General features: G+C 74.7%; 54 protein-coding genes (3 of these 54 running past the window's edge). 14 read left to right on the top strand and 40 right to left on the bottom strand.

Going from position 1 to position 56,028, the window contains the following annotated elements:
• On the bottom strand, position 1 holds a 1-nt sliver of the coding sequence (gene argJ, locus ACH443_RS05735; protein ID WP_430557217.1) for a bifunctional glutamate N-acetyltransferase/amino-acid acetyltransferase ArgJ. Its footprint begins 1,181 nt before the window's first position; just 1 of its 1,182 coding nucleotides falls inside the window; the start codon is cut by the window's left edge — 1 of its three bases falls inside, at position 1; the stop codon falls past the left edge of the window.
• Positions 1–1,086: the 5' portion of an N-acetyl-gamma-glutamyl-phosphate reductase gene (gene argC / locus ACH443_RS05730; protein WP_430589710.1), read on the bottom strand. Its footprint begins 3 nt before the window's first position; 1,086 of the gene's 1,089 nt are visible here — the first part of the coding sequence; the start codon lies at positions 1,084–1,086; its stop codon lies beyond the left edge, outside the window. The genes argJ and argC overlap by 4 nt, the downstream gene beginning before the upstream one ends.
• A gap of 65 nt (positions 1,087–1,151) precedes the next feature.
• The gene (locus ACH443_RS05725) at positions 1,152–1,670 is read right to left on the bottom strand and encodes a GNAT family N-acetyltransferase (protein ID WP_430557215.1); all 519 of its coding nucleotides are present in this window, start codon (positions 1,668–1,670) and stop codon (positions 1,152–1,154) included.
• 115 nt (positions 1,671–1,785) lie between these two features.
• Here ACH443_RS05725 and ACH443_RS05720 point away from each other — a divergent pair, with 115 nt between their 5' ends.
• Positions 1,786–2,403: a DUF1684 domain-containing protein gene (locus tag ACH443_RS05720; protein ID WP_430557214.1), complete on the top strand. Its 618-nt coding sequence runs from the start codon at positions 1,786–1,788 to the stop codon at positions 2,401–2,403.
• A gap of 10 nt (positions 2,404–2,413) precedes the next feature.
• The gene (locus ACH443_RS05715; RefSeq protein ID WP_429762139.1) at positions 2,414–3,397 is read left to right on the top strand and encodes a quinone oxidoreductase family protein; all 984 of its coding nucleotides are present in this window, start codon (positions 2,414–2,416) and stop codon (positions 3,395–3,397) included.
• Between the two features lie 39 nt (positions 3,398–3,436).
• Here ACH443_RS05715 and ACH443_RS05710 read toward each other — a convergent pair whose 3' ends face one another.
• Positions 3,437–3,643, bottom strand: coding sequence for a VOC family protein (locus ACH443_RS05710; RefSeq protein ID WP_430589709.1), 207 nt, complete (start codon positions 3,641–3,643; stop codon positions 3,437–3,439).
• A 315-nt stretch (positions 3,644–3,958) separates the two neighbouring features.
• On the opposite strand from ACH443_RS05710, the gene ACH443_RS05705 reads away from it, so the two are divergent.
• Positions 3,959–4,750: a methyltransferase domain-containing protein gene (locus ACH443_RS05705; RefSeq protein ID WP_430589708.1), complete on the top strand. Its 792-nt coding sequence runs from the start codon at positions 3,959–3,961 to the stop codon at positions 4,748–4,750.
• Positions 4,751–4,784: 34 nt separating this feature from the next.
• On the top strand, positions 4,785–5,570 hold the full coding sequence (locus ACH443_RS05700) for an LLM class F420-dependent oxidoreductase (RefSeq protein ID WP_429762141.1): 786 nt from the start codon (positions 4,785–4,787) through the stop codon (positions 5,568–5,570).
• A gap of 33 nt (positions 5,571–5,603) precedes the next feature.
• Here the strand turns inward: ACH443_RS05700 and ACH443_RS05695 are convergent, their stop codons facing one another.
• The 8 genes from ACH443_RS05695 to infC form a co-directional block, all read right to left on the bottom strand.
• On the bottom strand, positions 5,604–6,476 hold the full coding sequence (locus ACH443_RS05695) for an SDR family NAD(P)-dependent oxidoreductase (protein WP_430589707.1): 873 nt from the start codon (positions 6,474–6,476) through the stop codon (positions 5,604–5,606).
• Positions 6,469–9,081: a phenylalanine--tRNA ligase subunit beta gene (gene pheT / locus ACH443_RS05690; RefSeq protein ID WP_430589706.1), complete on the bottom strand. Its 2,613-nt coding sequence runs from the start codon at positions 9,079–9,081 to the stop codon at positions 6,469–6,471. The genes ACH443_RS05695 and pheT overlap by 8 nt, the downstream gene beginning before the upstream one ends.
• A complete protein-coding gene (gene pheS, locus ACH443_RS05685) occupies positions 9,081–10,169 on the bottom strand; it encodes a phenylalanine--tRNA ligase subunit alpha (RefSeq protein WP_429762144.1) in 1,089 nt (362 codons plus the stop codon). The genes pheT and pheS overlap by 1 nt, the downstream gene beginning before the upstream one ends.
• A 174-nt stretch (positions 10,170–10,343) precedes the next feature.
• On the bottom strand, positions 10,344–11,015 hold the full coding sequence (locus ACH443_RS05680) for a 2'-5' RNA ligase family protein (protein WP_430589705.1): 672 nt from the start codon (positions 11,013–11,015) through the stop codon (positions 10,344–10,346).
• A 51-nt stretch (positions 11,016–11,066) separates the two neighbouring features.
• Entirely contained in the window at positions 11,067–11,924 is an 858-nt protein-coding gene (locus tag ACH443_RS05675) for a TrmH family RNA methyltransferase (protein ID WP_430589704.1), read from the bottom strand.
• A 56-nt stretch (positions 11,925–11,980) separates the two neighbouring features.
• Complete coding sequence (gene rplT, locus ACH443_RS05670) at positions 11,981–12,364, bottom strand: 50S ribosomal protein L20 (RefSeq protein ID WP_079576292.1); 384 nt, start codon at positions 12,362–12,364, stop codon at positions 11,981–11,983.
• A gap of 90 nt (positions 12,365–12,454) precedes the next feature.
• Positions 12,455–12,649: a 50S ribosomal protein L35 gene (rpmI, locus tag ACH443_RS05665; RefSeq protein WP_079576291.1), complete on the bottom strand. Its 195-nt coding sequence runs from the start codon at positions 12,647–12,649 to the stop codon at positions 12,455–12,457.
• 104 nt (positions 12,650–12,753) lie between these two features.
• Entirely contained in the window at positions 12,754–13,839 is a 1,086-nt protein-coding gene (infC, locus tag ACH443_RS05660) for a translation initiation factor IF-3 (protein ID WP_430589703.1), read from the bottom strand.
• A 304-nt stretch (positions 13,840–14,143) separates the two neighbouring features.
• Between infC and ACH443_RS05655 the strand changes: the two genes are divergently transcribed.
• The 5 genes from ACH443_RS05655 (at position 14,144) to ACH443_RS05635 (ending at position 18,057) form a co-directional block, all read left to right on the top strand.
• Positions 14,144–14,611, top strand: a complete 468-nt coding sequence (locus tag ACH443_RS05655; RefSeq protein WP_430589702.1) for a Fur family transcriptional regulator — start codon at positions 14,144–14,146, stop codon at positions 14,609–14,611.
• 32 nt (positions 14,612–14,643) lie between these two features.
• A complete protein-coding gene (locus ACH443_RS05650; RefSeq protein ID WP_430589701.1) occupies positions 14,644–16,161 on the top strand; it encodes a catalase in 1,518 nt (505 codons plus the stop codon).
• Between the two features lie 120 nt (positions 16,162–16,281).
• Positions 16,282–16,668, top strand: a complete 387-nt coding sequence (locus ACH443_RS05645; RefSeq protein WP_429762149.1) for a DUF1844 domain-containing protein — start codon at positions 16,282–16,284, stop codon at positions 16,666–16,668.
• Position 16,669: 1 nt separating this feature from the next.
• Positions 16,670–17,251, top strand: a complete 582-nt coding sequence (locus ACH443_RS05640) for a hypothetical protein (RefSeq protein WP_429762150.1) — start codon at positions 16,670–16,672, stop codon at positions 17,249–17,251.
• The gene (locus tag ACH443_RS05635; RefSeq protein ID WP_430589700.1) at positions 17,248–18,057 is read left to right on the top strand and encodes a S1C family serine protease; all 810 of its coding nucleotides are present in this window, start codon (positions 17,248–17,250) and stop codon (positions 18,055–18,057) included. Before ACH443_RS05640 ends, ACH443_RS05635 begins: the two co-directional genes overlap by 4 nt.
• Positions 18,058–18,067: 10 nt before the next feature.
• Here ACH443_RS05635 and ACH443_RS05630 read toward each other — a convergent pair whose 3' ends face one another.
• The 6 genes from ACH443_RS05630 to ACH443_RS05605 form a co-directional block, all read right to left on the bottom strand.
• Positions 18,068–18,859 (bottom strand): SseB family protein, encoded by a 792-nt coding sequence (locus ACH443_RS05630; RefSeq protein ID WP_429762152.1) that lies wholly within the window; start codon positions 18,857–18,859, stop codon positions 18,068–18,070.
• Positions 18,856–19,587 (bottom strand): bifunctional 1-(5-phosphoribosyl)-5-((5-phosphoribosylamino)methylideneamino)imidazole-4-carboxamide isomerase/phosphoribosylanthranilate isomerase PriA, encoded by a 732-nt coding sequence (priA, locus tag ACH443_RS05625; RefSeq protein ID WP_429762153.1) that lies wholly within the window; start codon positions 19,585–19,587, stop codon positions 18,856–18,858. Before priA ends, ACH443_RS05630 begins: the two co-directional genes overlap by 4 nt.
• 90 nt (positions 19,588–19,677) lie before the next feature.
• Positions 19,678–20,481 (bottom strand): imidazole glycerol phosphate synthase subunit HisH, encoded by an 804-nt coding sequence (hisH, locus tag ACH443_RS05620; RefSeq protein WP_429762154.1) that lies wholly within the window; start codon positions 20,479–20,481, stop codon positions 19,678–19,680.
• Between the two features lie 9 nt (positions 20,482–20,490).
• A complete protein-coding gene (locus ACH443_RS05615) occupies positions 20,491–21,036 on the bottom strand; it encodes a hypothetical protein (protein WP_429762155.1) in 546 nt (181 codons plus the stop codon).
• A 4-nt stretch (positions 21,037–21,040) separates the two neighbouring features.
• Entirely contained in the window at positions 21,041–21,643 is a 603-nt protein-coding gene (gene hisB, locus ACH443_RS05610) for an imidazoleglycerol-phosphate dehydratase HisB (protein WP_430547395.1), read from the bottom strand.
• A complete protein-coding gene (locus tag ACH443_RS05605; protein ID WP_430589699.1) occupies positions 21,643–22,869 on the bottom strand; it encodes a histidinol-phosphate transaminase in 1,227 nt (408 codons plus the stop codon). The genes hisB and ACH443_RS05605 overlap by 1 nt, the downstream gene beginning before the upstream one ends.
• Positions 22,870–23,150: 281 nt before the next feature.
• Here ACH443_RS05605 and adhP point away from each other — a divergent pair, with 281 nt between their 5' ends.
• A complete protein-coding gene (gene adhP, locus ACH443_RS05600) occupies positions 23,151–24,182 on the top strand; it encodes an alcohol dehydrogenase AdhP (RefSeq protein ID WP_429762158.1) in 1,032 nt (343 codons plus the stop codon).
• 75 nt (positions 24,183–24,257) lie between these two features.
• Here adhP and ACH443_RS05595 read toward each other — a convergent pair whose 3' ends face one another.
• Positions 24,258–24,788 carry a ubiquinol-cytochrome c reductase iron-sulfur subunit gene (locus tag ACH443_RS05595; protein ID WP_430589698.1) on the bottom strand — a complete coding sequence of 177 codons (531 nt, stop codon included), beginning with the start codon at positions 24,786–24,788 and terminating at the stop codon, positions 24,258–24,260.
• A 79-nt stretch (positions 24,789–24,867) separates the two neighbouring features.
• Between ACH443_RS05595 and ACH443_RS05590 the strand changes: the two genes are divergently transcribed.
• Both ACH443_RS05590 and ACH443_RS05585 read left to right on the top strand, forming a co-directional pair.
• The gene (locus ACH443_RS05590) at positions 24,868–25,290 is read left to right on the top strand and encodes a hypothetical protein (RefSeq protein ID WP_429762160.1); all 423 of its coding nucleotides are present in this window, start codon (positions 24,868–24,870) and stop codon (positions 25,288–25,290) included.
• 244 nt (positions 25,291–25,534) lie between these two features.
• The gene (locus ACH443_RS05585; protein ID WP_430557222.1) at positions 25,535–27,769 is read left to right on the top strand and encodes a RecQ family ATP-dependent DNA helicase; all 2,235 of its coding nucleotides are present in this window, start codon (positions 25,535–25,537) and stop codon (positions 27,767–27,769) included.
• Positions 27,770–27,802: 33 nt separating this feature from the next.
• Here ACH443_RS05585 and ACH443_RS05580 read toward each other — a convergent pair whose 3' ends face one another.
• Positions 27,803–31,132, bottom strand: a complete 3,330-nt coding sequence (locus ACH443_RS05580) for an SNF2-related protein (protein WP_430589697.1) — start codon at positions 31,130–31,132, stop codon at positions 27,803–27,805.
• Between the two features lie 178 nt (positions 31,133–31,310).
• Entirely contained in the window at positions 31,311–32,636 is a 1,326-nt protein-coding gene (gene hisD, locus ACH443_RS05575; protein ID WP_430589696.1) for a histidinol dehydrogenase, read from the bottom strand.
• 58 nt (positions 32,637–32,694) lie between these two features.
• On the opposite strand from hisD, the gene ACH443_RS05570 reads away from it, so the two are divergent.
• Positions 32,695–32,931 (top strand): RNA-binding S4 domain-containing protein, encoded by a 237-nt coding sequence (locus tag ACH443_RS05570; protein ID WP_429762163.1) that lies wholly within the window; start codon positions 32,695–32,697, stop codon positions 32,929–32,931.
• Between the two features lie 71 nt (positions 32,932–33,002).
• Here the strand turns inward: ACH443_RS05570 and ACH443_RS05565 are convergent, their stop codons facing one another.
• The 3 genes from ACH443_RS05565 to dnaE form a co-directional block, all read right to left on the bottom strand.
• The gene (locus ACH443_RS05565) at positions 33,003–33,407 is read right to left on the bottom strand and encodes a pyridoxamine 5'-phosphate oxidase family protein (protein WP_429762164.1); all 405 of its coding nucleotides are present in this window, start codon (positions 33,405–33,407) and stop codon (positions 33,003–33,005) included.
• Between the two features lie 491 nt (positions 33,408–33,898).
• On the bottom strand, positions 33,899–34,420 hold the full coding sequence (locus tag ACH443_RS05560; protein WP_430589695.1) for an NUDIX domain-containing protein: 522 nt from the start codon (positions 34,418–34,420) through the stop codon (positions 33,899–33,901).
• A complete protein-coding gene (gene dnaE, locus ACH443_RS05555) occupies positions 34,417–38,004 on the bottom strand; it encodes a DNA polymerase III subunit alpha (RefSeq protein WP_430589694.1) in 3,588 nt (1,195 codons plus the stop codon). The genes ACH443_RS05560 and dnaE overlap by 4 nt, the downstream gene beginning before the upstream one ends.
• 101 nt (positions 38,005–38,105) lie before the next feature.
• On the opposite strand from dnaE, the gene ACH443_RS05550 reads away from it, so the two are divergent.
• On the top strand, positions 38,106–39,074 hold the full coding sequence (locus ACH443_RS05550) for a LacI family DNA-binding transcriptional regulator (RefSeq protein ID WP_430589693.1): 969 nt from the start codon (positions 38,106–38,108) through the stop codon (positions 39,072–39,074).
• A gap of 56 nt (positions 39,075–39,130) precedes the next feature.
• Here the strand turns inward: ACH443_RS05550 and ACH443_RS05545 are convergent, their stop codons facing one another.
• The 16 genes from ACH443_RS05545 to murF form a co-directional block, all read right to left on the bottom strand.
• Positions 39,131–41,080 (bottom strand): adenylyl cyclase, encoded by a 1,950-nt coding sequence (locus tag ACH443_RS05545; protein WP_430589692.1) that lies wholly within the window; start codon positions 41,078–41,080, stop codon positions 39,131–39,133.
• A gap of 86 nt (positions 41,081–41,166) precedes the next feature.
• Complete coding sequence (locus ACH443_RS05540) at positions 41,167–42,111, bottom strand: RluA family pseudouridine synthase (protein WP_430589691.1); 945 nt, start codon at positions 42,109–42,111, stop codon at positions 41,167–41,169.
• Positions 42,108–42,791, bottom strand: coding sequence for a signal peptidase II (locus tag ACH443_RS05535; RefSeq protein ID WP_429762170.1), 684 nt, complete (start codon positions 42,789–42,791; stop codon positions 42,108–42,110). Before ACH443_RS05535 ends, ACH443_RS05540 begins: the two co-directional genes overlap by 4 nt.
• Positions 42,792–42,842: 51 nt before the next feature.
• The gene (locus tag ACH443_RS05530; protein ID WP_429762171.1) at positions 42,843–43,304 is read right to left on the bottom strand and encodes a TraR/DksA family transcriptional regulator; all 462 of its coding nucleotides are present in this window, start codon (positions 43,302–43,304) and stop codon (positions 42,843–42,845) included.
• Between the two features lie 159 nt (positions 43,305–43,463).
• Positions 43,464–44,096, bottom strand: a complete 633-nt coding sequence (locus tag ACH443_RS05525; RefSeq protein ID WP_429762172.1) for a DivIVA domain-containing protein — start codon at positions 44,094–44,096, stop codon at positions 43,464–43,466.
• 220 nt (positions 44,097–44,316) lie between these two features.
• Entirely contained in the window at positions 44,317–44,610 is a 294-nt protein-coding gene (locus ACH443_RS05520; RefSeq protein ID WP_429762173.1) for a YggT family protein, read from the bottom strand.
• A 101-nt stretch (positions 44,611–44,711) separates the two neighbouring features.
• Positions 44,712–45,182 carry a cell division protein SepF gene (locus ACH443_RS05515; protein WP_429762174.1) on the bottom strand — a complete coding sequence of 157 codons (471 nt, stop codon included), beginning with the start codon at positions 45,180–45,182 and terminating at the stop codon, positions 44,712–44,714.
• A gap of 149 nt (positions 45,183–45,331) precedes the next feature.
• Positions 45,332–46,150, bottom strand: a complete 819-nt coding sequence (gene pgeF, locus ACH443_RS05510; protein WP_430557196.1) for a peptidoglycan editing factor PgeF — start codon at positions 46,148–46,150, stop codon at positions 45,332–45,334.
• Between the two features lie 7 nt (positions 46,151–46,157).
• The gene (gene ftsZ / locus ACH443_RS05505) at positions 46,158–47,510 is read right to left on the bottom strand and encodes a cell division protein FtsZ (protein ID WP_430589690.1); all 1,353 of its coding nucleotides are present in this window, start codon (positions 47,508–47,510) and stop codon (positions 46,158–46,160) included.
• A gap of 239 nt (positions 47,511–47,749) precedes the next feature.
• The gene (locus ACH443_RS05500) at positions 47,750–48,475 is read right to left on the bottom strand and encodes a cell division protein FtsQ/DivIB (protein ID WP_429762177.1); all 726 of its coding nucleotides are present in this window, start codon (positions 48,473–48,475) and stop codon (positions 47,750–47,752) included.
• Between the two features lie 281 nt (positions 48,476–48,756).
• Positions 48,757–50,280, bottom strand: coding sequence for a UDP-N-acetylmuramate--L-alanine ligase (gene murC / locus ACH443_RS05495; protein WP_430589689.1), 1,524 nt, complete (start codon positions 50,278–50,280; stop codon positions 48,757–48,759).
• A complete protein-coding gene (gene murG / locus ACH443_RS05490) occupies positions 50,277–51,452 on the bottom strand; it encodes an undecaprenyldiphospho-muramoylpentapeptide beta-N-acetylglucosaminyltransferase (RefSeq protein ID WP_429762180.1) in 1,176 nt (391 codons plus the stop codon). Before murG ends, murC begins: the two co-directional genes overlap by 4 nt.
• A 10-nt stretch (positions 51,453–51,462) precedes the next feature.
• Entirely contained in the window at positions 51,463–52,815 is a 1,353-nt protein-coding gene (ftsW, locus tag ACH443_RS05485) for a putative lipid II flippase FtsW (protein ID WP_430589688.1), read from the bottom strand.
• A gap of 36 nt (positions 52,816–52,851) precedes the next feature.
• Complete coding sequence (murD, locus tag ACH443_RS05480) at positions 52,852–54,318, bottom strand: UDP-N-acetylmuramoyl-L-alanine--D-glutamate ligase (RefSeq protein WP_430589687.1); 1,467 nt, start codon at positions 54,316–54,318, stop codon at positions 52,852–52,854.
• Positions 54,315–55,397 carry a phospho-N-acetylmuramoyl-pentapeptide-transferase gene (gene mraY / locus ACH443_RS05475; RefSeq protein WP_429762183.1) on the bottom strand — a complete coding sequence of 361 codons (1,083 nt, stop codon included), beginning with the start codon at positions 55,395–55,397 and terminating at the stop codon, positions 54,315–54,317. Before mraY ends, murD begins: the two co-directional genes overlap by 4 nt.
• Positions 55,394–56,028, bottom strand: the end of a protein-coding gene (gene murF, locus ACH443_RS05470; protein ID WP_430589686.1) for a UDP-N-acetylmuramoyl-tripeptide--D-alanyl-D-alanine ligase. It continues 850 nt past the right edge of the window; 635 of the gene's 1,485 nt are visible here — the last part of the coding sequence; its start codon lies beyond the right edge, outside the window — the gene reads right to left on this strand; the stop codon is at positions 55,394–55,396. Before murF ends, mraY begins: the two co-directional genes overlap by 4 nt.

Here is a 56,028-nt window from a genome sequence, read left to right as displayed (position 1 = left end):
CGGTGCGACTCCTTCGGTGACGAGGCCGGCCGTCTCCGGCAGGCCGAGGGCGAGGTTCATGGCCTGGACCGCCTGGCCGGCGGTGCCCTTGACCAGGTTGTCGATGGCGGTGACGGTCACCACGCGCCCGGCGGCGGCGTCGAGCGCGACCTGCACGAGGGCCGTGTTGGCGCCGAGGGTGGCGGCCGTCGTCGGCCACTGGCCCTCCGGGAGGAGCTCGACGAACGGCTCGTCCGCGTAGGCCGCGGCCCAGGCGGCGCGGACGTCGGCGGCCGTGGCGTCCTCGTGGCCCGGCGCGAGGCGGGCCGTGACGGTGGCGAGGATGCCGCGCGACATCGGCACGAGCGTCGGGGTGAAGCTGATCGACACCTCCGGCGCCCCGGCGGTGCGCAGGTTCTGGACGATCTCGGGGATGTGCCGGTGCGTGCCGCCCACCGCGTACGGCACGGCGGAGCCCAGGCCCTCGGCGGCGAGCAGGTGCGGCTTGAGCGACTTGCCGGCGCCCGAGTACCCGTTGGCGAGGACAGCGACGACGTCGGCCGGGCTCACGAGGCCGGCGGCGACGCCGGGCTGCAGGCCGAGCGTGACGGCCGTGACGTTGCAGCCGGGCACCGCGATCCGGCGGGCGCCCGCCAGGTGGTCGCGCTGCGCGCCGGTGACCGCCCCCGCGCCGTCGGCGTGGAGCAGCTCGGGCAGACCGTAGGGCCAGGTGCCCGCGTGGGCCGAGCCGTAGTACTTCTCCCAGTCGGCGGCGGACGCGAGGCGGTGGTCGGCGCCGAGGTCGAGCACGAGCACGTCGTCGGGCAGCTGCGCGGCGATCTCGCCGGACGCGCCGTGCGGCAGGCCGAGCACGACGACGTCGTGGCCCGCGAGCGCCTCGGGCGTGGTCGGCTCGAGCACCCTGTCCGCGAGGGAACGCAGGTGCGGCTGCGTTGCGCCGAGCCGCGCGCCGGCGTTCGTGTGCGCCGTGAGCGTCCCGACCTCCAGCGCGGGGTGACGCGCCGCGAGGCGCAGGAACTCGCCCCCGGCGTACCCGGAGGCACCGGCGACGGCGACACGGAACGTGCGCGACTCAGTGCTGACCATATGCAGAACTATACATACCTATGCAGTGCGCCGGAACCTGCTTCTCGCGCCCCGGGCGCCGCGGGTCAGGCGACGAGCGGCAGGTACATGACGTGCAGACCCACGTAGCCGTGCGCCGGGCTGCGGAAGGCGCCCGGCACGGTGCCGACCACCTCGAAACCGAGCGCCCGCCACAGGCGCACCGCGACCTCGTTCGACTCCACCACCGCGTTGAACTGGATGCCGCGGAAGCCTTGCTCGCGGTGCCAGGCGACGACGTGCTCGCCGAGCGCCCGGCCCACCCCGAGCCCGCGCGCGGCGGGCGACACCATGAACGACGCCGTGCCCACGTGGTCGCCGTGGCCCGGCCGGTTCGGCCCCATCTTGGCCGTGCCCAGCAGCGTGCCGTCCGCAGCCTCCGCGACGACCGTCGCGCCCGGGGCGCGCTCCATCCAGATCTCCCGCGCCTGCTCGCTCGTGAGGTCCACCGGGTAGACGTACGTCTCGCCCTCACGCACCACCGCCTCGACGGTCGGCCACAGGGCGGGCCAGTCGTCCTCGGTCGCAGGACGGATCGTGAACGGTGCGCGGGTGTCTCGGGTCACAGGCGAAGCATAGGGTCGAGGCTGTGACCTCCCTCCCCACCGCTGTGCCCACCGCCATGCCCACCGCCATGCCCACCGCCATGCCCACCGTTGCGCTCGACGCGGGAGCCCTCCGGTGACGCCGGGCACCGCCGTCGAGCTCGCAAACTGGCGGCGGCGCGTCGCCGAGCTGTACGCCGCGGTCCGTGCCGCGCCCGACCCCGCGAGCGGGCACGCGACGTGGCGGGCGGGTCGCGACGCGCTCTTCCGCGACCACCCGCAGAGCCCGCTGCCGGCGGACGACCCGCTGCGGGCGACCGGGCTCCCGTCCTGGCCGTACGACGCCGCCCTGCGCTTCGAGGTGCCGCTGCGCCCGGCGCCGGCGGCGCGGCTGGAGCTCGACACGGGCGCGGACGGCACGACGACGATGGAGCGCGTCGGGGTGCTCGAGCTGCCCGGCGTGGGGACGCTCGACGCCTGGTGGCTCGCGCAGTACGGCGGCGGCCTGTTCGTCCCTCTGCGCGACGGCACCGCCGGGGACGAGACCTACGGCGGCGGGCGGTACCTGCTCGACACGGCGAAGGGCGCCGACCTCGGCGGGCACGACGGCCTCGTCGTGGTGGACCTCAATCTCGCCTACCACCCGTCGTGCCGCTACGACCCGGCGTGGACCTGCCCGCTCGCCCCGGCGGGCAACCGCGTCGACGTGCCGGTCCGCGCGGGCGAGAGGCTGGACGCGCCCCCGGCTGCGTAGGCTCGGACGCATGCACGCAGTCGTGGCCCGCGCGGCGGGTGGTCCCGAGGTCCTGGAGTACGTCGAGCAGCCCGACCCCGCGCCCGGCGCGGGCGAGCTGCTCGTCCGCGTCGCGGCGGCGGGGGTCAACTTCATCGACACCTACCGCCGGGCGGGCGTCTACCCGATGAGCTACCCGCACGTCGTGGGCGTCGAGGGGGCCGGGACGGTCGAGGCCCTCGGCGAGGGCGTGGAGGGCTTCGCCGTCGGCGACGAGGTGGCCTGGAACGAGGCGCCGGGGTCGTACGCCGAGCTCGCCGTCGTCCCCGCCGCGAACGCCGTGCGCGTCCCCGCGGGCCTCGATCTCGTCACGGCCGCCGCCCTGCCGCTGCAGGGGATGACGGCGCACTACCTCGTCGCGTCGACCTTCGAGGTCGGGCCGGGCCACGACGTCCTCCTCACCGCCGGGGCCGGCGGCGTCGGCCTGCTCGCCACCCAGCTCGCGGTCGCGCGCGGCGGGCGCGTCGTCACCACGGTGTCCTCGCCCGAGAAGGCGGCCCTGTCGTCGGCGGCCGGCGCGGCGCACACCGTCGACTACGCGGCGATGGACGACCTCGCGACCGAGCTGCCCGCCGTCGTGCGCGACCTCACCGACGGCCGCGGCGTGCACGTCGTGTACGACGGCGTGGGACGCGCCACGTTCGACGCGTCGCTCGCGTCGCTGCGGCCGCGCGGCACGCTCGTGCTGTTCGGCGGGGCGTCCGGCCAGGTGCCGCCGTTCGACCCGCAGCGGCTGAACTCCGGCGGGTCGCTCTACCTCACCCGGCCGACCCTGGCGCACTACGTCCTCACCCGGGCCGAGCTCGAGTGGCGGGCGTCGGAGGTGCTCGGGGCGGCCGCCGAGGGAGACCTGGACGTCCGGATCGGCGAGCGGCTCCCGCTCGCCGACGCGGCGCAGGCGCACCGTGCCCTGGAGGGACGGGCCACGACGGGCAAGGTCCTCCTGGTCCCCTGAGCGAGGTCCCCTGAGCGGCGCCTCCCGGACGGTGCGCGGTCAGCCCGCCGTCGGGCTCGAGACGTGCCAGCGGTGCCCGTAGGGATCCACGACCCAGGCGCTGCGCCAGCCCTCCTCGGGCCCGTCGTCGACGCCCCGCTCCAGCCTGGCCCCGCCGCCGACGAGGTGCGCGACGAAGGCGTCGACGTCCTCGACCTCGATCGCCAGCGACACCGACCACCCGCCGAGCGTCGTGGGGCTGTGCACGCGCAGCTGCTCCCACTCGTCGGACAGGTAGATCGTCCGCCGCCGATCGCGAGCTCCGCGTGCCCGACGACGCCGTCGTCCTCGATCCGGAACCGCTCCTGCGCGCCGAAGGCCCGGCGGTAGTAGTCGATGGCGCCCGCCGCGCCGCGCACCGCGAGGTACGGCACGACCGTCGCGGAGGTCCGGTCGCCACGACCGGGCGGCGCGGGGGTGGTCTCGGCGTCCTCACCGGTGTCCATGACCCCAGCGTGGCGCGGCGAGAGAGCGCGCGCTAATCTCTTGATGTCAAGAGACTTGATATCGAGAGGATTTGTCATGGCCGACTGGTCCCCCTCCGCCTACCTGCGCTACACCGACGAGCGGTCGCGCCCCTTCGGCGAGCTCGTCGCACGCGTCGTGCGCGACCCGGCGAGCATCGTCGACCTCGGCTGCGGTCCCGGCCACCTCACCCCCGTGCTGCGCGAGCGGTGGCCGGGCGCCTCGTTCGTCGGCCTCGACGCCTCTCCCGCCATGATCGAGCGCGCCCGGGCCGCCGACCCCTCGGGGCGGTACGAGCTCGCCGACGTGCGCGACCACGCCGCCGGCCGCGGCCCCGACCCCGAGGCCGACCTGGTGATCAGCAACGCCACCCTGCAGTGGGTGCCCGGCCACCGCGAGCTGCTCCCCGCGCTCGCCGCGACGGCCCTGCAGACGTTCGCGTTCTCCGTGCCCGGCAACCACGACGCCCCCAGCCACCGGCTGCTGCGCGAGGTGGCGGGCCGCGAGCCCTACTCCGCCGCCGTCGGGACCGTGGAGCGCCGCGCTGTCGCCGACCCCGCGGAGTACCTCGAGATCCTCGCCGCGCCCGGCTGGTCGGTCGACACCTGGGAGACCACCTACACGCACGTGCTCGACGGCGCGGACCCCGTGCTGCGCTGGATCTCGGCCACGGGCGCCCAGCCGGTGCTGCACGCCCTCGACGCCCACGACGCCGCGCACGGCACGGCCCTGCGCGCGCGGTTCGACGCCGAGTTCGGGGCGGAGCTCCGCGCGGCCTATCCGCGGCGCCCGTTCGGCACCCCCCTGGCGTTCCGCCGCGTGTTCGCGGTCGCCACGCGAACGGCCTGACGGCGGCGGGCACGGACGGTCGTAGGCTCGCGCCGTGACCGACACCATCCACCCGATCCGCATCGGGGTCCAGCTCCAGCCGCAGCACGCCGACTACGCCCAGGTGCGCGACGCCGTCCGGCGCGCCGAGGACGCCGGCGTCGACGTGATCTTCAACTGGGACCACTTCTTCCCGCTCTCGGGCGACCCCGACGGCAAGCACTTCGAGTGCTGGACGATGCTCGGCGCCTGGGCCGAGCAGACCGAGCGCGTGCAGATCGGCGCCCTCGTCTCGTGCAACTCCTACCGCAACCCCGAGCTCCTCGCCGACATGGCCCGCACGGTCGACCACATCAGCGGAGGCCGGCTGATCCTCGGTGTCGGAGCGGGCTGGTTCGCCAAGGACTACGAGCAGTTCGGGTACGAGTTCGGCACGGCAGGCTCGCGCATCGCCGACCTGGGCGAGGCGCTCCCCCGCATCAAGGCGCGGCTCGCGGCCGGCAACCCCGCACCGACGCGCGAGATCCCGATCCTGATCGGCGGCGGGGGCGAGAAGAAGACGCTGCGCCTCGTGGCGGAGCACGCCGACGTCTGGCACTCCTTCGGCGATGTCGACACCCTGACGCGCAAGTCCGCGATCCTCGACGAGCACGGAGAGGCCGTCGGGCGCGACACCGCCGCGCTCGTGGAGCGCTCGGTCGGCGTGGGCGCCCCGCCGGAGGAGGTCGGGCAGAAGCTGCTCGACGCGGGCGCCACCCTGTTCACGATCGGCACGAGCGGGCCCGACTACGACCTGTCCCTCGTCGAGCAGTGGGTCCGCTGGCGCGACGAGCGCCGCTGACCTGCCCATCCGCTCCCGGCCGGGGTGCCAGGGTCAGCGCCCGGTGAGCACCTCGGCCAGCGGGTCGTCGTCCGCGGCCGGCTGCACGCGCAGCCGCCGTGCGGCGGGCGCCGTGGCCGCACGGGCCAGCCGGACCAGCGACTCCGGGGTGTCGTGCGAGGCGCGGACGAACCAGCCGGAGCAGGCGTCGAGGTCGCCGCGCGCGAACGCCGTCACCAGGTCGACGGTCCGCTCGACGGGCGTCCACTCCGTCCGCCCCTCGTGGGCGCGCATCGACCCCGTCATGTCCGTGCGCACGACGCCGGGGGCGACCTCCAGCACGCGCAGGCCACGGTCGTGGCCGGCGGCGTGCAGCCCGGCGCCGAGACGCATCAGCGCGGTCTTGCTCGCGTTGTAGGCGGTCGCGTCGGCGTTGTCGTGCGAGCCGGCACCGCTGTTGAGGTCGACGACCCGCCCGCCGCAGCGCGCCAGCATCCCCGGCACGACGTGCCGGGCCAGCAGGAACGGCCCGCGCACGTTCGTCTCGAGCACCGACCACCACTCGTCGGGGTCGGCCTCCCACAGCGGCACCTCGGCGTCGATGCGGCCGGCGCTGTTGACCAGCAGGTCCACGGAGCCCAGCCCGCCGTCGGCCGGGGACCCCTCCGCGACCCGCACGGCCACTGCCACCGCCGCGGCGTCGGCGACGTCCGCGGGCAGCTCGAGGGCCGTCCGGCCGAGGTCGCGCACCTCGCGCGCGACCTCGGCCAGGCGGGCGGCGTCCCGAGCGACGAGAGCGACGTCCAACCCGGCCCGCGCCAGCCCGAGCGCCACCGCGCGGCCGATGCCGCGGCTCGCCCCCGTGATCAGCGCGGTCCGGGCGGGCGGGGGCTCGACGGGCCCGGCCGGCGGTGCCGACTCAGCCACGCAGCACAGCCCCCACGCGCTCGGTCGCCGCGGCGACGACCCCCTCGCGGACGGCGCGCACGTCGTCGGCGGTCAGCGTGCGGTCGGCGGCGCGCAGCCGCACCGAGTAGGCGAGCGACTTCTTGCCCTCGCCCACCTGCTCGCCGGTGAACACGTCGAAGAGTCGCGCGTCCTCCAGCAGCGGGCCCGCGCCCGCGACGACGGCGGCGTGCACGGCGTCGGCGGTCACGTCCGCGTCGACGACGAACGCGAAGTCCTCCTTCGCCGCGGGGAACGCCGACACCGGCTCAGCCACGACCGGCACGCCCCCGCCGGCGGCGATCAGCGCGCCGAGGTCGAGCTCGAACGCCACCGCCCGGGCAGGCAGGCCCAGGGCCTCGACCACCTTCGGGTGCAGCTCGCCCGCGTGCCCGACGACGGCGCCGTCGGCCAGCGCCAGCGCCGCGCAGCGCCCGGGGTGCCACGGCATCGTGCCGGAGTCGGCCCGGACCGCGACCTCCGCTCCCGCCCGCTCCGCGACGAGGCGGGCGGCGTCGAGGGCGTCCGTCCAGTCGGCCGCGCGGCCGTCGCCCCACCAGCCGGCAGGCACCGCCCGGCCGGTGAGCACGCCCGCGACGTGCCGTGGCTGGTCCGGGACGGCGGAGACGAGCGCCGCCAGGTCGTCGTCGGACGGCCGCACGCCGACCGGCAGCTGCGGCGGCGCCGGAGTGCCCGGCGTCGGCCGCGTGACCAGGCCGATCTCGAAGACCGCCACGTCGGGCAGCCCGCGCGAGACGTTCCGCCGCGCGGTCTCGAGCAGTGTCGAGAGCAGGTCGGCGCGCAGGAACGGCCGGTCGTCGGCCAGCGGGTTGGCCAGGCGCAGCGTGGTACGGCGCACGTCCTCGTCGGGCAGGCCGAGCGCGTCGAGGTCCGCCTCGCCGACGAACGGGTAGGAGAGCACCTCGACGAGGCCCGCCTCCGCGAGCGCGCGCGCCACCGACCGGCGAGCCCGCTGCTCGGGCGTGAGGCCGCGACCGCCCGGGGCGGCCGGGAGCACGGACGGGATCTGGTCGTAGCCCGCGATCCGCACGACCTCCTCGACCAGCGCGGCCGGCTCGGTGAGGTCGGGGCGCCACGACGGCGGCGTCACGCGGACCGCGTCCACGCTCGCCCCGGCGACGGCGTCCGTCACGGTGCAGCCGATCTGCTCGAGGATGCCGACCACGGTGGCGCGGTCGTACTCCACGCCCGACAGGCGCGTCGGCAGGGTGACGTCCAGGCGCACCGGCTTGGCGGCGGTCGTGGTGTCGAGGTCGCTCACCGCGGCGTCCGCGGTGCCGCCGCCGAGCTCCACGAGCAGGTCGACCACGCGCTGCGCCGCGACGGCCGGCAGGCGCGGGTCCACGCCGCGCTCGAACCGCTTGGCGGCCTCGGACGGCAGCCGGTGCCGCCGCGCCGTGCGGGCCACGGTGATCGGGTCGAAGTGGGCCGCCTCGACGAGGACGTCCGTCGTCGTGGGGCTCACCTCCGACGACGCACCGCCCATGACGCCGGCCAGACCGAGCACGCGAGCGCCGCGCTCGCCCGCGGGCGAGTCGGTGATGAGCAGGTCCTCGGCGTCGAGCGCGCGGTCGGCGTCGTCGAGCGTCGTGATGCGCTCGCCGGGAGCCGCACGGCGGACGACGATCGGCGCCGCGACCTTGTCGAGGTCGTAGGCGTGCAGCGGCTGGCCCAGGTCGAGCATCACGTAGTTGGTGACGTCGACGGCCAGGGAGATGGACCGCATGCCCGAGCCCTCGAGGCGGCGCTTCATCCACGGCGGGGTGGGCGCGGCGGGGTCGATGCCGCGCACGACGCGCGTGACGAACCGGTCGCAGCCGACCTGCCCGTGGATCGGCGCCGAATCGTCGACCTCGACGACGAACCCGTCGGCCGTCGGAACGGGCGGGGGCGTGACGAGGTTCTGCGGCAGCCCGCGGTCGGTGAACCGCGCACCCGTGGAGTGGGCGTACTCGCGCGCCACGCCGCGGTAGCTGAACGCGTACCCGCGGTCCGGGGTCACGTTGATCTCGAGCACCTCGTCGCCGAGGCCGAGCAGGGCGATCGCGTCCTGGCCGGGCGTGAGGTCGGCGGCGTCGAAGCCCGCGCGCGTGAGCACGAGGATGCCGTCGTGGTCGTCCCCGATGCCGAGCTCGCGCACCGAGCAGATCATGCCGTCGGAGACGTGGCCGTAGGTCTTGCGCGCCGCGATGGCGAAGCCGCCGGGCAGCACGGTGCCCGGCAGCGACACGACGACGTAGTCCCCCACGCCGAAGTTGTGCGCGCCGCAGATGACGCCGCGAGCGCCGCCCGCGGGGACGTCGGCGTCGTCGACGCCCTTGATCTGTGTCGAGTTGTGCTCGGGGCCGACGTCGACCAGGCACCAGTTGACGGTCTTGCCGTTCTTCTGCGGCTCGGGGGTCTGCGCGAGCACGCGCCCGACGACGAGCGGGCCGGTGACCGCGGCGGGGTGGATCTCCTCCTCCTCCAGGCCGACCCTCACCAGCGCCGCCGCGAGCTGCTCCGTGGTGAGGTCCGCCGGCAGCTCGACGTGCTCGCCGAGCCAGTCAGTGACGATGCGGGGCATCAGATCTCCGTCCCGAACTGGGTGGAGAAGCGCACGTCGCCCTCCACGATGTCGTGCATGTCCGCGATCGAGTGGCGCAGCATCGCCGTCCGCTCGATGCCCATCCCGAACGCGAAGCCCTGGTACTCCTCGGGGTCGATCCCGGCCGCGCGCAGCACGTTCGGGTTGACCATGCCGCAGCCGCCCCACTCGATCCAGCCGGCGCCGCCCTTCTTCTGCGGGAACCACAGGTCCATCTCGGCGCTGGGCTCCGTGAACGGGAAGAAGCTCGGGCGCAGCCGCGTGCGCGCCTCCGGGCCGAACATGGCGCGCGCGAACGCGTCGAGGGTGCCCACGAGGTTCGCCATCGTCAGGCCCTTGTCGACCGCCAGGCCCTCGACCTGGTGGAAGACGGGCGTGTGCGTGGCGTCCAGCGCGTCGGTGCGGAACACCTTGCCCGGGCACGCGATGTACAGCGGCACGCCCCGCTCCAGCATCGAGCGCGACTGCACCGGCGACGTGTGCGTGCGCAGCACGAGGTTGGACGGCTTGTCCCCCTCGCCGGACACGTAGAACGTGTCCTGCATCTGCCGCGCGGGGTGGTCCGGGTCGAAGTTCAGCGCGTCGAAGTTGAACCACTCCGCCTCGACCTCGGGGCCGTCGGCGATCTCCCAGCCGAGGCCCACGAAGAAGTCGGCGATGCGCTCCTGCACCAGCTCGATCGGGTGCCGCGCCCCGACGGGACGGCGGTCGGTCGGCAGCGTGACGTCGACCGTCTCCTCGACGAGGACGCGTTCGTCGCGCTCGGCCTCGAGCTCGGCCTGGCGCGCGGCGATCGCCTGGTTCACGCGTCCGCGGCGCGGGCCGACGTTCTTGCCGGCGGCGGCCTTGTCCGGCCCCGGCAGTGCCCCGATGGCACGGTTGGCGAGCGCGAGCGGGCTCTTGTCCCCGGTCTGCGCGGTGCGGACCGTCTTCAGCTCGTCGAGGTCGCGCGCGGCGGCGACCGCGGCGAGGGCCTCGTCGACGGCGGAGTCGAGCGCCGCGACGTCCAGCGGGTCGGGGCTCTGCCGTTCGATGCCGGGTTCTGGGGTGGGTGCGGGCGTGGACATGCGTGCCTTCCTGAGAGGGGCCCTGCGAGGGGTGTGGGCGGCGGGGTCAGTTTATGTGCCCGCCCGGGCCGGTCAGGTCGGCGTCCGCGGTACCGCGCTCAGCGCGCGGGCGTCACCGGGGCCGGGTCCGTGGCGGGCCCGGTAAATCGGCGGTCGCGGCGTGTCACGCACCCATCATGGCACGGGCCGTCCCGTCCCGTCCCTGTCCGCCAGGGGGATCACGGCGACGTCCTCGTGCAGCGGGCCTCCCGACCGTCCCTCGCCGAGCCGGGACGCGACGACGTGCACGGCGCCGACCTCCCACGACGGGCCGCGGTACACGGCCAGCGCCCGCGCCCAGGGCACCAGGGGCGACGCCTCCGGCTCGCGTCCGCGCGGGCCGCGCGTCCCGCCGCGGGCGCCGTCGACCCTCCGCCGGCCGTCCACGGCCCGCAGGGTCGCGCGCGCGACCGTGAGGTGCGGCCGTCCCGACGTGCGGTCGGAGGCGGGCAGGCCCGCCACGCCGACGGCGGCGTCCTGCGCGTGCTCGCCGGCGCGCCGCAGGTCGTCGACCGACCCGGTCACACCGACCCAGAGCGTCCGCCCGCCGAAGGTGCCGCCGCCGCTCAGGGCCAGCGCGAACGGCGGCACGTCGGCCAGGGCGATCCCCAGCGCCTCGACGTAGTCCGGCACGGCACCGTCCGGCACCTCGCCGTGGAAGGCGAGGGTGACGTGGCGCTGCTCCGGCGCCACCCAGCGCAGGCCGCGGCCCGGGTCTGCGAGGGCCGCGCCGCTCACCCCGGCGAGGGCGAGCTCCAGGTGGTCGCCGGCGTCGGCGGAGGGGTACACGGCCGTGAACAGGCGCATCCGCGCATCGTGCCACGCCCCGGTGCGGCCCGCCCCGGGCGGCGTGAGGCGTCAGCGCTGCGCGCGCCCGCTCGCGTAAAGACACACCGTGGCGGCGGTGGCCAGGTTGAGCGACTCCGCGCGGCCGCGGATCGGCACGCGCACGACGGCGTCCGCCAGCGCGCGGTCGGCCTCGGGCAGGCCCCACGCCTCGTTGCCGAAGACCCATGCGGTCGAGCCCGCCAGGTCCGGCTGCCCGGCGTCGACGGCCGGGTCGCCTGCCACGTCGAGCAGGTCGTCGAGGTCGTGCTCGCCCGTGCCGTCGGCGGCGAGGACGACGCAGCCCGCGGCGCGGACGACGGCGACGGCGTCGGCCAGGGGCAGGCCCGTGACCACGGGCAGGTGGAAGAGAGAGCCGGCGGTGGAGCGCACCACCTTGGGGTTGTGGACGTCCACGCTCTCGCCGGCGAGGACCACGAGGTCCGCGCCCGCTGCATCGGCCGCGCGGATCACCGTGCCGGCGTTGCCGGGGTCGCGGACGTTCGCGAGCACCGCGACGAGCAGCGGCCGCGAGGTGACGCCGGCCAGGGCGTCGTCGAGGCCGAGGGCGGTGGTGCGCACCACCGCGAGCACGCCCTGCGCGTCCGGGCTCATCGCCTCGAGCACCTCGGCCGTGCCGACGTGCAGGTGCAGCCCGGCGCCGCGCGCCGCGTCGACGATCTCGGTGTAGCGCTCCGCGGCGGCGGGCGTGAGGTAGACGTCCCGGACGCCGGCGGCCGCGTGGCGCACGGCCTCACGCACGCCCTGGGGCCCTTCGACGAGGAACTGTCCGTGCCGGGAACGCGCAGGACGCCCGGACAGCGCCCTGACCTGCTTGACCCGGTCCGCCCGCGGGTTCGCGAGCGTCACGTCGGGGATGCCTGAGATCATGCGCGGCATCGACAGGTCGGGGGTGTCCGGGCGTCCGGGGTGCTGAGCGGGGTGGCTCAGGCGGCCTTCGGCGCGTTGACGTCGGCCGGCAGCGCGTCCTTGGCGACCTGGACGAGCGCGTTGAACGCCGCCACGTCGTTGACCGCGAGCTCGGCGAGCATGCGGCGGTCGACCTCGACACCAGCAGCCTTGAGGCCCTGGATGAGGCGGTTGTAGGTCAGACCCTGCGCGCGGGACGCAGCGTTGATGCGCTGGATCCACAGCTTGCGGAAGTCGCCCTTCTTCGCCTTGCGGTCGCGGTACGAGTAGACGAGGGAGTGGGTGACCTGCTCCTTCGCCTTCCGGTACAGGCGCGAACGCTGGCCGCGGTAGCCGCTGGCGCGCTCGAGGGTCGTACGGCGCTTCTTGTGGGCGTTGACCGCCCGCTTCACGCGTGCCACGTGATGCTCCTTGCAGTGTCGGGGCCGGAAGTGGACCCGGCGGTCGTGGGTCCCGGTGGTGTCACCGGAATCAGCGGACCGCCGAGGGCGTCACTTGCCGAGCAGCTTCTTGATGGTCTTGACGTCGGCGGCCGAGACCACCTGGTCCTGGGCCAGACGACGCGTGCGGCGGCTGGACTTGTGCTCGAGGTAGTGGCGAGCGTTCGTCTGCTCCCGCATGATCTTGCCGCTGCCGGTGACCCGGAAGCGCTTCTTGGCGCCGGAGTGCGTCTTGTTCTTCGGCATGACTGCCGTCTCTCCTCGTGTCGGTCACCCGCCGGGTGGCGGGGACGTGGTGCGGACCGGGGCCGGCGAGCGGCCCGGTGCCAGATGGACGTTGCGGTGCGGCCTCAGCGACCTGCGCGGGGGCTCGGCTTCGGACGCGGCGCCGGCGGCCGCGGGGTGGCGGGCTTCGGCGTCGCGGGCTTCGGCGTCGCCGCGGCGGGCTTCGCCGGGGTCGCAGGCTTCGGGGCCGCAGCCGGCTTGGCCGGCGCGGAGGCAGGCTTCGACGCGGCCGCAGGCTTCGACGTCGCGGGCTTCGACGTCGCGGGCTTCGACGCGGCGGCCGGCGCTGCGGCGGGCTTCGTCTCGGCAGGCTTCGTCTCGGCAGGCTTCGTCTCGGCAGGCTTGGTCTCGGCAGGCTTCGTCTCGGCGCGCGGGGCGGGCGCCGGCTGCGCGGCCTCGGGGGCCGGAGCCTCCTGCGCCTCGACCTCGGGCTCGGTCGGCTCGGGCTCCGGCGTCGGCTGCGCCGGCGCGGCCTGGGCGCGGGCCTCGGCCTTGACCTCGGACTTGGTCTTGCGCTGCGCGTTGATCTCGCTGGACCGCTTGCGCTGCTCGACCTTGGCGTCGGCCTTCTTCTTCACCGGGCCGAGCACCATGGTCATGTTGCGGCCGTCCTGCTTCGGCATCGACTCGACGAAGCCGAGGTCCGAGACGTCCTCCGCGAGCCGCTGCAGCAGACGCACGCCCATCTCGGGGCGCGACTGCTCACGACCGCGGAACATGATCATGACCTTGACCTTGTCGCCGGCCTCCAGGAAGCGGACGACGTGGCCCTTCTTGGTGCCGTAGTCGTGCGGGTCGATCTTCAGGCGGAACCGGATCTCCTTGAGGACCGTGTTCGCCTGGTTGCGCCGCGCCTCGCGCGCCTTCATGTCCGACTCGTACTTGAACTTGCCGTAGTCCATGAGCTTGGCGACGGGCGGACGGGCGTCCGGGGCCACCTCGACGAGGTCGAGGTCGGCGTCCTGGGCAAGCTTCAGGGCGACTCCCGTGGCGACCACGCCGACCTGCTCCCCGCCCGGGCCGATGAGTCGGACCTCGGGGACGCGGATCCGATCGTTGATGCGAGGCTCGCTGATGGTGATGCTCCTAAACTCGTCGGTAGACCGCCAGGGACGGGAAAGGCCCCCGACCTGAGCACAGGTGGAGGCCATCTACCGACGCCGGGGCGCGAGCGCTCCGACGACCGAGGCGGACGCCCACGAGAGGCGTCCGACCGGGACCCGGCCCCTGTCGGCGCCCGGGGCGCTCGGTCGGTGCTCGGGTGGGATGAGATCCACTTGATGCACCTGGGCCCCGCGGCCGCTCCGTGGAGCGACGCGCTGACGGACCCAGGTCGGTCAGCTGTCAAGGCTAGCACGGGATCGGCGCCGGGCCGGCCGGTGTGGCGAGCGTCTCGACCGCCCACGTCGCGACCTTTACTGGAATCGTTCCAGAAAGTGTGCCAGGGTCGCGGCCATGACCACGGCGAGCACGGACGAGACGTTGCTGAGGGAGCGGGGCCTGCGCGTCACCGGTTCCCGGCTCGCCGTCCTGCGCGCGCTCTCCGAGCACCAGCACGCCACCGCGGACGACGTCGTGCGCGCGGTGCGGGCCGACCTCGGCTCGGTGTCCGTGCAGGCCGTCTACGACTGCCTGCACGCGCTCACCTCGTCCGGCCTCCTGCGTCGCATGGAGCCGGCCGGGCACCCCGCGCGCTACGAGCGGCGCACGGGCGACAACCACCACCACGTGGTGTGCCGCTCGTGCGGTGCCGTCGCCGACGTCGACTGCACCGTGGGGCACGCGCCCTGCCTGACGCCGAGCGCGTCCCACGGGTTCGCCGTCGACCTCGCCGAGGTCACGTTCTGGGGCCTGTGCCCCGACTGTGCCGAGGGTTCCGCCGCCGACCCCGTCCCGGTGGCCGGCCCCGGCACGACCTTCTGAACCGGAACCCCCCTGAGAAAGGACGTCATCACATGACGACGCCGTTCACGACGACGCAGACCGGCACCCCGGTCGCGAGCGACGCGCAGTCCCTCACGCTGGGTGCGGACGGGCCCACCGTCCTCCACGACCGCTACCTGGTCGAGAAGCTCGCCTCCTTCAACCGCGAGCGCGTGCCGGAGCGCAACCCGCACGCCAAGGGCGGCGGCGCGTTCGGCGAGCTCGTCGTCACGGAGGACGTCTCGCAGTACACCCGCGCGGCCGTCTTCCAGAAGGGCGCGAAGAGCGAGACGCTGCTGCGCTTCTCGTCCGTCGCGGGCGAGCAGGGCTCCCCCGACACCTGGCGCGACGTGCGCGGCTTCTCGCTGCGCTTCTACACGACCGAGGGCAACCTCGACATCGTCGGCAACAACACCCCGGTCTTCTTCCTGCGCGACGCGATGAAGTTCCCGGACTTCATCCACTCCCAGAAGCGCCTCGGCGCCTCCGGCCTGCGCGACGCCGACATGCAGTGGGACTTCTGGACCCTCTCCCCCGAGTCGGCCCACCAGGTCACCTACGTCATGGGCGACCGCGGCCTGTCGAAGTCGTGGCGCCACCTCAACGGCTACGGCTCGCACACGTACCAGTGGGTCAACGCCGAGGGCGAGCGCTTCTGGGTGCAGTACCACTTCATCTCCCGGCAGGGCGTGGAGCACATGTCGTCCGAGGACGCCGAGCGGATCGCCGGCGAGGACGCGGACTACTACCGCCGCGACCTGTACGAGGCCATCGAGCGCGGCGAGCACCCCTCGTGGGAGGTCAAGGTGCAGGTCATGCCCTACGAGGACGCCAAGACCTACCGCTTCAACCCGTTCGACATGACCAAGGTCTGGCCGCACGCGGACTACCCGCTGATCAAGGTCGGCACGTTCACGCTGAACCGGAACCCGAAGAACTTCTTCGCGGAGATCGAGCAGGCAGCGTTCTCGCCGGGCAACCAGGTGCCGGGTACCGGCATCTCGCCCGACAAGATGCTCATGGCCCGCGTCTTCTCCTACCCGGACGCGCAGCGCTACCGCATCGGCACCAACTACAACCAGCTGCCGGTGAACCAGCCGCACGCCGCCCCGGTCGCGAACTACATGCACCAGGGCAACATGCAGTACCAGTTCAACGGCCCCGAGCACCGCGTCTACACGCCGAACTCGTTCGGCACCCAGGGCGGCTCCGTGGCCGACCCGGCGCGCGGCGTCGAGTCCTCGTGGGAGTCGGACGGCGAGCTCGTGCGCGCCGCGCAGACCCTGCACGCCGAGGACGACGACTTCGGCCAGGCGGGCACGCTGTACCGCGAGGTCTTCGACGACGGTGCCAAGGCGCGCTTCCTCGAGACCCTCACGGGCCAGGGCCTCGCCATCACGATCGACGAGATCCGCGAGCGGTTCTTTCAGTACTGGACGAACGTGGACGCCGAGCTCGGCGCCAAGCTCCGCGCCGAGGTGTCCGCGGGTCACGTGCCCTCGCCGGCCGCCGCCGGCTCGGGCCCGGACGTCGAGCCCGTCGGGATCTGACAGGGCGGGCGACGGGCCCTCCGCCGTCGCCCGCACACCGAGGCCGGGCCCCCCGCGGGGCCCGGCCTCGGCCGTCCCCGCGGGGCCGTCGCGGTCCCGCCCGATGCGAAGATGGACCCCATGAGCACCTCGCCCGACGCCTCGTCCCCCGCTACCACGACCACGAGCCCCTCCGCTGCCGACGACGCCACCCGTGACATCGCCGACGTCGCCGCGGTCGAGGTCATCACCGCCGCGGCCGTGCACCTCATGAGCGCCGCCGCCGTGAAGTGCGGGCTGGCGGAGGACGCCGACGCCCAGGGGCACCTGGACCTCGACGAGGCCCGCAAGCTGATCACCGCGCTGGCCGCGCTCGTCACCGCGAGCGCCCCCGACATCGGCAACCAGCACGCGCGCTCGCTGCGCGACGGGCTGAAGTCCCTGCAGCTCGCGTTCCGCGAGGCGTCGGTCGTGCCGGACGCGCCCGGCGAGGGCCCCGGCGAGAAGTTCACGGGCTCCGTCGTCTGAGATGTCCGCCCCGTCCGCCTGGCCGCCGCCCCCGGACCGCCCGCCGCCCCCGCCGGAGGCCGGCGCACCCGCCCGTCGCCGCGGCCGCCGCACGGCCGTGGTCGTCCTGGCCGTGCTGCTGGCCGGGGCGCTCGGCATCGGCGCGTACCTGTGGGTGACCACCGCGCGCTGGCAGGCGCACAGCGCGGCCTGGGAGGACGAGGCGCGGGGGTACGCCGACCGGGTGGCGTCCCTCGACGCCGAGCTCGACGCCACCGACGCCGAGCTCGTCGCGGCCCGCGAGCAGCTCGCCACCGCGACGGCTCGCATCACCGACCTCGCCAACGAAAAGGCCCAGCTCGGCGACGAGAACGTCGCCTCGCAGCAGTACCTCGACTACCAGCGGCGCGTGAGCGAGGCGGCCGGCGTCGTGACCACGGCGCTCGGCGACTGCGTCGACGCCCAGTCGCAGCTCATCACGTACCTCGAGGACCGCGGCTCCTACGACGCGAAGGACCTCGACCGGTTCGCCTCGGACGTCGAGACCCTGTGCCGGCAGGCCTCGAAGGCGAACGACCAGCTCGAGCAGGAGCTCGAGCCGTGACCCGACCGGGCCGCTCGCGGGGCCTGCGCCCGGCGCCGGCCCTCCTCCTCGCCGCGACGCTCGCCGGCTGCGGGGTGCTTCCCTCGCTGCCGCCCGCGGTGCCGGACGACGTCGTCCCCACGCGCGTCGCGCCGTCGGCTCCCGCGTCGCTCGCGCCCGACGGCGCGGAGGGCCTGTCCCCCGACGGCTTCGACGCCGTGCAGCGCATGGCCGTGCGCATCCGGAACGTGGGCTGCGACGGGCTGTCGACCGGGTCGGGGTTCGCCGTCGACGAGCACACGCTCGTCACCAACCGGCACGTCGTGGCCGACTCGGAGTCGCTGGAGGTCAGCACCTACGACGGGCGCGACCTCGAGGTCTCCGCCGCGGGCAGCGCGGCGCTGGCCGATCTCGCCCTGGTGCGCACCACGGATCCGCTGCCCAGCCATCCCACGCTCGCGGACGCCGACCCGCGGCCCGGTGACGCCGTCTCGGTGGTCGGCTACCCCGAGGGAGGCGAGCTGACGATCACCGCCGGCGAGGTCATCGGACCGACCACCGACCCGCTCCACGAGAACCTCGGCGAGGTGCTGCTCACCGACGCCCCGGTCGAGCCGGGCTCGTCGGGGTCGGCGGCGCTCGACGAGCAGGGCCGGGTGATCGGCGTCGTGTACGCGAAGACCTCCGACGGCCGCTCGCTGCTGGTGCCGCTGTCGACCCTGGAGCGGCTGCTGGACGACGCCGACGGGTTCCGAGCGCTGCCGCCGTGCGCCCAGCCGTCCGGGCAGCCTTCCGACGGCGGCCCCGCCGCGACGCCGACGCGCTAGGAGGCGCGGGTCAGCGCGCCGCGCCCACCCGCAGCTCGAGCGAGTCCACGCGGGCCGAGATCACCGTCGAGGCGCCGAGGCGGGCGTTCACCTGCGCGAGCACGCGGTCCAGCCCCGCCCGGTCCAGGCCCGGGTCGAGGGCGAGCACGACGGCGACCTCGGCGCGGCGCCCGCGCTCGGCGTGCGCGCGCACCACGTGCTGCACCGGCGCGGCGGCGTCCGCGACCGCCGCGGCGACGTCCGGTTCCACCTCGAGCGCGCCGTCCGGGCCCGCGGGGACGAGCGCCGGGCGCCACTCCTCGCCCTGGGCGAGCGCCCAGACCGCCGGCCGGGGCACGAGGGCGGTCGCCGGCCCGGCCGGGTCCACGACCAGCAGCGACCAGTCCTCGCTCACCGCCGAGAGGGCGGCACGGGCGGCCTCGACCGGGACCGGGCGGGCGTCGGCGCGCCACGCCGTCATCGCGTCGACCGACGTGAAGACGGGGAGCGCCCGGCGACCGTCGGGCGCCTCGATGGCCACCACGCCGGCCGCGGCCTCCTTGTCGACGTGCAGCTCCTGCGTGCCGCCGGCCGTCTCGTGCTCGACCACGTCGGCGACGGCGAGCTCCGCGAGGACGGGCACGAGCACCCGGGTGACGGCGAGGCGCCGCACGACGTCCTCCAGCGACCCGGTGCCTGCGGCGTGCGCGCTCAGCAGCGCGGCGAGCTCGGCGTCGGCCGAGCCGTCGTCGCCCGCGAACTGCGACGTCGGCTGGATCGATTTCAGGTGCCCCGGCAGGGCACGGCCACCCTCGGCCGTCACGGCCGACCCGCCACGTCGAGGGCCTCGGGCAGCGTGAACGCCCCGGCGTACAGGGCCTTGCCCACCACGGCCCCCTCGACGCCGTCCGGCACCAGGGCGCGCAGGGCCTCCAGGTCGGCGAGGGACGAGATCCCGCCCGACGCGACCACCTTCGCCGGGGTGCGCGAGGCGACCTCCCGCAGCAGGTCGACGTTCGGGCCGCGCAGCGTGCCGTCCTTGGTGACGTCCGTGACGACGTACCGGGAGCAGCCGGCGTCGTCCAGGCGGGCGAGCACCTCCCACAGGTCGCCGCCCTCCTGGGTCCAGCCGCGGGCGGCGAGCGTCGTGCCGCGCACGTCGAGGCCGACGGCGACGGCGTCGCCGTGCTCGGCGATGACCCGCGCCGTCCACTCCGGGTCCTCGAGGGCGGCGGTGCCGATGTTGACGCGGCGCGCGCCCGTGGCGAGGGCGCGCTCGAGCGAGGCGTCGTCACGGATGCCGCCCGACAGCTCCACCTGGACGTCGAGCTCGGCCACGACCTGCGCGAGCAGGTCGGCGTTCGAGCCACGACCGAACGCCGCGTCGAGGTCCACGAGGTGGATCCACTCGGCGCCGCCCGCCTGCCAGTCGCGGGCGGCGGCCAGCGGGTCGCCGTAGGACGTCTCGGAGCCTGCCTCCCCCTGCACGAGGCGGACGGCCTGGCCGTCGGCGACGTCGACGGCGGGCAGCAGCACGAGGCGGTCGGTCATCAGGGTGTCTCCAGGTTCTACGACTGCGGGTTCTGGACGGCGGGTTCTGGACGGCGGGTTCGGGTGCGGCGGTGATCGGGCCGACGACGCTCAGAGCGAGCGGACCCAGTTCTCGAGCAGGGTCGCGCCGGCGTCGCCGGACTTCTCGGGGTGGAACTGCGTGGCGGCGAGCGGTCCGCTCTCGACGGCGGCGACGAACCGGGCCTCGGAGCCAGGCGCGCCGTGCCGCGCCCAGGTGACCAGCGGTGGCGTGTAGCGCGGGTCCGCGTCGCCGTCGTGCCCCTGCGTGAACTGCTGCGCCGCGTACGAGTGCACGAAGTAGAACCGCTCGTGCTCCACCCCCGCGAAGAGGCGGGAGCCCTCGGGGGTCTCCACGGGCGACCAGCCCATGTGGGGCACCACCGGGGCGTCGAGGCGCTCGACGACGCCGGGCCACTCGCCCAGGCCCTCCGCCCGCTCCCCGTGCTCCACACCGGCGTCGAACATGACCTGCATGCCGACGCAGATGCCCAGCACGGGGCGCCCACCGGCGAGGCGCCGGTCGATCACCTGGTCGCCCCGGACGGCGCGGAGCCCGGCCATGCAGGCGGCGAACGCGCCGACGCCCGGCACCACCAGCCCGTCGGCCTCCGCGGCCCGCGTCAGGTCCGCGGTGAGCTCGACGTGGGCCCCCACCCGCTCGAGGGCTCGCACGGCCGAGCGGACGTTGCCGAAGCCGTAGTCGAGCACCACGACGTGGGAACGCCCGTCCGCGCGGGCGGGCGTCGGCGCGGGGTTGAGGTCGGCCGCCGCGCCGCCGTGCGGCAGCAGCGGCGTGATCCCCGCGGCCTCCTGGGCCGCGGCGATCCGCTCCCGGTCGGGCGTGCTGGGCGTGTCGGTGGGCGTGTCCGGCATGCGTCTCCCCTACTGCTTCTTGCGTGCCTTGCGCGCGGCGCCGGTGAGCATCCGCATCGCCTTGAAGCGGCCGATGCTCGACGACGGCACGACGCCCGGCAGGTCGGCGACCGTGAGCTGACCGGTGACGAGGTCCTCGAGGGCCTCCGGAGCGCCACCCAGCACGAGGCCCGGCGGAAGCTCGCCCTCGGCCTCGCCGTCGGCGTAGCGCACGCAGGTGAGCTGCTCGCCCTGGCGGGTCACGAGGACGAGGGGCACCCCCGCCACGAGCTTCGAGATCGCGGCGGCGGCCCGGGCGGGCGCGCCGTCGCTCGTGTCGCGCAGGATCGCGAGCGCGCCGACCGGGGTCGGCGCGGCGTCGACGTCGAGCTCGGCGAGCGAGCACGCGGCCGCCAGGGGCTCGGCGCCCGCGATCTGGGTGATGAGGACCGCCAGCTCGGGGTCCGCGGAGGCGCCGTCGAGGCCCGACAGGTCGTCGGGGATCTCGAAGCCCTCGGGCAGGTCGTCCGGCAGGTCCGGCTGCGGGTCGGGGTGCCGGTCGGGATCGGTGGTCATGCGGCTACAGCGCACCCTTCGTGGACGGGACGCCCTCGACGCGCGGGTCGGGGGCGACGGCGGCGCGCAGCGCACGGGCGAGCGCCTTGAACTGGGCCTCGACGATGTGGTGCGGGTCGCGGCCCGCGAGGACCCGCACGTGCAGGCAGATGCCGGCGTGATGGGCGATCGACTCGAGCACGTGCCGGGTGAGCGACCCGGTGAAGTGTCCGCCGATGAGGTGGTACTCCTGCCCCTCCGGCTCCCCCGAGTGCACGAGGTACGGGCGTCCCGAGACGTCGACGACCGCGAGCGCGAGCGCCTCGTCGAGGGGCACGGTCGCGTCGCCGTAGCGGGAGATGCCGCGCTTGTCGCCGAGCGCCTCGCGCAGCGCCTCCCCGAGCACGATGGCGACGTCCTCGACGGTGTGGTGCGCGTCGATGTGGGTGTCGCCGGTCGCCCGCACGGTGAGGTCGATCAGCGAGTGCTTGCCGAGCGCGGTGAGCATGTGGTCGTAGAACGGCACGGTGGTCGAGATCTCCGTGCGCCCCGTGCCGTCCAGGTCCAGCTCGACGACGACGCTCGACTCGCTCGTCGTGCGCTCCACGCGGGCCGTGCGGTGCTGCATCAGTCCTCCTTCTCGGGCGCCGCGGCGCCGGTGACCGTCTCGCTGACGACCTCGATGAACGCCGACCGGAACGCGGCGTTCTCGTCGGGCGTGCCGACCGAGACGCGCAGCCAGCCCTCGGGCCCGGTCTCGCGGATGAGCACCCCGCGGTCCAGCAGGCCCTGCCAGACGGCGTGCCGGTCGCCGAACATGCCGAACAGCACGAAGTTCGCGTCGGAGTCCGCCACCTGCAGCGGGCGACCGTCGACCTCCTGCGCACGCAGCCAGGCCACCAGTGCGTCGCGCTCGTCGCGCAGGTCGCGCACCTGCGCCCGCAGCTCGTCGTGGTGCGCCAGCGCGCCCCGCGCGGCCGCCTGCGTGACGGCCGACAGGTGGTAGGGCAGCCGGACGACGCGCAGGGCGTCCACGAGCCCGGTGGACGCGGCCAGGTAGCCGAGCCGCAGCCCCGCCGCGGCGAAGGCCTTCGACATCGTGCGCGAGACCGCGAGGTGCGGGTGCGCACCGAGCAACTCGAGGGCCGACGGCGTGCCGGGGCGACGGAACTCCGCGTAGGCCTCGTCGACCACGACGACGGCGCCGGCGCGGCGGCCGTCGCGCTCGGGGGCGTCGGGCACCTCGACCTTCGCCGCGGCGTCCAGGACCGCCTCCACCGTCGCGAGCGGCAGCGCCGTACCGGTCGGGTTGTTCGGGCTGGCGAGGAGGATCACGGAGGGCCGGACCTCCGCGATCGTCGCGACCGCGTGGTCGACGTCGAGCGTGAAGTCGCTCTCGCGGCGGCCGGTGACCCACCGCGTGTGCGTGTCCCGCGCGTACTCCGGGTACATCGAGTAGGTCGGCGCGAAGGACAGCGCGGTGCGGCCCGGGCCGCCGAACGCCTGCAGCAGGTGCAGCATGACCTCGTTGGAGCCGTTGGCGGCCCAGACCTGGTCGGGCGCGACCCGTACCCCGGACTCGAGCGCCAGGTAATCCGCCAGGTCGCCGCGCAGGGCCGTGAAGTCACGGTCGGGGTAGCGGTTGAGCCCGCGCGCCGCGTCGGCGACATGGCGGGCGATCGTCGCGACGACCGCCTCCGACGGGGCGTACGGGTTCTCGTTGACGTTCAGCCGCACGGGCACGTCGAGCTGCGGGGCGCCGTAGGGCACCTCGGCCGCGAGCTCGGGACGCAGCGGCAGCCGCGCGCCGTCGACGCCGCCCGCGGGTGCGGCGGCGGACAGGGGGGTGGTCACCGAGCCAGTCTACGGAACCGCGGGAGCCCCCGGTGGCGGCGTCCGTCCCTCGACCTCGTGCCCGCGCCGCCGGCGGACCGGCCGCGTGGGTCGCCTGCCGACCTGGCCCCCAGGACCACTTTGTGAAGGATTGCACATGTCGAGAACGGCCTGGTTCCGCGCCTTGTGACAGCCTTCACAAGGCTTCAGGGCTGCGACGCGGGCGCATCGTGCCTACCGTCGAGGTATCAGCAGTTCGTTCGTGTGGGCCGCGCCGAGCGGCCCGTGAGAGGGAGAAGCAGATGAGCACCATGCAGGCCGCGGTCGTCCACTCGTTCACCGAGCCCCTGTCCGTCGAGGACCGCGAGATCCCGACGCCCGGGCCGCACGAGGCCCTGGTCAAGGTCGACTACACCGGCGTGTGCCACACCGACCTGCACGCCGCGCACGGCGACTGGCCGGTCAAGCCGGCCCCGCCGTTCGTCCCGGGCCACGAGGGCGTCGGGCACGTCGTCGCCGTCGGGGACCAGGTGACCCGCGTCAAGGTCGGCGACACGGTCGGCAACGCCTGGCTGTGGAGCGCCTGCGGCGAGTGCGAGTACTGCGAGACCGGGTGGGAGACCCTCTGCCCGGACCAGAAGAACGGCGGCTACTCCGTCGACGGCTCGTTCGGCCAGTACATGCTCGTCGACGCGCGGTACGCGCCGATCGTCCCCGAGGGCGTGGACCTGTCCGCCGTCGGGCCGATCCTGTGCGCCGGCGTCACCGTCTACAAGGGCCTCAAGGTCACCGACACGAAGCCCGGCGAGTGGGTGCTGATCTCCGGCATCGGCGGCCTCGGCCACATCGCCGTGCAGTACGCGGTCGCCATGGGCCGCCGCGTCGCCGCGGTCGACGTCGACGACGCCAAGCTCGAGCTGGCGCGCCGGCACGGCGCCGAGGTGACCGTGAACGCTGCCACCTCCCCCGACGCCGCGTCCGAGCTGCAGGAGAAGACCGGCGGCGGCGTGCACGGCGCGCTCGTGACGGCCGTCAACGCCCACGCGTTCCCGCAGGCCGTCGGCGCGCTGCGCCGCGGCGGCACCGTCTCGCTCGTCGGCCTGCCGCCGGAGAAGTTCCCGCTGGACATCTTCACCACGGTCCTGTTCGGGCTCACCGTGCGGGGCTCGATCGTCGGCACGCGCAAGGACATGGCGGAGGCGCTCGACTTCTTCGCCCGCGGCAAGGTCGACCCGACCTACACCGTGCGCCCCCTCGGCGACATCAACGCGATCTTCGACGAGATGATCGCGGGGCGCATCGACGGCCGCGTCGTCATGGACATGCGGAGCTGACGTCACCGCGGCGGACGGCAAGCCCGGCGGCACGTGCCGCCGGGCCCCGCCGGTGAGCAACCGTGCGTGCGCCCGTCACGCGAGCACGACGTCCTCCCCCGAGACCTCGACCTGGATCGCCGGGAGCGGCTCGGGCGCCGGCCCGCCGAGGACGGCGGCGTCCGTCAGCGCGTAGCGCGACTGATGGCACGGGCACAGCAGCTCGCCCTCGCCGGGCGCGACCGTGCAGCCCGCGTGCGTGCAGATCGCGCTGAACGCATGCACCTCGCCCTGGGTCGGCTGGGTCACGAGCACGTCCTGGCCCTCGACCTTCGCGGCGACGGCGCCGCCCACCGGGACGTCGGCGAGCGCGACCACGACGGTGCCCGCCCCCGCCGCGCTCGCAGAGGCCGCCGCCTCCTGCGGCGTCGGCTTCTGCTCGGCGCAGGCGGCGAGCACCCCGGCGCCGGCGATCGCGCCTGCGGCCGCGCCCGTGCCGCGCAGCAGCTGTCGCCGGGTCGGGCCGCAGTCGCAGGCCGCCCTGTCGAGCGCACCCTTCGCCTGGGGCACGTCGGGCACGTCCGGCACGGTCGGCACGGTCGGGTGGGTCGACGGACTGATCGTCATGGCGCCTCCGGTGGGTCGGGCCCCGGCCCGCCGGACGCTTCCGCTGACGGCACCACCGAGGAGTGGGAGCATCATCATCATGGACACGTCCCACGGCGCGGTGCCACCTCGGCCGCGGTCCCAGAGCCCGGCCCGACCGCCCGCGGCGCGCGGCTGGCGGCTGGCCGCCGCGCTCGCGGTCCTGGTCTCGGCCGTCGTCCACGTCGTGCTGTACGTCGACGGCTACGACACCATCGCCGTCGTCGGCCCTCTCTTCCTCCTCAACGCCGTGGCCGGGGTCGTGCTGGCCGCGCTGCTGGTCGTCTGGCGGCACTGGCTGCCGCTGGTCGGAGGGATCGGCTTCGGCGGCCTGACCCTGCTGGCGTTCGTGCTGTCGACGACGGTCGGCTTCTACGGCGTCAACGAGACGTTCGCGGGCACCACCGAGATCGTCGCCGCGGCGGCCGAGGTGGTCGCGGTGGTGGCGTCGGCCGTGGCGCTCCTGCGGGAGTACGTGCGCTGACGGGCCTGTGGAGGGCGGGCCGACGTCGTCGGCGGCGCCCCCTACGATCGAGGACGTGAGCCACCCCGACGACCCGTACGCCGACCTCGTGTTCGACCCGACGGACGAGGACGTCCCGCCGCCTGACGACCAGGCGCCCGAGCGCGAGCCCGAGAACGAGCACGGCGCCCCGCCCTCGGCCCCGTCTCCCGCGATCCCGACGGACGCCCCGGGGCCCGACGCAGCCAAGCGGGCGAAGCTCGCGATGCTCCGCGGCCTGCTCGACAGCGCGGGCGAGGGCGGCGGCACGCTGCGCGAGCAGGCCGAGGAGGCGCTGCGCGCGCTCGTCGGCCGGGAGGACGCCGCGTTGCGCGAGGACCAGTGGCGCGCGATCGAGGCCCTGGTCGCGTTCCGCCGTCGTGCGCTCGTCGTGCAGCGCACCGGGTGGGGCAAGTCCGCCGTGTACTTCGTCGCCACGTCGCTGCTGCGGTCCCGGGGAGCGGGGCCCACCGTCATCGTCTCGCCGCTCCTGGCACTCATGCGCGACCAGATCGCGGCGGCGGCGCGTGCCGGGATCCGCGCCGTGACGATCAACTCGTCGAACGTCACCGAGTGGGACCAGGTGCACGCGGCCATCGCGGCCGGCGAGGTGGACGTGCTGCTGTGCTCGCCCGAGCGCCTCAACAACCCGGCGTTCCGCGACGAGGTGCTCCCCCGCCTCGCGGCCGACGCCGGCCTCGTGGTGATCGACGAGGCGCACTGCATCTCCGACTGGGGCCACGACTTCCGGCCCGACTACCGCCGCATCCGCACGCTGCTCGCCGACCTGCCGCCCGGCATCCCCGTCCTCGCGACCACGGCCACGGCGAACGCCCGCGTCACCGCCGACGTCGCCGAGCAGCTCGGCGTGCACGGCGCGGCGCCCGGCGGCGGCTCTGCCCCGGACGAGGACGTGCTCGTGCTGCGGGGCGGCCTGGACCGCGAGTCGCTGCACCTCGCCGTGCTCGAGCTCCCCGACCAGCCCACGCGCGTGGCGTGGCTCGTCGAGGCGCTGCAGGACGTCGAGGGGTCGGGCATCGTCTACTGCCTCACCGTGTCCGCCGCCGAGCAGGTGGCCGAGCAGCTCCGGGGCGCGGGCCTGGCCGTCGCCGCCTACACCGGGCGGACCGACCCCACCCAGCGGGAGCAGCTCGAGGAGGACCTCAAGGAGAACCGGGTCAAGGCCCTGGTGGCGACGTCCGCGCTCGGCATGGGCTTCGACAAGCCCGACCTCGCGTTCGTCGTGCACCTCGGTGCCCCGTCCTCCCCCATCGCCTACTACCAGCAGGTGGGCCGCGCCGGCCGTGGCGTGGACGACGCCGTCGTCGTGCTGCTCCCCGGGCACGAGGACCGCGCGATCTGGGACTGGTTCGGGTCGCAGGCGTTCCCCGCCGAGCCGCAGGTCCGCGCCACGCTCGGGGCCCTCGGGGACTCCGAGGGCGCGCAGTCCACCGCCGCGCTGGAGACGCAGGTCGACCTCAAGCGGTCCCGGCTGGAGACGATGCTCAAGGTGCTCGACGTCGACGGCGCCGTGCGCCGCGTGCAGGGCGGCTGGGTCGCCACGGGCACCCCGTGGGCGTACGACGCCGAGCGCTACGCGCGGGTGGAGGCCACCCGCCAGGCGGAGCAGCAGGCGATGGTCGACTACGTGGCCACCTCCGGGTGCCGGATGGCGTACCTGCGCGCCCAGCTCGACGACCCGGAGCTGCCGGACGGCTGGGCCTGCGGTCGCTGCGACCGGTGCGACGGCGTCACCCTGCCCGCCGTCCCCGACGCGGAGGCCGTCGCCGCCGCGCGGGCCGACATGGACCGACCCGGCGTGGAGGTCGGGCCGCGCGCGATGTGGCCGTCCGGGCTGACGGCCCTCGGCCTCGACCTCAAGGGCAAGATCGCGCCCGAGGAGCGCGCCGAGCCCGGTCGTGCGGTGGCCCGGCTCGACGGCCTGGGGTGGTCCGGTCCGTTGCGGGACCTGTTCGCGGCCGGCGCCCCGGACGGCGAGGTGCCCGTGCCGCTGCGGCACGCCGCCGCTCGCGTCCTCGACGACTGGGACGCGATCCGCCCGGACGGCACCGAGACCTCCGATCCCGCCGCGGAGGGCGGCCGCCGCACGACGATCGAGGGGGTCGTAGCGGTGCGGTCCACGACGCGCCCGCAGCTGACGTACCACCTGGCGTCCGGGCTGGCCGCTTACCTGGGCGTGCCGCTCATCGGCGCCGTCGGCCCGGTCGCCGGCGCCGAGCAGCCCGACCGGCACGACGTGAACTCGGCGATGCGGCTGGCGGGGGTGGCGCGGCGCCTGCAGCTGGAGCTGGGCGAGGCCGCCCTGCGCGGCCTTCCCGGGCGCACCGTCCTGCTGGTGGACGACTGGACCGAGTCAGGCTGGACGCTCACGGTGGCCGCCCGGCTGCTGCGCCAGGCCGGTGCCGCGGCGGTGCACCCGTTCGTGCTCGGGGTGCGCTGACACGCCGACGACGCCCGGGAGCGTGGGTGCGCTTCAGCCGTCGAGCAGGCCCCGGACGTCGTCGGCCGCGAGCGCCCGGGCGAAGGTGCCCGCAGCGTCGTCGAGCACAGCGTCGAACAGCGCGGCCTTGCGCTGCGCGAGCGCCATGACCTTCTCCTCGATCGTGTCCTGCGCGACGAGGCGCGTCACGACGACGTTGCGGGTCTGGCCGATGCGGTGCGTCCGGTCCACGGCCTGCGCCTCCGTGGCGGGGTTCCACCAGGGGTCGAGCAGGTAGACGTAGTCGGCCTCGGTGAGGTTGAGCCCGACCCCACCCGCCTTGAGCGAGATGAGGAACACCGGCGCGTCGCCCTCCTTGAAGGCGCGGACGACGTCGGCCCGCCGGCGGGTGGCGCCGTCGAGGTAGACGACGGGCAGGCCGGCCGCGGTGACGCGCTGCTCGACGCGCCGCAGGAACGACGTGAACTGCGAGAAGACGAGGGCCCGGTGCCCCTCGGCCGCGATCTCGGTCAGCTCGTCGGTCACCACGTCGAGCTTGGCGGAGCCCACGCCCGCGTAGGCGTCGTCGAGCAACGAGGCGTCGAGCGCGAGGCGCCGCAGCGTGGTCAGCGACCGGAAGATCGCCACCCGGTTCGCGTCGAAGTCCTCCAGCAGCCCGAGCAGCCGCTGCCGCTCGCGCTGCAGGTGCGTGTCGTAGACCTTGCGGTGGTCGGGCGTGAGGGGGACGCGCAGCACGCGCTCGGTGCGCTCGGGCAGCTCGGGGGCGACCTGATCCTTGGTGCGGCGCAGCACGAGCGGGCGGATCCGGCGCTTGAGCCGCGCGAGCGCGCGGTTCCCGGCCGCCACCACCTGGGGGTCGTCGTCGGCGGCAGCGGCGTCGACCAGCCGCGCCGTCTCGGCCTTGAAGCGGTGCATCGACGGGTAGAGGCCCGGCGCGACGATCGCGAGAGCGGCCCACAGCTCCATGAGGTTGTTCTCGAGCGGCGTGCCCGTGATCGCGAGCTTGAACGGGGCCCGCAGCATCCGGGCGGTCTCGTGCGCCCGCGTGCGGGGGTTCTTCGCCACCTGCGCCTCGTCGAGGATCAGCCCACCCCACTCGTGGGCGTCGAACGCGTCGAACTCGAGGCGGAAGACGGCGTACGACGTGACGACCACGTCGGCCCCGCGGGCGAGCTCGGCCAGGTCGGTGCCGAGCGTGCGCGATGTGGCGGGCATCGCCACCACCCGCAGCCCGGGCGTGAAGCGCGCCGCCTCGTCCACCCAGTTCCCCACCACCGACGCGGGCGCCACGACGACGAACGGCGGGGCGTCCGGTGCCGTCGTCCGCGCGTGCGCCAGGAACGTGAGGGCCTCGACCGTCTTGCCGAGTCCCATGTCGTCGGCCAGGATCCCCCCGAGCCCGTGCCGCCAGAGGAACGCCAGCCACTCGAACGCCTGCCGCTGGTACGGCCTCAGCTCGGCCCGCACGCCCTCGGGGACGTCCAGCACCTCAGCGACGCGCTCCCCCGCCGCGAGCGCGCGCAGGCCGGCCAGCGAACGCCGCCATGCCTCCGCGGCCTCGACGACGTCGGCGACGTCCTCGAGCCCGCCCCACAGGTCGGCGTCGTAGCGGCTGACCCGCGCCTTGCCCGGCCGGTCGCTCAGCGCGGTGGCCTCCGTGATGAGGTCGCGCAGGCGGCCCAGCACCGGGTTGTCGAGGCGCATCCACGACCCGTCGACCAGCAGCAGCCGCTTGTCGCCGCGCGCGAGGGCCGTGAACAGCCGGGCGAACGGGATCTCCTTGCCCGCGACGGTCACCGAGACCCCGAGGTCGAGCCAGTCGGCGTCCCCCGAGGGCGCCCCGGAGACGACGACGCGGGGGGCGGCGTCCAGGTGCAGGTAGTGCGGCACGTCGCTCGCGTCGACGCGCACGTCCGTCGCGGCCGCCAGCGCGGGGAGCACGCCGTGGGCGAGGTCGAGGGCGTCCAGGCCCTTCACCTCCGTCCGGCCGGCGAGGTCGAAGCGCTCGAAGCCCGGCACGCCTCGGACGGTCGCCTGGGCCTTGGCGCGGATCTCGGCCTCGGCGTCCGGGTCCCGCACCGGGTCCGACGCCGCCCCGTCCAGCGGGACGCGACGCGCCGAGCCCGCGCCCGGCGCCGGGTGCCCGGGCGCCGGGTACTCGAACCACCACGACAGGAGCGCGTGCTCCGGCGACGCGAAGGCCACCTCGGCGACCAGCACGGGACGCGGCGGGTCGGGCAGCGCGACGGACCCGTCGGACACGACGCGCACGGCGCGGCGGAGCACGGGGAGGTGCTCGGCGTAGAGCTCCCCCACGTCGTCGCCCGGCACCTCCACCCGGCCGACGACGACGAGCTCGCGCGCGGCGTCGGACAACCGGCGGGGCGCGGGACCGAGCCGAAGCACGGTCCGCCGGTCGGAGGCCTCGACCGCGTACAGGCCCGTGTCGCCCACCGCGCCGAGCGGGGACCCGGGCTCCGCGTCGACGCCGTCGAACGCCACGACCGGGTCGAGGCGCACCCCACCGTCCGCCGCCCCGACCGTCAGCCGAAGCTCCGCCGCGTCCGCCAGGAGCACCTCGTCGCGCGACCCGTGCGCGACGAGCGGGATCTCCAGGTCGGCCGCCTCGGCCAGCAACGCCCACAGACCGCGCCCGCCGGCGGCCAGGGGGCGCCAGGCACGACGGCCGCGACCGAACCCGCCTCCGTCGCCGAGCGCGGACCCCAGGTCGGCGAACCAGCGTCGCACCTCGGGGGCGGGCGTCGCACGCACGTCGGCGAACGCGTACAGGCCGGTGGCCAGCGCCTCCCAGCTCGCCTCGGGGGCGACCTTCCAGCCGGTGCGGCCGGGCACGACCGGCCGCACCGAGAGCTCCGGGGGCAGGCCGCCGAACGCCTCGTCGAGCCGGAACCGCAGCGCGACCGGGAGGACACCGCCGTCGCGGGCGGCGGGCTCGCGCGATCCGGGGTCCCGGGCCCCGGTCACCCCGGCCAGGCGCCCGCGCCAGCCGACGGGCACGTCGTCGTCACCGGCGTCGGCCCCCGCGGCGTCGGCCGCCTCGGGGTCAGCGCCGACGTGCAGCAGCACGGCAGCGACGTGCTTGCAGTCCTCGCGGACCGGGCAGCTGCAGGTCGATCCCTCGTAGCCGTAGCGCCCGTCGGGCCCGACGGTGAACGACACGCGGCAGCTGTAGGGCTGGCTCCCGCTGCCCGCGACGCGGGCCGTGAGCTCCCGCGCGTCAGGGTCCCAGTGCCACGCGCGCACCATGCCCGCGCGCTGGTAGCCCTGGGCCCTCCGGAACGCCGCGCTCCCGACGAGGTCGCCCACCACGACCGGGTCGAGGCGGGGTGGCGGCGCGGGCATGCATCCATGCTCGCACGGCCCTCCGACGCGGCCGCCGGCGTGAGCCACGTGGCGCTTGGCACTATTCGTCCGAGCCGTGGGAGCAGGGCGTCGACGCGACGGCCTTGCTCCGGCGCCGACGGTCAGGCGCCGATGTTCAGGTGCCGCAGCTCAGGTGCCGCAGCTCAGGTGCCGCAGCTCAGAGGAAACGCCCGCGGACGGCCTCGCCGTGCGCGGGCAGGTCCTCGTCGTTCGCGACGGCGACGATGCGGTCGGCCAGCTCCTCGAGCGCGTCGCGGGTGTACTCCACGACCTGCACGGACTTGAGGTAGGCGTGCACGCCGAGGCCGCTGGAGAAGTGCGCGGAGCCGCCGGTGGGGAGCACGTGGTTGCTGCCCGCCATGTAGTCGCCGAGGGAGACCGGCGACCACGGGCCGACGAAGATCGCCCCCGCCGAACGCACGCGCTCGGCGAGCGCCGCGGCCCCCTCGGTCTGGATCTCCAGGTGCTCCGCGCCGTAGGCGTCCACCACCGCGAGGCCCTGCTCCAGGTCGTCGACGAGCACGACGGCGGACTGCGGCCCGCTGAGCGCCTGCAGGACGCGCGCGGAGTGCTTGGTGGACCCCACCAGGTCGCTCAGCCGGGCCTCCACGGCACCGGCGAGCTCCACGGACGGAGTGACCAGGACTGAGGCGGCCATCGGGTCGTGCTCGGCCTGGCTGATGAGGTCGAGGGCGACGTGCCCCGGGTCGGCGGTGGCGTCGGCCAGCACGGCGATCTCCGTGGGCCCTGCCTCGGCGTCGATGCCGACGACGCCGCGCACCAGGCGCTTGGCCGCAGTCACGTACACGTTGCCCGGGCCCGTCACGACGTCCACCGGCTCGCACAGCACGTCGCCGTCCTGCGGCTCGGTGCCGGCGGCCCCGTACGCGAACATCGCCACCGCCTGCGCCCCGCCGACCGCGTAGACCTCGTCGACGCCGAGCAGCGCGCAGGCCGCGAGGATCGTCGGGTGCGGCAGCCCGCCGGCGTCCTTCTGCGGGGGCGACGCGACGGCGAGCCCGGGCACCCCGGCCTCCTGCGCGGCGACCACGTTCATGATCACGGACGACGGGTAGACGGCGCGGCCGCCGGGCACGTACAGGCCCACGCGCTGCACCGGGACCCACCGCTGGCGCACGACGGCGCCGGGCGCGAGCTGCGTGGCGTGCTCGGTCGGCACCTGAGCGGCGTGCACCGCGCGCACGCGGCGGATCGCCTCCTCCAGGCCTGCCCGCACCTGAGGGTCGAGCCCCTGGAGTGCGTCGGCCAGCGCGGCCGCCGGGACCCGCAGATGCTCCGGCCGCACACCGTCGAGGCGCTCCGACTGGTCCCGGAGCGCGGCTGCGCCGCGGGCCCGGACGTCGGCGATGATCGGGGTGACGGCCTGGATCGCCTGGTCCACCCCGACCTCGGGGCGCGGCAGCACCCCGAGCAGCTCGGTGCGGGTCAGGTCCTGCCCGCGGAGGTCGATGCGTCGGATCACCCGGCCAGTCTAGGCAGCGCGCACCGCCGCCCGGGCGCCGGTGCCGGAGAATGGACGCATGAGCGCCGAGCACGCAACGACGGACGTCCCGATCCGCGACGACATGATCCGCCTGGGCCAGTTCCTCAAGCTCGCGGGGCTGGCCGAGTCCGGCACGCACGCCCGCGACCTGGTCGCCGACGGCGAGGTCAGCGTCAACGGCGAGGCGGAGACCCGGCGCGGTCGCCAGCTCGTCCGCGGCGACCGCGTCACCGTGGCGCTCCCCGAGGGGGACGAGACCGCCGTCGTCGCCTGATGCGGACCGTGGTGGGCGTTCGTGCGGCGCCGTGGCGTGCGCCGACAGCACCGAACGAGCGCCCACGACGATCAGGCCATGTAGGTGGAGGCCATCGCGCGGTCGGGGGTGAGGCGCAGGACGACGCGCTCGGGATCGTGCTCGAGCGGCCGGTAGCGCTTCCTGTACCGCACGACGGCGTCCGCGACCTCGTCCGGGTCCTCGCTCACCTCGATCGTCCCCTCGAGCGTCAGCCACCGCCCGCCGTCGACCTGGCAGAGCGCGGCCCGCGGCCGGCCCCCGTCGGCCGTCGCCCGGCGCGCGTTGGCGACCTTCGTCGACGTGCGCCGTGCCGTGGTGCGCGCGATCCCGGCGTCGGCGTCCCAGGTGAAGGCGACAGGCACGACGTGCGGGCTGCCGTCCGCGCGCAGGGTGGTGAGGGTGGCGAGGTGGCGCTCGGTGACGAACACGAGCTGCTCGGGGTTGAGGCGGAACACGCCCCGAGCCTACGGCCGCCCGTGGCCGCCCACCGATGAGTCCGGAGGCGTGCTGCGGTCCCACGACCGACCGGACGGCCCTGCTCGTCGGCCCCGACGGGCCGGTCCGGCTGCTCGACGTCGTCGACGGGCGCGACCATCCGTCGCGGACGAGCACGTGCGGCACTCCGGGCAGCCGGTCGAGGGGCGGCGCGAGGGCTGCACGGCCGGCATCTGGAGCGTGCAGGACGCCGCGCAGCTGCACCATCGCGGCGTGACGTTCGCCGTCCTCTGCGAGGGCCCCGGGGCGAGGTCGCGCCCGTCGTGGGATTCATGGGCTACCGCGGCGTCGAGGTGATCATGGCGCAGGCGCAGCTGCTCGACCTGACCGTGTTCGGGCGGCAGGAGCGCTGGGAGGACTCCCCCGCCGGGTGGCCGCAGCACCCGACCGCCACGCGGCGCACGGCCACCACCACCGAACGGCCGCCGAAGACCGCCCGGCGGTCGTGCCGTCAGAAGCCGTCGGTGAGGATCGGCGGCACGCGGGTGCCGTGCCGGCCTTCGTCGTGCAGGGCGCGCAGCACCACCAGCTCGTGCGGCACGACCGGTTCGGGCAGCGCGACGAACGGGAACCACCGCAGGTCCGCGACCTTGGCTTGCTCGCGGATCTGCGGGCTGCCCGTCCAGCGGGTCGCCGTGAAGAAGAAGTCGACCCGCTGCTCGAGCGCCGGGCCGCCGGGCTCCCCGCGGTGCATCGTCGTCACGGGCACCAGGTCGGCGGGGTCGACGACGACGCCGAGCTCCTCGCGGGCCTCCCTGACGGCCGCCTCCCGCACGGACTCGTCAGCCTCGACGTGGCCGGCCGCCGCCGCCGACCAGTGCCCGTCCCTGAACCCCGTGCCCTGCCGCAGCTGCAGCAGCACCTGGCCCTCGCGGCGCAGGAAGACGTACGCCGCCGGCACCACGCGGAAGCTGTGGCCGGCGGAGCCGTCGTCCCAGGTGGCGATGCCGGTCGTGCCGTGTGTCGCGCTCACGACAGGCAGCTCGGGCCGAGGAGGGCCTTGAGGTCGCCGAACAGCGCGGGCGACTTCTCGACCCGCAGCGTGTCCGCCGCGCGCACCACCGTCCGCTTGCCGGGCTCCGCGACGCTCACGTGCACCTCCGCCGAGCCCGGGTGCGTGGCGAGCACCTCGCGCAGCCGCACCATGACGGGCTCGACGCAGCGGGTGTGCGGCACGGTGACCAGCACGGGCGCGTCGGCGACGGCGGACGTGTCCGGCAGCGACACCTCCATCGCCTGCAGCTGCATCTGGTCGTCGCGGCGCCGCACGCGGCCGCGCAGCGTGACGACCTGGTCCTCCGCGAGGATCGTCGAGTACGCGAGGTACGTCTCGCCGAAGAACATCACCTCGACGGCACCCTCGAGGTCCTCGACCGTGACGGCCGCCCAGGGGTTGCCGTTCTTGCTCATCTTGCGCTGCACGCTGGTGAGCAGACCCGCCACCGTGACCTGGGAGCCGTCCTGCCGCCCCTCGTCGGCCATCAGCGACGCGATCGACGTGTCCGCCGCCCGCGCCAGCACGTGCTCCAGGCCTGACAGCGGATGGTCCGACACGTACAGCCCGAGCATCTCGCGCTCGAACGCGAGCCGCTGCTTCTTGTCCCAGTCGGGCAGGTCGGGCACGTCGACGGCGAACGACATCGCCGCGTCCTCCTCCGCACCGCCGAAGCCGGCGAAGAGGTCGAACTGGCCCTCGGCCTCCTTGCGCTTCACGGAGATGACCGAGTCCACGGCCTGCTCGTGCACCACGAGGAGAGCCCGGCGCGGGTGGCCGAGCGAGTCGAACGCCCCGGCTTTGATGAGCGACTCGATGGTGCGCTTGTTGCAGACCACGGCGGGCACCTTGTCGAGGAAGTCCGTGAACGAGGTGAACGCGCCCTTCTCCTCGCGCGCGGCGATGATCGCGTCCACGACGTTGGCGCCGACGTTGCGGATCGCCGTCAGGCCGAAGCGGATGTCGTCGCCGACGGCGGTGAACTTGGCGGCGGAGTCGTTGACGTCGGGCGGCAGCACCGTGATGTGCATGCGACGGCACTCGCCCAGGTAGAGCGCCATCTTGTCCTTGTCGTCCCGCACGCTCTGCAGCAGGCCGGCCATGTACTCGGTCGGGTAGTTCGCCTTGAGGTACGCCGTCCAGTACGAGACGACGCCGTACCCGGCGGAGTGCGCCTTGTTGAACGCGTACCCGGCGAACGGCACCAGGGTGTCCCAGACCGCCTGGATCGCGGGCTTGGAGTAGCCGCGCTCCTTCATGCCCGCCTCGAAGGGGACGAACTCCTTGTCGAGGATCTCCTTCTTCTTCTTGCCCATCGCGCGCCGCAGCAGGTCGGCCTGGCCGAGCGAGTACCCGGCGAGGATCTGGGCGGCGCGCTGCACCTGCTCCTGGTAGACGATGAGGCCGTACGTCTCGCCGAGCACCTCGCTGAGCGGCTCCTCGAGCTCCGGGTGGATCGGCTCGATCTTCTGCATGCCGTTCTTGCGCAGGGCGTAGTTGATGTGCGAGTTCATGCCCATCGGACCGGGGCGGTACAGGGCGATGACGGCGGAGACGTCCTCGAAGTTGTCCGGCCGCATCTGGCGCAGCAGCGAGCGCATCGCGCCGCCGTCGAGCTGGAACACGCCGAGCGTGTCGCCGCGGGCGAGCAGGTCGTAGGTGGCCTTGTCGTCGAGCTCGACCGTCTCGATCGCCACCGGCTCCTTGCCGTTCATGACGATGTTCTCGAGCGCGTCGTCGAGGATCGTGAGGTTGCGCAGCCCGAGGAAGTCCATCTTGATGAGGCCGAGACCCTCGGACGTCGGGTAGTCGAACTGCGTGATGACCGCGCCGTCCTGCGGGCGCCGCATGATCGGGATGATGTCGATCAGCGGGTGGCTCGACATGATGACGCCCGCGGCGTGCACGCCCCACTGGCGCTTCAGGCCCTCGATGCCGCGGGCCGTCTCGACCACGCGCTGGGCCTCGGGGTCGGCGTCGTGCACCGCGCGGAACTCCGACGCCTCGGCGTAGCGCTCGTGCTTCGGGTCGAAGATGCCCGACAGCGGGATGTCCTTGCCCATGACGGCGGGCGGCATCGCCTTGGTGAGCTTCTCCCCCATCGCGAAGGGGAACCCGAGCACGCGGGAGCCGTCCTTGAGCGCCTGCTTCGCCTTGATGGAGCCGTAGGTGACGATCATCGCGACGCGGTCGTCGCCGTACTTCTCGGTGACGTACCGGATGACCTCGGCGCGCCGGCGCTCGTCGAAGTCGACGTCGACGTCGGGCATGGAGATGCGCTCCGGGTTGAGGAAGCGCTCGAAGATCAGGCCGTGCTTGAGCGGGTCGAGCTCCGTGATGCCCATGACGTAGGACACCATCGAGCCGGCGGCCGAGCCTCGGCCCGGACCCACGCGGATGCCCTGCTCCTTGGCCCAGTTGATGAAGTCGGCCACCACGAGGAAGTACCCCGGGAAGCCCATCTGGATGATGACCTCGACCTCGTAGTTCGCCTGCTTGCGCACGTCGTCGCCGATGCCGTCGGGGTAGCGGCGGCGCAGGCCGGCCTCGACCTCCTTGACGAACCAGCTGACCTCGTCCTCGCCGTCCGGCACCGGGAACCGCGGCATGTAGTTCGCCTTGGTGTCGAACGAGACCTCGCAGCGCTCGGCGATGAGCAGCGTGCTCTCGATCGCCTGCGGCAGCTCGGAGAAGAGGCGGCGCATCTCCGCGCCCGATCGCACGTAGAAGCTGTCGCCGCTGAAGGCGAACCGGCTGCCGCCCTGGTCGTAGGTCGGCTCGTCGAGCGTCGAGCCCGAGTTCACCGCGAGCAGCACCTCGTGCGAGTGCGCGTCCTCCTGCTTCGTGTAGTGCAGGTCGTTGGTGGCCACGAGCGGCGCGTCGATGTGCTCCGCGAGGCGCAGCAGGTCCTTGTACGTGCGGGACTCGATCTCGATCCCGTGGTCCATCAGCTCGACGAAGAAGTTCTCCTTGCCGAGGATGTCCTGCAGCTCGCCCGCCGCGCGCACCGCCTCGTCCCACTGGCCCAGGCGCAGCCGCGTCTGCACCTCGCCGGAGGGGCACCCCGAGGTGCCCATGAGGCCCTTGCCGTACGTCTCGAGGAGCTCGCGGTCCATGCGCGGCCACTTGCCCATCTGGCCGTCCAGCGACGCGAGCGACGACGCGCGGAAGAGGTTGTGCATCCCCTCGTTGTCGCGCGCCCAGAGCGTCATGTGCGTGTAGGCGCCGCCCGCGGAGACGTCGTCGCGCCGCTGGTGCTGCTCGCCCCACAGCACCTTGGTGCGGTCGTGGCGGCTGGTGCCCGGCGTCACGTACGCCTCGACGCCGATGATCGGCTTGACCCCGTGCTTCTGCGCCGTGCTCCAGAAGTCGAACGCGCCGAACAGGTACCCGTGGTCGGTGATCGCGATGGCCTTCTGCCCGAGCCGCGACACCTCGCTGAACAGGTCGTTCATCCGCGCCGCGCCGTCGAGCATCGAGTACTCGGTGTGCACGTGCAGGTGGACGAAGTCGTCCTCGGAGGTACCGGTCGGCTGGGCGGTGGAGGAACCTGCGTCGGGCATGCGGCGAGTCTAGGCGGCTCCCCCGACACGTCCGGCACGCCGCTCGGGGCGCCCCCGATACAGTGCTGCCCAGCCGCCGGAGAGGAGACCACGTGCCGCGGGTGACCAGCGCCGACATCGCGCGCGCGGCCGGGGTGTCGCGCACGACGGTGAGCTACGTGCTCAACGACACTCCCGGCGCGTCGGTCTCCGACGCCACCCGCGAGCGCATCCACGCCGCTGCCGAGCGCCTGGGCTATGCACCCTCCGCCGCCGCGCGGGCGCTGCGGCGCGGGCGCAGCGACCTCGTCGTCGCCGTCCTGCCGGACTGGCCCGTCGGTCCGGTGGTCGAGAGCCTGCTCGACCACCTCACGGACGCCCTCGCCGCCAGGGGCCTCTTCGTCCTCGTGCACCACCATCGCGACACCCGTGCCCTGACCGACCTGTGGCGGGCCGTGACGCCGCTCGCGGTCGTGGGTCTCGCCCCGTTCCTGCCCGACGACGCGCGTGCCATGACACGGGCCGGGATCCGCGTCGTGGGTGCCGTCGAGCCGGCCGACGGCGCCGCGGCGGGCGGTTTCGACGCCTCCCAGCGCGGGATCGGCGCCCTCCAGGCCGGCCGCCTGGCCGACACGGGCCACTCGCGGCTCGGGTACGTCACGACGGACGACCCGCGCCTCGACAGGTTCGCCCGGGCCCGGCTCGCGGGCCTCCGCGCGGCCTGCGCCGCGCGCGGACTGGCCGTGCCCGCGACCGTCGCCGTCCGCACCGGCGAGCCGGCGACGACCACGGTGCGCGGCCTGTGCGGCGCCGGCGTCACCGCCGTCGCCGCCTACAACGACGAGGTCGCGCTCGCCGTCCTCGCCGGAGCACGCGAGGCGGGTGTCCCCGTGCCGTCCCGCCTCGCCGTCATCGGGGTCGACGACTCCCCCGGGGCCCGGGTCGCCGCACCTCCCCTGACGACCGTGGCCCAGCCCGTGGAACGCCAGGCGGAGCACCTGGCCGCGGAGGTCCTCGCGGCGCTCGACGGCCGCGACGCGCCACCGTGGCCCGACGACGGTGCCCACGTCGTCGTGCGCCGCTCCGCCTGACGGGTGCGGCCCGGCCGAGGTCCCGGCCGGGCCGCACGGGTCCGACGACGCCCGGGTCAGCGAGCGGGGTAGTCGACGACGTACTCCGGCGCCCCCGACGTCGAGGGCGGCACCGCGTCGCCCACGCCGTTGACGACGTGGTTGATCGTCCCGGCGCTGAGGTTGACGGTCATGACGTGGTGAAGCCGCACGCCAGGGCGGTCCGGGACGGCGAAGCCGTTCTCGGTGACGATGCCCGGGTCGTTCTGGTTGAACACGTAGACGCCGCCGCCGTCGAGCCGGTGACGCCGTACCGCGTCGCCGACCACGTAGCCCTCCCACCCGAGGGTGCCGTCCGGCTGCGTCCAGTCGGCCTGGGTCGGCGGGTCGTAGGGCAGCTCGTTCTGGTAGAGCACCACCCTGCCGTCCTCGCCGTTCCAGATCGTGTTGTGCTCCTGGAAGTGCTCCACGAACAGCCCCGTGGCCGTGACCCGGTCCCCCTCGACGACGACCCCGTTGCGCCCCGTGTTGGTGCGCCAGCGAGCCGTGTCGCCGTTGACGCCGGCGGACCCGTCGGTCGGGAACCCCTCGACGCCGTGGTCGCCGCGCCACACCCACGTGTGGTCGACGAGCACGTCGTCGGCGTCGATCCGCAGGGCCGTGTCGACCTTGCCGACGTGGGGGCCGCCCACCCGGAAGTACACGTCGGACAGCGTGACCGGGTTGGCGGCGTCCGACCGGTGGTTGGCGCCGTGACGCTTGCCCACCTGCAGCAGCGCCGGCGACTCCTCGGCGCCGGCGTCGATCGTCACCCCCGCGACCACCACGCCCTCGGTGTCGCCCACCACGAGCGGCACCGCGCCGCGCGCGGCGGTGAGCGTCGCATGGCCCATGCCGAGCACGACGGTGTCCGGTCGCGTCACCCGGATGCTCCGGTCGACGTCGTAGACGCCGGGCGTGAGCAGGAGGTTCTTCCCCCGGGCGAGCGCGGCGTTGATCGTCGCGACGGAGTCACCCGGGCGTGCGAGGTAGAAGTCCGTGATCGGCACGGTCCGCCCTGCCGTCACGCCGTCGGCCCAGGAGACGCCGCGGGTCTGTGTGCGCGCCGCCGGGACGCGCACGGCGTAGCGGCCCCGGTCGTCGACGAACAGGTAGGGCTTCTCCCTGCTGACCGGGGTCCTCTCGAGCACGGTGTACGGCTCGGCGGGGAAGCCGGCGTCGGACGGAGCCCCGACGACGCCGGAGAAGACCTGGTTCCAGACGCCGTTGGACCAGCCGCCGCCGAGCTCGCTGTTGCGCGTGAGCCACTGCTGCTGGGAGCCGTTGGTCACCGCGGTGTCGAAGCGGGAGTCCGCGATGAACCCGCCGCTCGCGAACTGGGGCCCCGCGGTGCAGTAGTCCATGAGCGACACCGGCCCGCGCACGTCGAGCCGGCGCATCGAGACGGCCTGCGACACCGCCCAGAAGTTCGCGGTGGCCTTGCAGCCGTCCTGGCCGGCGGTGTTCACGTCCAGGCGCAGGTTGGCCACGGTGCGCCAGAAGTTCACCAGGGCGATGCAGTTCGGGTTCGCGTCGTCCCCGAGGCACCGGTTGCGCACCTCGATGGCGCCCTGGACCGCGACGTCCCCGGGCGACGCCCCGAGTCCCGCGACCTCGGTGTAGTACCCGACGTTCACCTGCAACGGGTCCTCCGGCGTGCCGTAGCTGCCGGGCAGGAAGTAGACGGCGTGCCGGTCGGAGCCCATCTCCGCGTCGACCTGGGCCGCGTGCAGGGCGTCCATGGTCGCCTGGATCTCGTCCTGCGGGGTGTCGGGGCCGAACACGGTGACGTTCGGTCCGAAGTCGGGGTCGGTGGGATCGACACGCTGGGGAGGCGCGGCGTGCGCCGGCACGGCGAGGGCGCCGGTCAGCACGGTCACGACGGCGGCTCCGGCGGCGATCGCGGAGGCGCCGCGACGGCCGCCTCCCCCGCGTGACGCCGACGCCGGGCCCTGTGCCGTCGCCCGGGAAGCGAAGGGTGAAGACATGCATCCTCCTCGTCGAGGGTGTAGGTGACTCGTGTCACCTGTCGCGACGAACGCTAAGGGCTCCCCCCGCGGGGCACAAGAGGGCGCTACCGGTAGGCCCCGCGGACGACCTCGAGCGCGTGCGCCAGGTCGTCGGGGTACTCGCTGGTGACCTCGACCCAGCGGCCGGTGAGCGGGTGCTCGAACCCGAGCCGCACGGCGTGCAGCCACTGGCGCTCCAGCGCCACCTTCGACGCGAGCACGGGGTCCGCGCCGTAGGTGAGGTCGCCGACCAGCGGGTGCCGCACCGCCTGGAAGTGCACCCGGATCTGATGGGTGCGGCCGGTCTCGAGGTGCACCTCGACGAGCGATGCGGCCGGCAGCATCTCGAGCACCTCGTAGTGCGTCACCGAGTGCTTGCCGTCCGCGACCACGGCGAACTTGTAGTCGGCGCTGGGGTGGCGCCCGATCGGCGCGTCGATCGTGCCCGTCGTGGGCTCCGGGTGGCCCTGCGCGAGCGCGTGGTACACCTTCTCGACCGTGCGCTCCTTGAACGCCCGCTTGAGCCCGGTGTACGCGGCCTCGCTCTTGGCGACGGCCATGAGCCCGGACGTGCCGACGTCGAGCCGGTGCACGATGCCCTGCCGCTCCGCCGCGCCGGACGTCGCGATGCGGTAGCCGGCCGCGGCCAGCGCGCCGACCACGGTGGGGCCGGTCCAGCCGGGCGACGGGTGCGCCGCGACACCGACCGGCTTGTCGACGACCACGACGTCGTCGTCCTCGTAGGCGATCCCCATGCCGGGCACCGGCTCGGCGACGACCGGCGCCGCGGGCCGCGCGTCCGGGACCGTGACCTCGAGCCGGCCGCCGGCGACGACCCGGTCGGACTTGCCGACCTCACGCCCGTCGAGGAGCACGGCGCCGGAGGCCGCCAGCTCCGCGGCCTGGGTGCGGGAGAAGCCGAGCATCCGCGCGAGCGCGGCGTCGACGCGCTCGCCCGCGAGGCCGTCGGGCACGGGCAGTGTGCGGGTGGACCCGGTCGGCACGGTCATCGCCCCTCTGTCGGATCTGACGGCGCTGCCGGCTCGGACGGCTCTGGCAGGGCGTCCCCGTCCTCGACGTGCCGTCGGCCGTCCAGGCCGATCCCCCGGAAGGACAGGATGACGATGAGCACCGCGGCGGCGACGATGGCGATGTCCGCGACGTTGCCGACGAAGACGCCGTAGTCGATGAAGTCGACCACGTGCCCGCGGGCGAAGCCGGGCTCGCGGAAGAAGCGGTCGCCGAGGTTGCCCAGCGCGCCACCGAGCAGCAGCCCGAGGGCCACCGCCCAGCCCGTCGAGCCGATCCGGCGGATGGCGCGGACGATGACCACCACGACGATCACCACCACGATCGTGAGGATCCACGTCATGCCCGTGGCGATGGAGAGCGCCGCACCGGGGTTGTAGATCAGCCGGAGCTGCAGCAGCTCGCCGATCAGCGGCTTCGGGTCGTCGCCCCAGACCAGGGCGGACTCGGCCCACCACTTCGTCAGCTGGTCGATCAGCAGCACCAGCGCGGCGAGCACGAAGGTTCCCGTGATCAGCTTCCGGCGACGCTCCGCGGACACCGGCGCCCCGGCGTCCTGCGGAGCGTCGCCGGCGGGCGCGTCCGACCCGGGCATCTCGGGGGCGCCGTGGCGCGGCGCGGGCTCAGGGGCCGGAGCGGAGCCGGCGGGCGTGGTCGACATCGTCCGCAAGTGTAGGCGGACCGCGCCGGTCGTCGGGCCGGGACCGTCCGGTCAGCGACGCTCCTCGCGCGCCTTCGCCTCGACCGAGAGCGTCGCGCGCGGGAAGGCCTGCAGGCGCGCCTTGCCGATCGGCAGCCCCGTGATCTCGCAGGTGGCGTAGGTGCCCTTGCGGATGCGGTCGACGGCGTGCGCGGTCTGGGCGAGCAGGTCGCGCATGTTGTTCACCAGGGTGAGCTCCTGCTCGCGCTCGAGCGCGCTCGAGCCGTAGTCCGCCTGGTCGTCGCCCGCGCCGTCGCCCGAGTTGCGCAGCAGGTCCGACAGCTCCTGGTCGGCGGCCGCGAGCTCGCGCTCGAGGCGCTCCTTCTCCTCGAGCAGGAAGGCCGCCAGCTCCTCCACCTCGTGCAGGGTCCAGGGGTCCTCGCCGTCACGGACCGGGAAGGACTTCACGTCGCGCGCGAGGTGCGGGAAGTTCTCGCGCAGTGCCGCGCGCGTGGTGGTCGAAAGCTTGGCCATCGGTGCCCTTTCGTTGGTGCGTCGACGACGAGTCACCGCAGCGTAAGTGCGCCGAGCGGCCCGCACAACAGCACGCGCGGTAGAGGCGTGCGTGTCGTGCGGGCCGCTCGGCGTGAGGCGTGACGAAGGAGCGGGGTGCGCGGGGTGACGGCCCCCCGCTCAGAGCTCCGAGCCGCGACCGGCGTTGGCGTTCTGCCGCTGCGGCGGCAGGGCCGAGCCGCGGGCGTCGAGGTCGCCCAGCAGGTTCTGCAGGAAGCTCTTGAGACGCGTGCGGTAGTCGCGCTCGAAGAGGCGGAGCTCGTCGATCTTGCGCTCGAGGAGCGACCGCTCCTGCTCGAGCTGGGAGAGCGTGCGGTGGCTGGTCTCCTCGGCCTCGCGGACGATGCGCGAGCCCTCGGACTTGGCCTCCGTGATGAGGCGGTCGCCCTCTTCCTGACCGGACCGCACGTAGTCGTCGTGCAGCTTCTGGGCCAGCTGGAGCATCCCGGTGGCGGACTCCGGCTCCGCGGGCTGCTGCTTCGCGGCGGCCGGGGCGGGCGCCGGCGTCGGGGCCGGTGCCGGGGTCGGCGTGGGCTGCGCCTGCTGCGCAGCGTCCGAGCGGCTCAGCTCGGCGACCCGGTGCTCGGCCGCGGTGAGCTTGGAGCGGAGGTCGTCGTTCTCCTCCTGGACCGCCGTGAGGGTCCGCACGACCTCGTCGAGGAAGTCGTCGACCTCTTCGACGTCGTAGCCCTCGCGGAACTTGGTCGCGGCGAACTTCTTGTTCAGGATGTCCTCTGCCGTCAGCAGCGCCATCGTCTCACCTCATCGTTCTTGCAGGGTCGGTGGGACCCGGTTCCCGGGCCGTCTGGATGACCACGGTAGCGGACGTGTCGGCGGGCGACCTGCCCGACGAGGCCGGCTCGTCGCGCCCACACGACGTCTTCACAGGTCAGCACCGGGGCGCCCCTCGACGGCCGGGGCGAACCCCGACCCAGGTCACAGCGCGAGCGCTGCCGAGGTCAACGCCACGGGGTCACGCCGCGGCCAGGAAGGACGCCACCCGCATGAGGATGCCCGTGCCGATGAAGAGCACGAGGAAGGCGATGTCGAGACGGATCTGGCCGAGGGTCAGGGGCGGGATCAGCCTGCGCAGGAAGCGCAGCGGCGGGTCGGTGACCGTGTAGACCGCCTCCGCCAGCACCAGCAGGACGCCCTTCGGCCGCCAGTCGCGCGCGAAGAACTGCACCCAGTCGAAGACGAGCCGGACGATGAGGCACAGCAGGAACAGCCACAGGACCAGGTAGACCAGGTTGAAGACGAGACTCACGGGTCGAACCTACCCGAGCACGACGCAGGGCCGGGGCAGAACTGCCCCGGCCCGTGCCGGACGGTGCGATCGGCGTGCGATCGGCGCTCTCGGGCGCGCGGTCAGCTCTGGTTGTAGAACGCGCCGCGTCCGGGGGCCTTCTCCGCCGGCGGCTCTTCGCCCGCGATCTCCACGTGCTCCGGCGAGAGCAGGAAGACCTTGTTCGTCACGCGCTCGATCGAGCCGCGCAGCCCGAAGATCAGGCCCGCCGAGAAGTCCACGAGGCGCTTCGCGTCGGCGTCGTCCATGTCGGAGAGGTTCATGATCACCGGCGTGCCGCCCCGGAAGGCCTCGCCGATGGTACGGGCGTCGTTGTACGAGCGCGGGTGGATGGTCGTGATGCGTCGCAGGTCGGAGGCGATCACCGACTCGCTCCCTCCGCCGCGGTGCAGCGGGGTGACCTGCGCCTGGTAGTCGTCACGGTCGCGCACCGGTGCCTCCAGCTCCTCGTACTCGTCGAGGTACTCCTCCGACTCACCCTGGTCGTCGGCGAGCCCCAGGTACAGCATCGTCTTGCGAAGCGCTCCGCCCATCGCCTTGCTCCGTTCGTCGCCACGTCCCCCGCCCTCCGTCCCGGACGGGTGTCATGACGTTAACCACGCCCGCGGCGGCATCCGCGCACGACACGCCGGTGTGTCGCGCGTCGCGGGCGCGTCAGGCCGCCCCCGGCGACGACGACACCTCAGGTCAGGACGACGACCCCCGCCTGGCGCCCCGTCGTCGTGCCCTGGGCGGTGGCGCGACGGTGGGAGTAGAGGTCGGTGTCCGTGAGCGTGCACCGGTCCACCCGGGTGGCGGCCACGCCGTGCGACGCCAGCTGCGCGAGCACGCCGGCCGGCAGGTCGAGCGCCGGCGTGCCGGCCGTGGTCGTCGCCCATGTCTCGGGGACGACGGCCGCGACCTCGTCGCGCATCGCGGCCGGCACCTCGTAGCAGTCGCCGCAGACGGCAGGGCCGACGGCGGCACGGAGGTCCTCGGCCCGTGCCCCGCGCGCGAGCAGCTGCTCGACCACGCGGTGCACGACCCCCAGGGCGACGCCGCCCCGACCTGCGTGCGCGACCGCCACGACGCGGGCCACCGGGTCCGCGAGGACGACGGGCACGCAGTCCGCGACCAGGACGCCGAGCGCCAGGCCGGGCTCCGCGGTGACCATGGCGTCGGCCTCGCCCGCCGCGGACGGCGGCTCCGTCGACGTCCACTCGGCGAGCTCGGCGGCCCCGAGGCCCAGGACACGGTCCCCGTGCACCTGTGCCGAGAACGCCACGGGGGCCCCCACCCATGCCCCGAGGCGGGCGCGGTTCTCCCGCACCCGCACGGGGTCGTCGCCGGTCGAGGTGCCCAGGTCGAGCGACGACCAGGGAGCGGGCGACACCCCGCCGTGGCGCGTGGTGAAGCCCGCCACGACGCCCTCCCCGAGGTCCACCCGCAGCAGCCCCGCACCGAACTGGTCCGGCAACAGCGCCTCCTGGGCCCAGCCGACCGCGCCGTGAGTTCCGCTCACCCGGCGCTCACTTGAGGAAGTCGGGCACGTCGAGCTCCTCGGCCGGGCGGCGCGGCTCGTCGAACAGGCGCGGCACCTCGACCGGCCGCTCGACGGTGACGCCCTCGCCCTCGGCGTCCTCGACCACCGTGAACGGCCGGCGCTGCTCCGCGGGCCGCGCCCCCGCCGGCGGGGCCGGCGGCGCGTCGAGGCTCACCGGCACGTCGTCCGGCTCGGCCGGGATCGGCCGGGGCTGCGCGGCGGCGGCCGGCACCGACGCGGTGGCCGGCTGCGGCGGGCGGGGCGGTGCCGTCTGGACCCCGGGCTGGGGCACGGACGTCGCCGTCGTGCCGCCCTCGCCGACCGCGACCGTCGGCTTGGCCGGCGCGCCGGCGATCTGGCCGAGGCCGCGACCGTCCTTGCGGGCCTGCGGCACGCCGCCGTCGAACCCCGCGGCGATGACGGTGACCCGCACCTCGTCGCCCAGCGCGTCGTCGATGACCGTGCCGAAGATGATGTTGGCCTCGGAGTGCGCCGCCTCCTGCACCAGGCGCGCGGCCTCGTGCACCTCGAAGAGGCCGATGTCGCTGCCACCCTGGATCGACAGCAGGACGCCGTGGGCGCCGTCGATGGAGGCCTCGAGCAGCGGGGACGAGATCGCGAGCTCGGCGGCCTGCACCGCGCGGTCCTCGCCCCTCGCCGAGCCGATGCCCATCAGCGCCGAGCCCGCCCCCTGCATCACGGACTTCACGTCCGCGAAGTCGAGGTTGATGAGGCCCGGCGTCGTGATGAGGTCGGTGATGCCCTGGACACCGGAGTGCAGCACCTGGTCCGCCGAGTGGAACGCCGCGATCGCCGAGACGCTCTTGTCGGACATGGACAGGAGCCGGTCGTTCGGGATGACGATCAGGGTGTCGACCTCCTCGCGGAGGGTGTCGATCCCCTGCTCGGCCTGCACGGAGCGGCGGCGGCCCTCGAAGGTGAACGGGCGCGTCACGACGCCCACCGTCAGCGCACCGAGCGAGCGGGCGATCCGGGCCACCACGGGCGCGCCGCCCGTGCCGGTGCCGCCGCCCTCGCCCGCCGTCACGAAGACCATGTCGGCGCCCCGCAGGACGTCCTCGATCTCCTCGGCATGGTCCTCGGCGGCCTTCTTGCCGACCTCGGGGTCGGCACCGGCGCCCAGGCCACGGGTGAGCTCACGGCCGACGTCGAGCTTGACGTCGGCGTCCGACATCAGCAGCGCCTGCGCGTCGGTGTTGATGGCGATGAACTCGACACCCTTGAGCCCGACCTCGATCATGCGGTTCACGGCGTTCACGCCGCCACCGCCGATACCGACCACCTTGATCACTGCCAGGTAGTTCTGCGGAGTTGCCACGTCGTTGCCTCTCGGGTCGTTCCTTGTCCCGACGTCCGGTCCTCGTCCCCCGTCCGCCCTGCCGGCCGGCCCGCGGGCCCAACCTTAAGGTTCGAGTTGAGGGTTAGAGTTATGTCAGGTTGCTGCTGCGATCGACGGTAGGCGGCGCGGCGGGCGCAAGGCCGGACGTGCTCCGGCGTGTCGCGCGCGCCCGATGCTTGCCTCACCCGTCCGCGCCTGCCGCGCCGCCGTCGCTCCCCTCATCGGGTCACCGGCAGCTCGGGCGACGAGACGTCGATGGTCCGCGCGCCGTCGGCGAGCTTGCGCAGCGTGCGCACCGCCTCGACCTTGAGCGGCAGGTCGGAGCTGCCGCCCCACCGGACGGTCGTGCCGTCCTCCAGGACCGTCTCGACGGCGTCCTGCGTGTCGGCGCTGACGTGCTCCACCTTGCCGGCGAGCTGGGCGGGCAGGGCCGCCAGCACGTGGAGCGCCGCCTGCAGCGCCAGCGCGTCGTCCAGCGGCACGTCCACCTGCGGCAGCCCCTTCGGCGCCGCGTCGCGCGTCGCCACGCGCACCCCGGACGAGTCGAGCAGGGCCAGCCGGTCCCCGTCGGGCACCGCGGCCACCGGGACGCGCGGCGTGAGCTCCACCGCGAGCCCGTGGGGCCAGGCCCGCGCGATCCGGACGTCCTTCACCCCGCGCAGCCCGAGCACCTGCTCCCGCATCGCCACGGTGTCCAGGCGGGGCAGCGGGGTGCCGTCGGGCGCCTCGACGATCTCGCGCACCCTGGCCTCGTCGACGTACCGCCCCGCGCCGGCGACGCTCACCTCCGCCCTCTCCAGGGCGAGCACCGGCGACCAGAGGGCAACCCACGCGAGGCCCGCGACGACCACAACGGAGAGGACCCACGCGAGCACCCGCCGCCAGGCGCGGTGCCGGCGCATCGCGGTGCGCTCGGCGAGCCGGTCCGCCATCGCCGTCGACACCCGCGGCGGGACCTCTTGCCCGGCCGGGACCACCGCCGTCGCCGCGGTGCGGGGACGGGACCGCGCGGCCTCGGCGGGCGCGGCCTTCGGGGCTGTCTTCGGGGCGGCCTTCGTGGTTCCCGTCGCGGGCCCTCTCGAACCGCCCTTCGTCCCGCGGGTCCCCGTCGGCGCCCCGGCGCCCACCGACGGCGTGCCGGTCGGCGCGGTCGCCGCTGATCGTCCCGACGTCGCGCGGCCCGACGTCGCGCGGGTCGTCGGGCGCGGGCGGGCTGGCGGTCGCATCACCCCATGGTCTCGTCGCGGGCGTCGCCGTCCGGCGACGCCACGCCGGAGGGACGCGCGGCGAGGTCCGCCAGGATCACGGGGCCCAGCTCGGTGACGTCTCCCGCGCCCACGGTGAGCACCAGGTCGCCGGGGCGCGCGAGCGCCGAGGCCACGTGCGCCGCCTCGAGCCGGTCCTCGACCGCGCGCACTCCCCCGCCGGACGACGTCCGCTCGAGCAGGTCGGTGATGGTGCGCGGGCCGACCGTCGGGTCGACGTCCTCGCGGGCCCGGTAGACGCCCGTGACGACGACCTCGTCCGCGAGAGCCAGCGCTGCGGCGAACCGGCCGGCGAAGATCCGCGTGCGCGAGTACAGGTGCGGCTGGAAGAGCACGACGATGCGGCCGTCGCCGGCCACCGGCCGTGCCGCCCGCAGCAGCGCCTCCACCTCGGTGGGGTGGTGGTCGTAGCTGTCGAACACCCGCACGCCGTCGACCTCGCCCTTGGGCTCGAACCGCCGCCCCGTCCCGACGAAGGTCCCCGCGCCCCGGGCGGCGTCGCCCGGCTCCGCGCCGAGCAGCACCGCGGTCACGACGGCCGCCGTCGCGTTGAGCGCGTTGTGCGCGCCGGGCACCGCGAGGCGCAGCGCGTACGGCTCGTCGCCCAGCGGGCCGCCGGAGACGACGGCCTCGACGGTCCCCGCCCCGACGACGACGTCGCGCACCCGCACGTCCGCGCCCGCGCCCTCCCCGTACGTCACCACGGCCCTCCCCGCGGCCCGGTGCGCGTCCGCGAGGGCCGCCGAGCCGGCGTCGTCCGCGCACGCCACGAGCGTGCCGCCGCCGACGATCCGGCCGGCGAACTCCTCGAACGCCCGCTCGAAGGCCTCCTGCGAGCCGTAGTGGTCGAGGTGGTCCGGCTCGACGTTGGTCACGACGGCCACCGTGGGGGCGTAGTTGAGGAACGAGCCGTCCGACTCGTCGGCCTCGGCCACGAGCACGTCGGACGCACCGAGGTGCCCCCCGGGCACCGCGCCCTCGCGGCCCTCGGCGTCCCGCACCCGCACCGTGCCCCCGATCGCGAACGACGCGTCGACGCCGCACGCGCGCAGCACGGTCGCGACCATCGCCGACGTCGTGGTCTTGCCGTGCGCGCCGGCCACGGCCACCGCCCGGCGTCCGAGCATCAGCGACGCGAGCGCCTGGGAGCGGTGCAGCACCCGGATCCCCGCAGCGCGGGCGGCGGCGAGCTCCGGGTTCGTCTCCCGCACCGCGGACGACACGACGACCGTGTCGACCAGGGGCGCGCCGTCCGGCCCCACGACGTGCGCCGCGTCGTGCCCGACCCAGACCCGCACGCCGTCCGCGCGCAGCGCCTCGAGGGCGGGGCCGGCCGCCGCGTCGGAGCCCTGGACGTCGGCCCCGCGGGCCGCCAGCAGCCGCGCGACGACGGACACGCCCGCGCCGCCGACGCCGACCAGGTGCACGCGGCCGAGCTCCTCGACGGGCAGCGCCGGGGGCCGCGTCGACGGTGCGGCGCTCATGCCTGCCGCCCGGTACCCGCGCCCGCGTCCGCCTGCGCGACCGCCTCGGCGACGAGGTCGGCGACGCGCGCGGCGCCGTCGCGCACCCCGGTCGCCCGGGCCGCGGACGCCATCGCGTCGAGCCGCGGCCGGTCGGCCAGCAGCGCCGGCACGTGCTCGGCCACCCAGGCGGGGGTGAGGTCGGCGTCGTCGACGAGGAGGCCGCCGCCCGCCTCCACGAGCGGCGCGGCGTTGAGCCGCTGCTCGCCGTTGCCGATGGGCAGCGGCACGTAGACCGCGGGCACGCCGAGGGCGGCGAGCTCGCACACCGTGCCGGCGCCCGAGCGGGCGACGACCAGGTCCGCGACGGCGAGCGCGAGCTGCATCTCGGACAGGTACTCGCGCACCTGGTAGCGCGCGGCCTCGAACCCGCCCGCGGCGGTGGCGGCGTCGACGGCGGACCGCACGGGCCCGTCCTTGCCCTTGCCCGTCAGGTGCAGCACCTGGACGCCGGCGCGCAGCAGCGCCTCGACCGACCCGGCCAGGGCGGCGTTCACCGACGCCGCGCCCGAGGAGCCGCCGGTGACCACGAGCGTCGGGAGGCCGGCGTCGAGGCCCAGCGCGTCGGCGGCCTGGACGCGCGCGGCCAGCGCGTCGGCCTCGCGCGCCGAGACCAGGTCCGCGATCTCGGCCCGCAGCGGGAGACCGACGACCTGGGCGCCCGGCAGCGGGGTGCCCGGGAAGGTCGCGCCGACGCGGGCGGCCCAGCGGGCGCCGAGCTTGTTGGCCAGGCCGGCACGGGCGTTCTGCTCGTGGATCACCACGGGGACGCCCTTGCGCCGGGCGGCGAGGTACGCGGGGGTGGAGACGTACCCCCCGAAGCCGACGACGGCCTGGGCACCGATCTCGTCGATCGCGGCCTCCGCCGCCTTCACGGCCGCGCTGAGGCGGCCGGGCAGCTTCAGCAGGTCGACGCTCGGGCGCCGCGGCAGCGGCACGCGCGGGATGGGCCACAGCCGGTACCCGCGCTCCGGGACGAGGTCGGCCTCAAGCCCGGACGTGGTGCCGAGGGCGAGGATCCTGGCTTCCGGCTCCCGCGCACGGAGCTCGTCCGCGACGGCGAGGAGGGGGTTGACGTGGCCGGCGGTGCCGCCCCCGGCGAGGACGACGGACGTGACTGCAGAGCTCTTCACAGGCAGGACCCTATCGGCCGCCGTCGCCCCCGCGGCGCCGCGCGCCCCCACCGGTGGCGCCGGCCCTGCCCCGCCGCGACAGGACCGCGACCGACCTCTTGACGACGCTCCGTCGGGCGGCGAGGGCCTCGGCGGCCCCCGGCTCGCTGCGCGCGAAGCTGATCACCACACCGAGCGCCACCATCGTCGTGACCAGGGCGGACCCGCCCGCCGACACCAGCGGCAGCGGGACGCCGATCACGGGCAGGACGCCGATCACCACGCCGATGTTCACGAAGGCCTGGCCCACCACCCAGCAGCCGATCGCGGCCGTGGTGATCTTCACGAACGGGTCCGGGTGCCGGCGCACCACCCGCGCCATCGCGATCCCGAGGACCACGAACAGCGCGAGCACGAGCAGCGTGCCGAGCAGGCCGAGCTCCTCGCCGATCACGGAGTAGATGAAGTCGTTGTGCGCCTCCGGCAGGTACTTCCACTTCTCGCGGCTGGCACCCAGGCCCACGCCGAACAGCCCGCCGGTGCCCAACCCGTACATCCCGTGGATCGACTGGTAGCACTGCCCCTGCGTGTCCGTGCACGTGCCGTAGGCGGCCAGGATCCGGGTGAGCCGGTCGCTGCCGTCCTGGTTGACGATGAACGCCCAGCCGACCAGCAGCGCCGCCCCGACCCCGCCCACGGCAAGCATCGAGGCCGGCGCGCCCGAGACCCAGTACGCGCCGAGGCCGAGCACCGCGAGGATGAGGGCCGTGCCCAGGTCGTGTCCCGCCATGACGAGCCCGAGGACCGCGCCGAGCCCCAGCACTCCCGGCACCAGCGCCTGGCCCCAGCTGCCGAGAAGGTGCTGCTTGCGGCCCAGGACCGCGCCCAGCCACACGGCGAGCCCCAGCTTGGCGAGCTCCGAGGGCTGGAACTGCACCGGACCGACGACGAGCCAGTTCCGGTTGCCGTTGACGAGCTTGCCGGCGAAGAGCACCGCGACGAGCATCGCCAGCGTGACCAGCATCGCCGGCCATGCGAGGCGCTTGTACCAGCGCACCGGCAGCCGGGCGGCGATCAGCATGAGCGGCAGGCCGATGAGGGCGAACCGTGCCTGCACCATGAACGCGGCGAACGGCGAGTCCCCCGCGGCGATGGACGTCACCGTCGAGCTGGACAGCACCATGACGAGCCCGATGACCAGCAGCAGCCCGGTGGCACCGACGAGCAGGTAATAGCTCGTCACGGTGCTGTTCCACTGACCGAGCCACGGGCGCTCGGTCCGCTTCGGGGAGCGCGGGGCCGGCCGGTCTCTCGGGGCCCGGCCCGTCGACGGACGACCCCCCGACCCTCGCGGGGCGCGTCGGGTGCCCGTCGTGACCGCCATCCGACACCTCTCGCTCGTCGTCGCGGCGTCGTGCCGCTACAGCTCCGCCACGGCCGTGGCGAACGCCTCCCCCCGCTGGGCGTAGGAGGCGAACTGGTCCATGGACGCACCGGCGGGCGCCAGCAGGACGGTGTCCCCGGCACGAGCCAGGTCACGTGCCGCCGCGACCGCGCGCCGCATCACGGACCCAGTGTCGCCGGGATCGACCACGACGACGGGGATCTCGGGCGCGTGTCGGGCCAGCGCCCCGCGGATCGGCTCCGGGTCGACGCCGATGAGCACGGCCGCGCGGAGGCGGTCGGCGCGGTCGGCGACGAGGGCGTCGAACGACGCTCCCTTCGCGAGGCCGCCGGCCACCCACACCACGGTGCCGGGCGCGTAGGACGCGAGCGAGGCTGCCGCGGCGTGCGCGTTGGTCGCCTTCGAGTCGTCCACCCAGGCGACGCCGTCGAGCACGCGCACCTCGGAGATGCGGTGCGCGCCGGGCAGGAACGCGCGCAGGCCGTCGCGCACGGCGGCCGCGGGGACGCCGTGCGCGCGGGCGAGCGCGGCGGCCGCCAGGGCGTTCGCGACGACGTGCGGCGGCGGGGTGCCGCCCCCGGGGGCGAGGTGCGCGAGGTCGGCGAGGGTGCCGAGCTCGGCGGCCGTCCGCTGCCGGTCGCGCGCGCCGGGCTCGGCGTGGAAGGCGCGGTCGACGAGCACGTCCTCGACCACGCCCAGCTGACCCGGGCCCGGGGCGCCGAGGGTGAACCCCACGGCGAGGGCGCCCTCGGTCACGTCGGCGTCGCGCACCAGCTGCTCCGTGCGCGGGTCGGCCGCGTTGTACACGCACGCCACCTGCGCGCGGGCGTAGACCCGGCCCTTGTCCGCCGCGTACGCCTCGAGCGACCCGTGCCAGTCGAGGTGGTCGGCAGCCACGTTGAGCACGGCCGCGGCCTCGAACGACGTCGTGAGCGTGTGGTGGAGCTGGAAGCTGGAGAGCTCCACCGCGAGGACGTCCAGCGACGGGTCCTGCGCCGCCTCGACGACCGGGGTCCCGACGTTCCCGACCGCGGCGGCGCGCAGGCCGGCCGCGGTGAGGATCGACGCGAGCATCTCGACCGTCGTCGTCTTGCCGTTGGTCCCCGTGACGGCGAGCCACGGGGCGGGCCCGCGCGCCCCGTCCGCACCGGTGCGCTCGACCCGCAGCCGCCAGGCGAGCTCGATCTCGCTCCACACGGGGACGCCGGCGGCCCGGGCCGCGGCCAGCAGCGGGGTGCTCGGCGCCCACCCCGGGGACGCGACGACGAGGTCGGCGCCCGCGACGACGCGCCCCGCGACGGCGGGGTCGTCCGCGTCGCGCACGTCGGCGTCGTCCGCGCGTCCGTCGACCGTGACCACCGAGGCCACCCGCCCGGCCGCACCGCCCGACAGGGCGGCGACGACGGCGCGCCCGGTCACGCCGAGCCCGGCGACGACGACGCGGGCGCCGTCGGGCAGCGCCCGCGGGTCGGGCTCGGTCACGTGGCCACCCACTCGGCGTAGAAGACGCCCATGCCGAGCGCCGCGAACAGGCCGGCGATGAGCCAGAACCGGATGACAATCGTGACCTCGCCCCACCCGGACAGCTCGAAGTGGTGGTGCAGGGGTGCCATCTTGAACACGCGCCTGCCCGTCATCTTGAAGAAGCCGATCTGGATGACGTCGGACATGACGATGACGACGAAGAGCCCGCCGATGATCGCGGCGAGGATCTCGGTGCGCGACAGGATCGAGATGCCCGCCAGGGCGCCGCCGAGGGCGAGCGAGCCGGTGTCGCCCATGAAGATCTTCGCGGGGCTGGCGTTCCACCAGAGGAAGCCGATGCAGGCGCCCGCGATGGCGGCGGCGACGATCGCGAGGTCCTGCGGGTCGCGCACCTCGTAGCAGCGCGGCCCGGCCGCGGCGAGCCGCTGGCACGACTGGTTGAGCTGCCAGATGCACACGAGGACGTACGCGCCGAAGACGATGATCGACACGCCGGTCGCCAGGCCGTCCAGGCCGTCCGTGAGGTTCACCGCGTTGGACCAGGCCGTGATGAGGAAGTTCGCCCAGATCACGAAGAGGATGAGACCCACCGTGACGCCGGCGAACGCCAGGTCGAGGTTGGTGTCGCGCAGGAACGAGATCCGCGTGGACGCGGGCGTCCGGGCGTTCGCGTTGGGGAACTGCAGCGCGAGGACCGCGAAGCTGATCCCGACGAAGCCCTGGCCGATGATCTTCGCCTTCGGCGTGAGGCCCAGGGACCGCTGCTTGCGGATCTTCGTGAAGTCGTCGAGGAAGCCGACCAGGCCGAGGCCCGTCATCAGGTACAGGCACAGCAGCGCCGACGCGCTCGGCGGCCTCCCGGCGACCAGCATGGACACCGCGACGCCGACCAGGGCCGCCGCGATGATCACGACGCCGCCCATCGTCGGCGTGCCGCGCTTCGTGAAGTGCGCGGTCGGCCCGTCCTGGCGGACGAACTGGCCGTAGTTGCGGTGGATGAGGAACCGGATGAACAGGGGCGTCCCGAAGAGGGCGACCAGCCCGGAGACGCCGGCCGAGACCAGGATCGCGATCACGGGGCGACCTCCACGGCCGATTCGGCGGCCGCCGGCCCGCCGGCGGCGAGCTCGTCGCCGAGGCGCCACAGGCCCGACCCGAGGGAGGACTTCACGAGGACGACGTCGCCCGGCTCGAGCGCCTCGGCGAGCACCGCGCGCGCGGCGTCGAGGTCAGGCACGAAGACCGACTCCTCTCCCCAGGAGCCCTCTTGCATGGCCCCCTCGTGGATGTGGTACGCCCCGTCGCCGACGACGACGAGGAGCTTGACGTTCAATCGCACCACGAGGCGGCCGATCTCGTCGTGCGCGGCGCGCGAGCCGTCCCCGAGCTCGAGCATCTCGCCCAGCACGGCGACGGAGCGGCGCGTGCGGCCCGCCATGACGGCGAGCGCCCGCAGCGCGGCGCGCATCGAGTCCGGGTTGGCGTTGTAGGCGTCGTCGACCACGGTGACGCCGTCCGGTCGCTCGGTGACCGCCATCCGGTGCGGGCTGAGGGGGGTCGCCCGGGACAGGCCGTCGGCCACGCGCGCGATCGCGGCGGCGGTGGTGCCGCTCAGCGCGAGCACCGCCGCGGCGGCGGCGAGCGCGTTGCTCGCGTGGTGCGCGCCCACGAGGCGCAGCGCCACGGGAGCGGGGTCGCCCAGGTCGT

The sequence above is a fragment of the Isoptericola sp. NPDC019571 genome (assembly GCF_044389385.1).
Lineage (GTDB): Bacteria > Actinomycetota > Actinomycetes > Actinomycetales > Cellulomonadaceae > Isoptericola > Isoptericola nanjingensis.
This window is presented reverse-complemented; position numbering and strand designations above follow the sequence as displayed.

What these genes read in the sequence shown, in the direction of transcription:
- ACH443_RS05615 (WP_429762155.1), bottom strand. Translation starts at nt 21,036, where the DNA reads ATGACCACCGATCCCGACCGGCACCCCGACCCGCAGCCGGACCTGCCG.
- pheT (WP_430589706.1), bottom strand. Translation starts at nt 9,081, where the DNA reads ATGCCCCGCATCGTCACTGACTGGCTCGGCGAGCACGTCGAGCTGCCG.
- dnaE (WP_430589694.1), bottom strand. Translation starts at nt 38,004, where the DNA reads ATGCCCGACGCAGGTTCCTCCACCGCCCAGCCGACCGGTACCTCCGAG.
- adhP (WP_429762158.1), top strand. Translation starts at nt 23,151, where the DNA reads ATGAGCACCATGCAGGCCGCGGTCGTCCACTCGTTCACCGAGCCCCTG.
- ACH443_RS05650 (WP_430589701.1), top strand. Translation starts at nt 14,644, where the DNA reads ATGACGACGCCGTTCACGACGACGCAGACCGGCACCCCGGTCGCGAGC.
- ACH443_RS05640 (WP_429762150.1), top strand. Translation starts at nt 16,670, where the DNA reads ATGTCCGCCCCGTCCGCCTGGCCGCCGCCCCCGGACCGCCCGCCGCCC.
- priA (WP_429762153.1), bottom strand. Translation starts at nt 19,587, where the DNA reads ATGACCGACCGCCTCGTGCTGCTGCCCGCCGTCGACGTCGCCGACGGC.
- ACH443_RS05705 (WP_430589708.1), top strand. Translation starts at nt 3,959, where the DNA reads ATGGCCGACTGGTCCCCCTCCGCCTACCTGCGCTACACCGACGAGCGG.
- ACH443_RS05680 (WP_430589705.1), bottom strand. Translation starts at nt 11,015, where the DNA reads ATGCGCCTGTTCACGGCCGTGTACCCCTCCGCCGACGCCGGCGACCAC.
- hisB (WP_430547395.1), bottom strand. Translation starts at nt 21,643, where the DNA reads ATGCAGCACCGCACGGCCCGCGTGGAGCGCACGACGAGCGAGTCGAGC.
- ACH443_RS05580 (WP_430589697.1), bottom strand. Translation starts at nt 31,132, where the DNA reads ATGCCCGCGCCGCCACCCCGCCTCGACCCGGTCGTGGTGGGCGACCTC.
- hisH (WP_429762154.1), bottom strand. Translation starts at nt 20,481, where the DNA reads ATGCCGGACACGCCCACCGACACGCCCAGCACGCCCGACCGGGAGCGG.
- ACH443_RS05590 (WP_429762160.1), top strand. Translation starts at nt 24,868, where the DNA reads ATGGACACGTCCCACGGCGCGGTGCCACCTCGGCCGCGGTCCCAGAGC.
- ACH443_RS05675 (WP_430589704.1), bottom strand. Translation starts at nt 11,924, where the DNA reads ATGATCTCAGGCATCCCCGACGTGACGCTCGCGAACCCGCGGGCGGAC.
- ACH443_RS05545 (WP_430589692.1), bottom strand. Translation starts at nt 41,080, where the DNA reads ATGTCTTCACCCTTCGCTTCCCGGGCGACGGCACAGGGCCCGGCGTCG.
- ACH443_RS05535 (WP_429762170.1), bottom strand. Translation starts at nt 42,791, where the DNA reads ATGTCGACCACGCCCGCCGGCTCCGCTCCGGCCCCTGAGCCCGCGCCG.
- ACH443_RS05655 (WP_430589702.1), top strand. Translation starts at nt 14,144, where the DNA reads ATGACCACGGCGAGCACGGACGAGACGTTGCTGAGGGAGCGGGGCCTG.
- ACH443_RS05540 (WP_430589691.1), bottom strand. Translation starts at nt 42,111, where the DNA reads ATGACCGTGCCGACCGGGTCCACCCGCACACTGCCCGTGCCCGACGGC.
- ACH443_RS05525 (WP_429762172.1), bottom strand. Translation starts at nt 44,096, where the DNA reads ATGGCGCTGCTGACGGCAGAGGACATCCTGAACAAGAAGTTCGCCGCG.
- rpmI (WP_079576291.1), bottom strand. Translation starts at nt 12,649, where the DNA reads ATGCCGAAGAACAAGACGCACTCCGGCGCCAAGAAGCGCTTCCGGGTC.
- ACH443_RS05515 (WP_429762174.1), bottom strand. Translation starts at nt 45,182, where the DNA reads ATGGGCGGAGCGCTTCGCAAGACGATGCTGTACCTGGGGCTCGCCGAC.
- ACH443_RS05585 (WP_430557222.1), top strand. Translation starts at nt 25,535, where the DNA reads ATGCTCCGCGGCCTGCTCGACAGCGCGGGCGAGGGCGGCGGCACGCTG.
- ACH443_RS05595 (WP_430589698.1), bottom strand. Translation starts at nt 24,788, where the DNA reads ATGACGATCAGTCCGTCGACCCACCCGACCGTGCCGACCGTGCCGGAC.
- ACH443_RS05715 (WP_429762139.1), top strand. Translation starts at nt 2,414, where the DNA reads ATGCACGCAGTCGTGGCCCGCGCGGCGGGTGGTCCCGAGGTCCTGGAG.
- infC (WP_430589703.1), bottom strand. Translation starts at nt 13,839, where the DNA reads ATGGCCTCCACCTGTGCTCAGGTCGGGGGCCTTTCCCGTCCCTGGCGG.
- ACH443_RS05645 (WP_429762149.1), top strand. Translation starts at nt 16,282, where the DNA reads ATGAGCACCTCGCCCGACGCCTCGTCCCCCGCTACCACGACCACGAGC.
- ACH443_RS05530 (WP_429762171.1), bottom strand. Translation starts at nt 43,304, where the DNA reads ATGGCCAAGCTTTCGACCACCACGCGCGCGGCACTGCGCGAGAACTTC.
- ftsW (WP_430589688.1), bottom strand. Translation starts at nt 52,815, where the DNA reads ATGGCGGTCACGACGGGCACCCGACGCGCCCCGCGAGGGTCGGGGGGT.
- murC (WP_430589689.1), bottom strand. Translation starts at nt 50,280, where the DNA reads ATGAGCGCCGCACCGTCGACGCGGCCCCCGGCGCTGCCCGTCGAGGAG.
- pheS (WP_429762144.1), bottom strand. Translation starts at nt 10,169, where the DNA reads ATGTCCACGCCCGCACCCACCCCAGAACCCGGCATCGAACGGCAGAGC.
- ACH443_RS05570 (WP_429762163.1), top strand. Translation starts at nt 32,695, where the DNA reads ATGAGCGCCGAGCACGCAACGACGGACGTCCCGATCCGCGACGACATG.